The sequence below is a fragment of the Pseudomonas frederiksbergensis genome, assembly GCF_000802155.2.
Classification (GTDB): Bacteria; Pseudomonadota; Gammaproteobacteria; order Pseudomonadales; family Pseudomonadaceae; genus Aquipseudomonas; species Aquipseudomonas frederiksbergensis_A.
This window is the reverse complement of sequence record NZ_JQGJ02000024.1, coordinates 1-57671: the sequence shown is the minus strand read 5'-3', so window position 1 is coordinate 57671 and position 57671 is coordinate 1. Positions and strand designations below refer to the sequence as shown.

At 61.1% G+C, this 57671-nt stretch carries 43 protein-coding genes, 1 tRNA gene and 2 pseudogenes (1 of these 46 running past the window's edge); 26 read left to right on the top strand and 20 right to left on the bottom strand.

The window, feature by feature from the left end; genetic code table 11:
- A protein-coding gene (locus tag JZ00_RS26700; RefSeq protein WP_039594220.1) for an apoptosis inducing factor family protein crosses the window boundary here: on the bottom strand, window positions 1–99 show its start. Its footprint begins 1434 nt before the window's first position; only the first 99 of its 1533 coding nucleotides appear in the window; its start codon is at window positions 97–99; the stop codon falls past the left edge of the window.
- Between the two features lie 139 nt (window positions 100–238).
- On the opposite strand from JZ00_RS26700, the gene JZ00_RS26695 reads away from it, so the two are divergent.
- The 3 genes from JZ00_RS26695 to JZ00_RS26690 all read left to right on the top strand — a co-directional run bounded on the left by JZ00_RS26695 (window position 239) and on the right by JZ00_RS26690 (window position 2455).
- Window positions 239–799 (top strand): YbhB/YbcL family Raf kinase inhibitor-like protein, encoded by a 561-nt coding sequence (locus JZ00_RS26695; protein ID WP_039594228.1) that lies wholly within the window; start codon window positions 239–241, stop codon window positions 797–799.
- Between the two features lie 133 nt (window positions 800–932).
- Window positions 933–1106, top strand: a complete 174-nt coding sequence (locus JZ00_RS31300; protein ID WP_196304734.1) for a hypothetical protein — start codon at window positions 933–935, stop codon at window positions 1104–1106.
- 35 nt (window positions 1107–1141) lie between these two features.
- Window positions 1142–2455 (top strand): MFS transporter, encoded by a 1314-nt coding sequence (locus tag JZ00_RS26690; RefSeq protein ID WP_039594219.1) that lies wholly within the window; start codon window positions 1142–1144, stop codon window positions 2453–2455.
- Window positions 2456–2473: 18 nt separating this feature from the next.
- On the opposite strand, the pseudogene JZ00_RS30555 reads toward JZ00_RS26690, so the two are convergent.
- A pseudogene (locus JZ00_RS30555) lies at window positions 2474–2635 on the bottom strand (LysR substrate-binding domain-containing protein); the annotation flags it as partial.
- 183 nt (window positions 2636–2818) lie between these two features.
- On the opposite strand from JZ00_RS30555, the gene JZ00_RS26685 reads away from it, so the two are divergent.
- The 6 genes from JZ00_RS26685 to JZ00_RS26660 all read left to right on the top strand — a co-directional run bounded on the left by JZ00_RS26685 (window position 2819) and on the right by JZ00_RS26660 (window position 7824).
- Window positions 2819–3400, top strand: a complete 582-nt coding sequence (locus JZ00_RS26685) for a hypothetical protein (RefSeq protein WP_039594218.1) — start codon at window positions 2819–2821, stop codon at window positions 3398–3400.
- A 178-nt stretch (window positions 3401–3578) separates the two neighbouring features.
- Window positions 3579–5249: a vWA domain-containing protein gene (locus tag JZ00_RS26680; protein WP_039594217.1), complete on the top strand. Its 1671-nt coding sequence runs from the start codon at window positions 3579–3581 to the stop codon at window positions 5247–5249.
- Window positions 5250–5274: 25 nt separating this feature from the next.
- The gene (locus JZ00_RS26675) at window positions 5275–5847 is read left to right on the top strand and encodes an RNA polymerase sigma factor (RefSeq protein ID WP_039594216.1); all 573 of its coding nucleotides are present in this window, start codon (window positions 5275–5277) and stop codon (window positions 5845–5847) included.
- On the top strand, window positions 5844–6458 hold the full coding sequence (locus JZ00_RS26670; RefSeq protein ID WP_039594215.1) for a hypothetical protein: 615 nt from the start codon (window positions 5844–5846) through the stop codon (window positions 6456–6458). Before JZ00_RS26675 ends, JZ00_RS26670 begins: the two co-directional genes overlap by 4 nt.
- Window positions 6459–6621: 163 nt before the next feature.
- Window positions 6622–7323 (top strand): hypothetical protein, encoded by a 702-nt coding sequence (locus tag JZ00_RS26665; RefSeq protein ID WP_235433117.1) that lies wholly within the window; start codon window positions 6622–6624, stop codon window positions 7321–7323.
- Window positions 7324–7332: 9 nt separating this feature from the next.
- The gene (locus JZ00_RS26660) at window positions 7333–7824 is read left to right on the top strand and encodes a type II toxin-antitoxin system VapC family toxin (RefSeq protein ID WP_039594214.1); all 492 of its coding nucleotides are present in this window, start codon (window positions 7333–7335) and stop codon (window positions 7822–7824) included.
- A 206-nt stretch (window positions 7825–8030) separates the two neighbouring features.
- Here the strand turns inward: JZ00_RS26660 and JZ00_RS26655 are convergent.
- A tRNA-Arg gene (locus JZ00_RS26655) sits at window positions 8031–8107 on the bottom strand.
- A gap of 350 nt (window positions 8108–8457) precedes the next feature.
- Between JZ00_RS26655 and gabD the strand changes: the two genes are divergently transcribed.
- From gabD to JZ00_RS26640, 3 genes are all read left to right on the top strand, one after another.
- Window positions 8458–9900, top strand: coding sequence for an NADP-dependent succinate-semialdehyde dehydrogenase (gene gabD, locus JZ00_RS26650; protein ID WP_039594213.1), 1443 nt, complete (start codon window positions 8458–8460; stop codon window positions 9898–9900).
- A 171-nt stretch (window positions 9901–10071) separates the two neighbouring features.
- A complete protein-coding gene (gene gabT / locus JZ00_RS26645) occupies window positions 10072–11349 on the top strand; it encodes a 4-aminobutyrate--2-oxoglutarate transaminase (RefSeq protein WP_018606645.1) in 1278 nt (425 codons plus the stop codon).
- 149 nt (window positions 11350–11498) lie between these two features.
- A complete protein-coding gene (locus tag JZ00_RS26640) occupies window positions 11499–12713 on the top strand; it encodes an HDOD domain-containing protein (RefSeq protein WP_039594212.1) in 1215 nt (404 codons plus the stop codon).
- 61 nt (window positions 12714–12774) lie between these two features.
- Here JZ00_RS26640 and JZ00_RS26635 read toward each other — a convergent pair whose 3' ends face one another.
- Together JZ00_RS26635 and desA are read right to left on the bottom strand one after the other, a co-directional pair.
- A complete protein-coding gene (locus tag JZ00_RS26635) occupies window positions 12775–13764 on the bottom strand; it encodes a GGDEF domain-containing protein (RefSeq protein WP_039594211.1) in 990 nt (329 codons plus the stop codon).
- Window positions 13765–14063: 299 nt separating this feature from the next.
- Window positions 14064–15248 carry a delta-9 fatty acid desaturase DesA gene (gene desA, locus JZ00_RS26630; RefSeq protein WP_039594210.1) on the bottom strand — a complete coding sequence of 395 codons (1185 nt, stop codon included), beginning with the start codon at window positions 15246–15248 and terminating at the stop codon, window positions 14064–14066.
- A gap of 145 nt (window positions 15249–15393) precedes the next feature.
- Between desA and dibA the strand changes: the two genes are divergently transcribed.
- Window positions 15394–17298 carry a phosphodiesterase DibA gene (gene dibA / locus JZ00_RS26625; RefSeq protein ID WP_039594209.1) on the top strand — a complete coding sequence of 635 codons (1905 nt, stop codon included), beginning with the start codon at window positions 15394–15396 and terminating at the stop codon, window positions 17296–17298.
- Between the two features lie 79 nt (window positions 17299–17377).
- On the opposite strand, the gene JZ00_RS26620 is transcribed toward dibA, so the two are convergent.
- The 3 genes from JZ00_RS26620 to JZ00_RS26610 form a co-directional block, all read right to left on the bottom strand.
- Complete coding sequence (locus JZ00_RS26620; protein ID WP_039594208.1) at window positions 17378–17767, bottom strand: hypothetical protein; 390 nt, start codon at window positions 17765–17767, stop codon at window positions 17378–17380.
- Window positions 17764–19173, bottom strand: coding sequence for a PAAR domain-containing protein (locus JZ00_RS26615; RefSeq protein ID WP_039594207.1), 1410 nt, complete (start codon window positions 19171–19173; stop codon window positions 17764–17766). Before JZ00_RS26615 ends, JZ00_RS26620 begins: the two co-directional genes overlap by 4 nt.
- Before the next feature lie 202 nt (window positions 19174–19375).
- Window positions 19376–19759, bottom strand: coding sequence for a DUF6124 family protein (locus tag JZ00_RS26610; RefSeq protein ID WP_039594206.1), 384 nt, complete (start codon window positions 19757–19759; stop codon window positions 19376–19378).
- A 490-nt stretch (window positions 19760–20249) separates the two neighbouring features.
- Here JZ00_RS26610 and oscA point away from each other — a divergent pair, with 490 nt between their 5' ends.
- From oscA to JZ00_RS26585, 5 genes are all read left to right on the top strand, one after another.
- Window positions 20250–20432, top strand: coding sequence for a sulfur starvation response protein OscA (gene oscA / locus JZ00_RS26605; RefSeq protein ID WP_030138496.1), 183 nt, complete (start codon window positions 20250–20252; stop codon window positions 20430–20432).
- 126 nt (window positions 20433–20558) lie between these two features.
- Entirely contained in the window at window positions 20559–21572 is a 1014-nt protein-coding gene (locus JZ00_RS26600) for a sulfate ABC transporter substrate-binding protein (protein WP_039594205.1), read from the top strand.
- Window positions 21573–21630: 58 nt separating this feature from the next.
- A complete protein-coding gene (cysT, locus tag JZ00_RS26595; protein WP_039594204.1) occupies window positions 21631–22449 on the top strand; it encodes a sulfate ABC transporter permease subunit CysT in 819 nt (272 codons plus the stop codon).
- Window positions 22450–22462: 13 nt separating this feature from the next.
- Window positions 22463–23332, top strand: a complete 870-nt coding sequence (cysW, locus tag JZ00_RS26590; RefSeq protein WP_039594203.1) for a sulfate ABC transporter permease subunit CysW — start codon at window positions 22463–22465, stop codon at window positions 23330–23332.
- A 3-nt stretch (window positions 23333–23335) separates the two neighbouring features.
- Window positions 23336–24325: a sulfate/molybdate ABC transporter ATP-binding protein gene (locus JZ00_RS26585; protein WP_039594202.1), complete on the top strand. Its 990-nt coding sequence runs from the start codon at window positions 23336–23338 to the stop codon at window positions 24323–24325.
- A 101-nt stretch (window positions 24326–24426) separates the two neighbouring features.
- Here the strand turns inward: JZ00_RS26585 and JZ00_RS26580 are convergent, their stop codons facing one another.
- Window positions 24427–24951: an Mpo1 family 2-hydroxy fatty acid dioxygenase gene (locus tag JZ00_RS26580; RefSeq protein WP_039594201.1), complete on the bottom strand. Its 525-nt coding sequence runs from the start codon at window positions 24949–24951 to the stop codon at window positions 24427–24429.
- 87 nt (window positions 24952–25038) lie between these two features.
- Between JZ00_RS26580 and JZ00_RS26575 the strand changes: the two genes are divergently transcribed.
- The 3 genes from JZ00_RS26575 to JZ00_RS26565 all read left to right on the top strand — a co-directional run bounded on the left by JZ00_RS26575 (window position 25039) and on the right by JZ00_RS26565 (window position 27367).
- Window positions 25039–25725: a Crp/Fnr family transcriptional regulator gene (locus JZ00_RS26575; protein WP_039594200.1), complete on the top strand. Its 687-nt coding sequence runs from the start codon at window positions 25039–25041 to the stop codon at window positions 25723–25725.
- Between the two features lie 162 nt (window positions 25726–25887).
- On the top strand, window positions 25888–26136 hold the full coding sequence (locus JZ00_RS26570) for a helix-turn-helix domain-containing protein (RefSeq protein ID WP_039594199.1): 249 nt from the start codon (window positions 25888–25890) through the stop codon (window positions 26134–26136).
- Window positions 26129–27367: a type II toxin-antitoxin system HipA family toxin gene (locus JZ00_RS26565; protein ID WP_039594198.1), complete on the top strand. Its 1239-nt coding sequence runs from the start codon at window positions 26129–26131 to the stop codon at window positions 27365–27367. Before JZ00_RS26570 ends, JZ00_RS26565 begins: the two co-directional genes overlap by 8 nt.
- Window positions 27368–27520: 153 nt before the next feature.
- Here the strand turns inward: JZ00_RS26565 and JZ00_RS26560 are convergent, their stop codons facing one another.
- The gene (locus JZ00_RS26560; protein ID WP_039594197.1) at window positions 27521–28525 is read right to left on the bottom strand and encodes an AraC family transcriptional regulator; all 1005 of its coding nucleotides are present in this window, start codon (window positions 28523–28525) and stop codon (window positions 27521–27523) included.
- Window positions 28526–28625: 100 nt separating this feature from the next.
- Here JZ00_RS26560 and JZ00_RS26555 point away from each other — a divergent pair, with 100 nt between their 5' ends.
- Window positions 28626–29699 (top strand): fatty acid desaturase, encoded by a 1074-nt coding sequence (locus tag JZ00_RS26555; RefSeq protein WP_039594196.1) that lies wholly within the window; start codon window positions 28626–28628, stop codon window positions 29697–29699.
- A gap of 84 nt (window positions 29700–29783) precedes the next feature.
- Here JZ00_RS26555 and JZ00_RS26550 read toward each other — a convergent pair whose 3' ends face one another.
- The 3 genes from JZ00_RS26550 to JZ00_RS26540 form a co-directional block, all read right to left on the bottom strand.
- A complete protein-coding gene (locus JZ00_RS26550; RefSeq protein ID WP_039594195.1) occupies window positions 29784–32288 on the bottom strand; it encodes a TonB-dependent siderophore receptor in 2505 nt (834 codons plus the stop codon).
- An 85-nt stretch (window positions 32289–32373) separates the two neighbouring features.
- Window positions 32374–33357 (bottom strand): FecR domain-containing protein, encoded by a 984-nt coding sequence (locus JZ00_RS26545; protein WP_039594194.1) that lies wholly within the window; start codon window positions 33355–33357, stop codon window positions 32374–32376.
- Between the two features lie 4 nt (window positions 33358–33361).
- On the bottom strand, window positions 33362–33862 hold the full coding sequence (locus JZ00_RS26540) for a sigma-70 family RNA polymerase sigma factor (protein WP_039594193.1): 501 nt from the start codon (window positions 33860–33862) through the stop codon (window positions 33362–33364).
- A gap of 264 nt (window positions 33863–34126) precedes the next feature.
- On the opposite strand from JZ00_RS26540, the pseudogene JZ00_RS32110 reads away from it, so the two are divergent.
- Window positions 34127–35152, top strand: a pseudogene (locus JZ00_RS32110) (HAMP domain-containing protein); the annotation flags it as partial.
- A 69-nt stretch (window positions 35153–35221) separates the two neighbouring features.
- On the top strand, window positions 35222–36007 hold the full coding sequence (locus tag JZ00_RS32105; protein ID WP_411829956.1) for a methyl-accepting chemotaxis protein: 786 nt from the start codon (window positions 35222–35224) through the stop codon (window positions 36005–36007).
- A gap of 89 nt (window positions 36008–36096) precedes the next feature.
- Here JZ00_RS32105 and JZ00_RS26530 read toward each other — a convergent pair whose 3' ends face one another.
- The 5 genes from JZ00_RS26530 to JZ00_RS26510 all read right to left on the bottom strand — a co-directional run bounded on the left by JZ00_RS26530 (window position 36097) and on the right by JZ00_RS26510 (window position 43114).
- A complete protein-coding gene (locus JZ00_RS26530) occupies window positions 36097–36570 on the bottom strand; it encodes an SRPBCC family protein (RefSeq protein ID WP_039594191.1) in 474 nt (157 codons plus the stop codon).
- Between the two features lie 31 nt (window positions 36571–36601).
- Entirely contained in the window at window positions 36602–40027 is a 3426-nt protein-coding gene (locus JZ00_RS26525; RefSeq protein ID WP_039594190.1) for a non-ribosomal peptide synthetase, read from the bottom strand.
- A 10-nt stretch (window positions 40028–40037) separates the two neighbouring features.
- Entirely contained in the window at window positions 40038–40970 is a 933-nt protein-coding gene (locus tag JZ00_RS26520) for a diiron oxygenase (RefSeq protein WP_039594189.1), read from the bottom strand.
- Window positions 40967–41743: a DUF3050 domain-containing protein gene (locus JZ00_RS26515; protein WP_039594188.1), complete on the bottom strand. Its 777-nt coding sequence runs from the start codon at window positions 41741–41743 to the stop codon at window positions 40967–40969. The genes JZ00_RS26520 and JZ00_RS26515 overlap by 4 nt, the downstream gene beginning before the upstream one ends.
- Before the next feature lie 690 nt (window positions 41744–42433).
- Window positions 42434–43114 carry a GntR family transcriptional regulator gene (locus JZ00_RS26510; RefSeq protein ID WP_039594187.1) on the bottom strand — a complete coding sequence of 227 codons (681 nt, stop codon included), beginning with the start codon at window positions 43112–43114 and terminating at the stop codon, window positions 42434–42436.
- A 200-nt stretch (window positions 43115–43314) separates the two neighbouring features.
- Between JZ00_RS26510 and lapG the strand changes: the two genes are divergently transcribed.
- Window positions 43315–44004 carry a cysteine protease LapG gene (gene lapG, locus JZ00_RS26505; protein ID WP_039594186.1) on the top strand — a complete coding sequence of 230 codons (690 nt, stop codon included), beginning with the start codon at window positions 43315–43317 and terminating at the stop codon, window positions 44002–44004.
- 14 nt (window positions 44005–44018) lie between these two features.
- Complete coding sequence (gene lapD / locus JZ00_RS26500; protein ID WP_039594185.1) at window positions 44019–45965, top strand: cyclic di-GMP receptor LapD; 1947 nt, start codon at window positions 44019–44021, stop codon at window positions 45963–45965.
- 447 nt (window positions 45966–46412) lie between these two features.
- On the opposite strand, the gene JZ00_RS26495 is transcribed toward lapD, so the two are convergent.
- Window positions 46413–46751 carry a hypothetical protein gene (locus tag JZ00_RS26495; protein ID WP_039594184.1) on the bottom strand — a complete coding sequence of 113 codons (339 nt, stop codon included), beginning with the start codon at window positions 46749–46751 and terminating at the stop codon, window positions 46413–46415.
- Window positions 46752–46868: 117 nt separating this feature from the next.
- Window positions 46869–57671: immunoglobulin-like domain-containing protein (locus JZ00_RS31295; protein WP_046510190.1), on the bottom strand; the 10803-nt coding region annotated here is incomplete at its 5' end.

Below are 57671 nucleotides of genomic sequence, written 5' to 3'. Positions count from 1 at the left end.
TCCAACACGCAATAGCAGGATGGGCTTGTCGTTGAGGGTGACTTCGAGGCCGCGGTCTTCTCGCATATCAGCGAGGCGGGCGACTTGATGCATGGGCATGGTCGTTCTCCGGCAGGCGTTTCCCGTTGGAGTCGATGGATTGGAACGAGGTTCAGCGCAATTGTCACTGCAACCGGGGCGGCGCTGGGGCTATAGTTCGCAGGCCGTCGTTGGCCTGAACCGCATCAAGGTGCCCGGTATGACCCGATTGACTTTCCTTTCCTCCTGGCTCGCGGCCGTCACCCTCGTGCTGTGTGCACAAGGGGCGGTCCAGGCTGAAGAGCGTTTTACCCTGAGCATTCCCGGCGTGTCGGACGACCGCCTCTTCACCGCCGCAGCCGCCAGCGACGCCAACCAATGCGGCGGCAAGAATATTTCTCCGGCCTTGAGCTGGAACGCCGGCCCGCCAGGCACCCTCAGCTACGCCATCGTCATGCTCGACCCCGACGGCCAGCGTGGGCAGGGCGTCGATCATTGGGTCCATTACGGAATCAAGGCCAGTACCCGGCAGATTCGAGAAGGCGCGGGCACTAAATCCACGTTTGAGGGCATGAGCGGCCTCAACAGCAAGAACACCCATGGCTACATCGGCCCTTGCCCGCCCGTGGGTGACAGCGCCCACCATTACCTGATCCAGATATTCGCCCTGGACCTGCCGCCCGACGCCCTGCCCGCCGGCCTCACGCGCGCCCAGTTGATGGAAAAACTCAAGGGCCATGTACTGCGCAACAGCAGCGTGGTACGCCGCTATCACCGTTGACCAAGTCTCGGCGCCGTGGCGAGCGAGCCTGCTCGCGCGGGGCTGCGCATCAGCCCCAATCGTCACGTAAGTTGGCATCAAGCGCCAAAAGCGAGCACTATCGGCCCCTGATCACTCATGCCGGAGGATGGCGATGACGCAGAAAACCGATGGCATCGCCCGCCTCAAGAATTGCCCCACCAAGGGCGATGAGATACGCCGGGCCATCGCCCAGAGCCGCAAGGATTTCCTGCCTGCTGACGAGGCCATCGACGCCGAGCCAGGCCAACCGTCGACACCGCCCGTGGACAAAGGTCCCGCTGCCTGAGCCGTCGTCTTCCTACACTTTTTCCAAACATGCCTATGACCGCCAACACCCATTTGCCAGACGCGCGATTCAGCCGATCCGACTATAAGACGTTGGGCCTCGCTGCCCTCGGCGGTGCGCTGGAAATCTATGACTTCATCATTTTTGTCTTCTTCGCCCTGACCCTCAGCCAGTTGTTCTTTCCGCCGGAAATGCCCGAGTGGCTGCGCCTGTTGCAAAGCTTCGGGATTTTCGCCACGGGCTACCTGGCGCGGCCCTTGGGCGGGATTCTCATGGCGCACTTCGCCGATCGCCTGGGACGCAAGCGGGTGTTCAGCCTGAGCATCCTGATGATGGCGTTGCCTTGCCTGCTCATCGGCGTGATGCCGACCTACGCGCAAATCGGTTATTTCGCCCCGTTGCTGTTGTTGGCGCTGCGTATCCTGCAAGGCGCGGCGGTAGGCGGGGAGGTGCCCAGCGCATGGGTGTTCGTTGCTGAGCATGCGCCGCTGCGGCATCGAGGTTATGCCCTGGGCTTTCTCCAGGCGGGCCTGACCTTTGGCTACTTGCTCGGCGCCCTGACCGCCACGGCACTGGCGCGGATCTATACCCCGACGGAAATCCTCGACTACGCATGGCGCCTGCCGTTCCTGTTGGGCGGGGTATTCGGCGTGATCGGCGTCTGGCTGCGCCGTTGGCTGAGCGAAACGCCGATTTTCATGGCGCTGCAAGCCAATCGCGAGGGCGCGGCGGAACTGCCGTTGCGTACGGTGCTGCGCGAGCATCGCCACGCCTTGCTGCCCGCTGCGATTCTCACTTGTGTGCTGACCAGCGCCGTGGTCGTGTTCGTCGTCATCACCCCGACCGTGATGCAGAAAAGCTTCGGCCTGACCCCCAGCCACACCTTCGCGCTGAGCAGCCTCGGCATCGTGTTCCTGAACATCGGCTGCGTCCTGGCCGGCCTGATCGTCGACCGCATCGGCGCCTGGCGCACCGTCATGCTCTACAGCCTGCTGCTGCCCCTGGGCATCAGCGTGCTCTACGCCAGCCTGATCAGCGGCAGCGCCTGGCTGGGCCTGGCCTACGCTGTCGCCGGCCTGGGTTGCGGCGTGGTCGGCGCAGTGCCGTCGGTGATGGTCAGCCTGTTCCCGCCGAAAATCCGCGTGTCCGGCATCTCGCTCACCTACAACATTGCGTACGCCTTATGGGCCAGCATGACGCCGTTGGTGTTGATCGCGCTGGTGCCATGGAGCCCGTGGGTGTGCGTGGGCTATTGCGTGGTGATGGGCGCGGTGGGCGTCGGCGCTGCTGCGTATTTTCCGGGGCGGCACACGAAGGCTGTCCAGCGCTCGCTGGTGTGCGAATCGTGAGATTGTGACGTGGACCTCTCAAAGACGCTCGCGTAGAAAATCCACGAAGGCACGGGTTCGCGCCGAGCGGCGTCGGTCCTGGCTGAATACGGCATTGATGGGCAGCGCCGTGGGCCGATAATCGGCAAGCAGGGGTACGACCGTTCCCTGGCGAATGTCCGCGGCGTACAACCATGTTGGTGGGGGAAGTCAATGAAGCGTTTGCCCAGGTAGCCGAAGGGCGCGGGGCGGGAAAAACGGTGGTGGAAATTGGCTTTGAGTGAGACGGAACCGCGCTAAAGGGCCAGACAACTTGAGCGCGGGTTCAAACCCCGTAGAATGCAGCCGCCATTATGCCGCTACCTCTCAAGGACGAATTCAAACATGCGAGTCTTCAGTCTCTTCCTGGCCCTCTGCCTTATGGCAGGCTGCGCTTCCAAGCCCGATTACTACATTTCCCCTGCGCCGGTGGCGATCCCCGAGACCGCCACCTATTGGATCGACACGTTCAACGTTGAAGTCGTCGGCAAAAACGAACGCTTTCTGCCCGACGAAAAAGTTCGCGACAAGTTGCACACCGACCTGATCGTCCGCCTGCTCGATGGCAATCGTTATGCCTCCAGCAAGGAAACCGCTGACTATCTGTTGGATATCAATGCCGTCTATGCGCGCCGTATTCAAGATACCCAAGGTGGCTTCATGAACAATATCGTTGCCGACGGTACGTATCTGGCCAGTGTCGATTTCTCTTACCAGGTCAAGGTGAAGAAGGCCGATGTCGAGGTGTTGCACTTTGCCCAGGCCCGCCAGGGGTTGATGCCGAGAGGGGCGGTTGGGCAACTTGAGGCCATGAGAGGCATTGCGGGTGCCCTGACGAACAGAGGCAACTCTGATGTCGAAGACTATTACACCGGTCATTTGAGCGGATTCATCGACGACGACCTGCGGGGCATTCCGTCCCGCTAGCAATCCCTGCTGTAGCGTGCTGGCGATTGCTCCAATCGCGGCATCGGGCTGGCGACTTTTTAAGGTGGCCAGCCCTGTCTGCACGGCGTTGCAAAAAAATATCTGGGTCATTAACCCGAACCGCGTATGACCTGCGTCTGACTCTGTGAACGGATCATTCATTCACGAGGTTCAGCCCATGTCCCGTCCACTTCTTTTTATGCGTCCTGCTGCCCAAGGCTTCGCCGTGACTTTGCTGGTGGCGTTGGCCGGTTGTGGGTTGTCTTCCTCCCGTGAGACGGCCATTCCATCCGAACCGGTGTCCGTGGCACCGAGCGTCGTACCGCAAGGCGAGATCGCTGAAGTGCGTCAGTCGACGGTCAAGCGCATGCTCACGAAGCCGGCAGCGATGCCTGCCCCCAGTGTGGCGAACGATGCGATCGCCGCCGGCTATCGCGCGGAGCCGCGAGAACAATACGAAAAACGTCCCGACAACCCGATCCATAGCGTCGCCGAGACGCCGGTCTCGACCTTCAGCGTGGATGTCGATACCGGCAGCTACGCCAACGTGCGACGTTTCCTCAATCAAGGCAGCCTGCCGCCAGAAGGTGCGGTGCGATTGGAGGAAATGGTCAATTATTTTCCGTATAGCTACGCCCCGCCCACTGTCGGTTCACCCTTCGGCGTGACCACCGAAGTGGCCCCATCGCCGTGGAACCCCCACACCCGCTTGCTGCGCATCGGCATCAAGGCCAGCGACCGCGCCGTGGCGGACCTGGCCCCGGCCAACCTGGTCTTCCTGGTGGACGTTTCCGGTTCCATGGACCGCCGCGAAGGCCTGCCGCTGGTCAAGAGCACGCTGAAATTGTTGGTGGATCAACTGCGCGACCAGGATCGGGTGTCCCTGGTGGTTTATGCCGGCGAATCCCGGGTGGTGCTCAAGCCTACCTCGGGCCGTGACAAGGTGAAGATCCGCAACGCCATCGACCAGCTCAACGCCGGTGGTTCCACCGCAGGCGCCTCGGGTATCGAGCTGGCTTATCAGATGGCCCGGGAGAGCTTTATCGATAAAGGCATCAACCGCATCCTCCTGGCGACCGATGGCGACTTCAACGTTGGCATCAGTGATTTCGACAGCCTCAAGCAGATGGCGGTCGACCAGCGTAAAAGCGGCGTCTCCCTGACGACCCTGGGCTTTGGTGTGGACAACTACAACGAACATTTGATGGAGCAATTGGCTGACGCTGGTGATGGTAACTACGCCTACATCGACAACCTGCTCGAGGCGCGCAAGGTTCTGGTGGACCAGCTCGGTTCCACGCTGGCGGTGGTGGCGCGGGACGTGAAGTTGCAGGTGGAATTCAACCCCGCCCAGGTCAGTGAGTATCGCCTGCTCGGTTATGAGAACCGCGCGTTGAAGCGTGAGGACTTCAACAACGACAAGGTCGACGCGGGCGAGATCGGCGCCGGGCATACGGTGACAGCCTTGTATGAAATCGTTCCGAAGGGCCAGCCGGGTTGGTTGGAGCCGCTGCGCTATGGAAGTACGCCTAAATCGGAGGGCACCTCGGCTGAACTGGCAATGTTGCGCGTGCGCTACAAACCGGCAGAGGGTGGTAGCAGTCGATTGATCGAACATCCCATCGCCAGCGTGCAAGACGACCGCAAGCCCAGCGACGACCTGCGTTTCTCCGCAGCCGTGGCGGCCTTCGCCCAACAGCTCAAGGGCGATGGACGCTACACTGGGACGATGAGCCTGAAGGACACCGCCCAACTGGCGCGCTCGGCCCGTGGCGATGACCCGTTCGGGTTGCGCGCCGAGTTTGTGCAGTTGGTGGAACTTGCGCAGAGCCTCAAGCCTGCACCTTGATCACCGAAAGGAGTTCGACACGGACATGCCCGCTGCGCTTGATTCACCCAGCGACGAAGCGTTGCTGGCCCGCTACCGCAACGGCGACGGGGCTTCTTTCGAAGCCCTGTATGCACGTCATCGGCAGGGGCTTTATCGTTTTCTCGTGTCCTTGAGCAACAAGGCCGAACTGGCCGAGGAAATCTTCCAGGACACCTGGCTCAGCCTGATTCGCAGCACCACCCAGCCACAAGGCCGGGCGAGTTTTCGTACCTGGTTGTTCCAGATTGCCCGCAATCGCTTGATCGACCATTGGCGCAAACACAGTGTCCATAACCCATTGCACGACAGCTACGACGAGCAACTCCACGTCCAGCCCGACGACACCAGCAGCCCCGAGCAACAGCTGAGCCTGAGTCGCGACCAGGCGCGTCTCGATGCTGCGTTGCAGGCCTTGCCTGAGGACCAGCGCGAAGTCTTCTTGCTGCGCCTGCATGGCGACCTGGAGCTGCCGCAGATTGCTGCCCTGACCGGCGCCCCGCTGGAAACGGTGAAAAGCCGCTTGCGTTACGCCCAGCAGAAACTGCATCGACTGCTGGCCGAGGAGGTACCCGCATGATCGACCGCAAACACACATCGGATGCCGACGACCAGATGTTGATCGAGCATTTCCGCCAGCACGCCAGCGGCGAACCGCCGCCCTCCCTGGACGCCTTTATCCTCGCCGCCGCCCAGCGTGAAGCCCCGCCGCCCACGCCAAGCCTGTGGCAGCGCTGGCTGCAAGCCTGCCAACGGCCGCGCTGGCAAATGGCGTTCGCCACGGTCGCCGGGGTGGCGCTGATGATCGGCCTGGTGCTGCGTTCGCCCGTGCCCCACGACGAGCTGGCCTCACCCGCTTCGATGGAGTTTTCCGCCGACCAGCAAGAATCCGCCGCCGCCGCAGCACCGCCGGCCATGCCCGCCCCCGCGCCGATCATCCGCATGGCACCCCAAGGCGAACTGGCCCGGGCGCCGGCAAGCCCGATGCAGTCCTTGGCGGAAAAGCCAGCGGCGAAGATGAGCAAATCCGCGCCGGCTGCACTGCCATCGCTGGAGCAAGGCTTGCTGGAGATATTGCGCTTGCGTGAGGCGGGTGAGAGCAAGGCGGCTGATGAGAAGCTGCTGGCGCTGCATAAGCGCTTTCCCGAGGAGGACTTGCCGGCGCGGTTGGAGGCGTTGCGCAAGCGTTGAGCGAAACCAACGCATACAAAAAACGCCCGGTCATAAAGACCGGGTATTCGAACATCACTGATCCCAAAAGTTGAAGGGGCACTTGCCAGGCGGACGACACTCGGGAGTCACGTTACAAATGCAGGCATAGCAGGATCACATGAGCGGAACTATACTCGCCAGCATGAAAAAGCTGATGCTCGAACTCGACGGAACCGACCCAAGCAAGCTCTCTATGGCTCGCTTGACGGATTATCTGTGCGAGCTCGCAGAGCTTTTCGGCTCGCAAGATAATGTTCATTTCGACTCTGTCACCGAAGGTTGTGTTTGCCTGAATACTTGGGTGGAAGACGACAAGTACCCCCACGTGCTGAACAGGGTGCGTGAGGCCGCTCAGGGAGTTGGGCCCAAGCGTGCAAGAAAGGCGTACCTGCAACTCTCTGCATTGATGGAGCAAGATCGAGTGGATGGTGTCTTGCAAGCCGCAGATGCGAACATCCTTCAATTCCCCAAAGCAAAGACCGCTCCCCCTCCCATGGTCGTCATCAAGCAGGGTAGCGTTCAAGGGCGCCTGTATGTCGTTGGTGGAAAAGACGAGACGGTTCCTGTTCGGCTTGAGGGCGCTGGTGGCGAAACTCTTCTTTGTGAAGCCGATACGGTATTGGCTGAACAACTGGGCAAGCTCTTGTTCAAGTATGTTCGCGTTCATGGAAAGGGTGAGTGGGAAAGTCGACCGCATGGCGGCTGGCGGCTGAGAAAAATGTTCATTCAGTCCTACGAGAGGCTTGAAAAAACCTCTTTGCGCAGTGCGGTTACCCAACTCAAGGAACTGGGTGGTATCACCTGGAGCGAGATGGATGATCCCATGGAACGATTCAGAACCTAAGGGGATGAGGTGCGCATAGTTCTCGATACCAACGTTCTCGTCCAAGCCTTGGGAAATGCCAAGGACGGTATCGTCTTGGCCGAGGCTAGGGCTGAAGCGCTGATCGAAATGGTCGACGCAAGAGGTGGGACGGTGTTGATACCAACACCTGCATTGGCTGAGTATCTGGTGGGCATTGATCGGAATTTTCACCAGAGCCATCTGGATGTCATAAACGGTTTTTCGTGTTTTGAAATCATATCGTTCGATCAGATCGCCGCGGTCGAATGTGCTCGTATGGTCGATGACAATGAGCTGAAGGTGCTTGACCCGGCAGCAACGAAAGCCAAGTTACGGTTTGATCGCCAGATAATTGCTACTGCTCTAGCAACCAACGCTGATGAAGTCTGGACTCATGATGTGGGTCTTTACTCCAAAGCTCAGAAATGCGGACTTGTGGTGAAGTCCTTAGGAGATATTGAGCCGGCTCCTGAGCAACTCGAGGCCGATTTCGACCACTGAATGTCTGCCCGAGTCGGTTGGCGATGGAAACCTGGCCTCTTTAGTTATTTGCAACACGGCCCCTGTCGGTTGATGCGCTGCGGCGCTGATACCGCTCAGGGGTTTTTAATGCCTGAATTGCTTACTTGCAGGCTCCTATGGGGGGTAGAGAGCTCCATAAAAAAAGCCCTAATCCGTTAGGATTGGGGCTTTTGATTTTCCATGTATGGTGCACCAGGCGGGATTCGAACCCACGACCCCTGCCTTCGGAGGGCAGTACTCTATCCAGCTGAGCTACTGGTGCAACGCGGGCGCCATGATACTCATAAGCATGGCAGGCGTCCATGCTGCTGATTTGCCGTTTGTTTCTGCCTCACTCTGCGGCTGTTGGCTACGCTGATCAGAAAAAACAGGCAAATCAGGCTTTTTCGTTCTTTTTTTCGAACAGACTATTGTCCTCGGACCCCATCGGCCCTAGGATTCGTTTGAGATTTCAAACGCTCTTGTCTGGGTGCTGAACCGCACGTCTGTGCTTATGTGCGTTATTTCTGTGCTTCAGCCCGGTGAATGATTTCCCTGACGGCAGCCCATAAGGCGCCTTTCTACAACTCTAATTCGCTCCGCGTGCGCGCGGTGCTGTTAAGGAAAGCCGACATGCAGCTTAAAGACACCCAGTTGTTCCGCCAGCAAGCCTTTATCGATGGCGCTTGGGTCGATGCGGACAATGGTCAGACGATCAAGGTCACCAACCCGGCAACGGGCGAAGTACTGGGCACTGTGCCGAAGATGGGCGCTGCCGAAACCCGTCGCGCGATCGAAGCCGCCGACAAGGCGCTGCCGGCCTGGCGTGCACTGACCGCCAAGGAGCGCGCCAACAAGCTGCGCCGCTGGTATGAATTGCTGATCGAAAACCAGGACGATCTCGGTCGCCTGATGACCCTTGAGCAGGGCAAGCCGCTGGCCGAAGCCAAGGGCGAAATCGCTTATGCCGCCTCCTTTATCGAATGGTTCGCCGAAGAAGCCAAGCGCATCTACGGTGACGTGATTCCGGGCCACCAGCCCGACAAGCGCCTGATCGTGATCAAGCAGCCGATCGGCGTGACCGCAGCCATTACCCCGTGGAACTTCCCGGCCGCGATGATCACCCGCAAGGCCGGCCCGGCCCTGGCCGCCGGTTGCACCATGGTCATCAAGCCCGCTTCGCAAACCCCGTTCTCGGCCCTGGCCCTGGTTGAACTGGCGCACCGTGCCGGCATTCCGCAAGGTGTGCTGAGCGTGGTCACCGGCAGTGCTGGCGACATCGGCGGCGAGCTGACCAGCAACCCGATCGTACGCAAGCTGTCCTTCACTGGCTCGACCGAGATCGGTCGCCAGCTGATGGCCGAATGTGCCAAGGACATCAAGAAGGTTTCCCTGGAGCTGGGCGGCAACGCGCCGTTCATCGTGTTCGATGACGCTGACCTGGATAAGGCCGTCGAAGGCGCGATCATTTCCAAATACCGCAACAACGGCCAGACCTGCGTCTGCGCCAATCGCCTGTACATCCAGGATTCGGTGTATGACGCGTTCGCCGAAAAACTCAAGGCCGCAGTGGCCAAGCTCAAGATCGGCAATGGCCTGGAAGACGGCACCACCACTGGCCCGCTGATCGACGAAAAAGCCGTCGCCAAGGTCCAGGAACATATCGCCGATGCCGTCGGCAAGGGCGCAACCGTGCTGGCGGGTGGCAAGGCGATGGAGGGCAATTTCTTCGAGCCAACCATCCTGACCAACGTACCGAAAAATGCCGCCGTGGCGAAGGAAGAAACCTTCGGCCCGCTGGCGCCGCTGTTCCGCTTCAAAGACGAGGCCGAAGTGATCGCGATGTCCAACGACACCGAGTTCGGCCTGGCTTCGTACTTCTATGCCCGCGACCTGGGCCGTGTGTTCCGTGTGGCCGAAGCCCTGGAATACGGCATGGTCGGCGTCAACACCGGGTTGATTTCCAACGAAGTCGCGCCGTTCGGCGGCATCAAGGCCTCGGGCCTGGGTCGTGAAGGCTCCAAGTACGGCATCGAGGATTACCTGGAAATCAAATACCTCTGCCTGGGTATCTGATCTGCTTCAAGCGCAAAGGGCACGAGAGCGCTGTCCCTTTGCGCGTTTCACCCGTTCTGTTTCTTGTGGCCGGAACGCTGCGGCAGTCGATCATCGCATGCTGTCGCAGTTGCCTCCCCGCCATGTATTCCTTGAGCCACGCCGACCGATGAGCGGCGAATGAGGACTGTAATGAGCAAGACTAACGCTGACTTGATGGCCCGCCGCACCGCCGCTGTTCCCCGTGGCGTCGGCCAGATTCACCCGATCTTCGCCGAATCGGCGAAGAACGCCACGGTAACCGACGTTGAAGGTCGTGAATTCATCGACTTCGCTGGCGGTATCGCCGTGCTGAACACCGGCCATGTGCACCCGAAGATCATCGCCGCCGTGACCGCACAGCTGAACAAGCTGACTCACACCTGCTTCCAGGTCCTGGCCTACGAGCCGTACGTGGAACTGTGCGAAAAAATCAACGCCAAGGTCCCAGGTGATTTCGCCAAGAAAACCCTGCTGGTGACCACCGGTTCGGAAGCGGTGGAGAACGCCGTGAAAATCGCCCGCGCCGCCACTGGCCGTGCCGGCGTGATCGCGTTCACCGGCGCTTATCACGGCCGTACCATGATGACCTTGGGCCTCACCGGTAAAGTCGTGCCGTACTCCGCCGGCATGGGCCTGATGCCTGGCGGTATCTTCCGCGCCTTGTACCCGAACGAACTGCATGGCGTGAGCATCGACGACTCCATCGCCAGCATCGAACGCATCTTCAAGAACGACGCCGAGCCACGCGACATCGCCGCCATCATCATCGAGCCGGTCCAGGGCGAGGGTGGTTTCTACGTGGCGCCGAAGGAATTCATGAAGCGCCTGCGCGCCTTGTGCGACCAGCACGGCATCCTGCTGATCGCTGACGAAGTGCAGACCGGTGCCGGTCGTACCGGTACTTTCTTCGCCATGGAACAGATGGGCGTTGCCGCCGACCTGACCACCTTCGCCAAATCCATCGCTGGCGGCTTCCCGCTGGCCGGTGTCTGCGGCAAGGCCGAGTACATGGACGCCATCGCGCCGGGTGGCCTGGGCGGTACCTATGCGGGTAGCCCGATCGCTTGTGCCGCAGCGCTGGCGGTGATGGAAGTGTTCGAAGAAGAACACCTGCTGGATCGCTGCAAGGCCGTGGGCGAACGCCTGGTGACTGGCCTCAAGGCTATCCAGAAGAAATATCCGGTGATTGGTGAAGTACGTGCCCTGGGCGCGATGATCGCCGTGGAGCTGTTCGAAAATGGCGACAGCCACAAGCCGAACGCCGCCGCTGTGGCGCAAGTCGTTGCCAAGGCGCGTGACAAGGGTTTGATCCTGCTGTCCTGCGGCACCTACGGCAACGTCCTGCGGGTGCTGGTGCCGCTGACCGCGCCGGACGAGCAACTGGACAAAGGCCTGGCGATCATCGAAGAGTGCTTCTCCGAACTCTGATATTTACGAGCTCTGAGTTGTGCACTGACCCACAAAAAACCCGCTTCGGCGGGTTTTTTCATATCCGGGAACAGGTTCCCGATGTGGTTGAGCTGTCTGGAACGACCACTATTGTCTAAGGTGCATGTATTACATGGGAGCGATGCGGCATGACGGCTGTGGATTTACCTGCTGGACCGCGTGTACTGATTGCCGAGGCCGACCCGGCGTCCAGGGAGCTGCTGGAGCAGGCGTTGTCAGCGGTGCGCTGCGACGCTCGGGTGGACACCTGTGGCGAAGGAAAGCAGGCCCTGGAATTGCTTGCCCACCACCCATATGACTTGATCATCGCCGACTGGGAGCTGCCGGGCGTCGATGGCTTGAGCATCCTGCGCGGCTTGCGCCAGCAGCGTCGCTCACCCGCGTTGCCTTTCATCCTGGTTAGCCAGCGCAATGACAGCGCCAGCGTGCGCGAGGTGTTGCCGCTGGCGCCGACGGCGTACCTGACCAAACCGTTGAACCGGGAGAACCTGACCCAACGGCTGCAAGGCCTGCTCTTGAGTGGTGAAGATACTTCCAATGCCTTGCCCATCCCGGGCCCTGGGCTGACATTGGCGACTTTCCTGGAGCGTCGACGGGATTTTGCCGAAGGCGCGCCGTTGATGGCCGATGTGCAAGTGGCGGTAAAGCGTTGCCTCAATCCCGGTGGCCTGGACCTGAAGCTGTTGGGAGACGAATTTCGCGCCGACCCGCAGATTACCGCCGTGCTGATTGCCGCCGCCAACAGCGCCGCGCAGCATCAGGGTGGCGGGCCGGTACAGACGCTGGCCCAGGCGCTGCACCAGCTCGGTACCGGGCAGAGCATGAATCTGATCCTGGGCTTGACGCTCAAGCGTTGTGCCCGGCTGAGTGATCCTTGCCTGGCAGACTATGCCGAACGCTACTGGGAATTGTCGCTGCACACCGCAGAGTACGCTCGGACAATGGCACGCCTGCTCGATCTGGAGCAGGAACGCTGCTATTGCGCCGGCCTGTTGCATCGCTTGGGCGATCTGGCGTTGCTGCGTTGCCTGGAAGAATGGAAGCAGGCCGGGGGCGACCTGGATGAGCCCGAGGAAATCGGGGACTCGCTTGAAGCGTTCGGCGCCGGCTTCGGCTCGGCACTGCGCGCCCGCTGGCGCCTGCCCCTGGAACTGCGAGAGTTGATCGCGGCAGTGTATGGCCTCGGCGGCGGGGTTTATTCCCGCGAGGCGCTGGTGATGAACATGGCCGCGCAACTGGCCCATCTGCCATCCCATGAGGGGCTTGAAGAGCTGGCTGGGGGGCGCACGGCGCGTTTGCTGAAGATAGGGCTACCGGAATTGATGCGATTGCGCCGCCAGTAAAACCACCCGTTAACCGCATGGGAGCGAGCCTGCTCGCACACGGTTAAGTGGTGAAGTCTGATCAAGCCGCGATGATGCGGTTCTTGCCCTGGCGCTTGGCCTCGTACATGGCCGCATCCGCGCGGGAGAACAGGCTATCGAGCGTCTGGTCTTCGGCGGTGATCCCGGTCAAGCCCTGGCTGACAGTGATGCCGAAGTTCTGCTCGCCGCAGCGGAACGCCAAGCGCTGGATCTCCCGCTGCAAGCGTTCTGCGACCTGCAACGCCATGTCCGGTGCGCAACCTGGAAACACAGCGGCGAATTCCTCACCGCCGATCCGTCCGAACAGGTCACCGCGCCTGAGCACGCTCCGTCCGCTCTCTGCGATCTTCTGCAACACCGTATCGCCTTCCTGATGGCCGTAGGTGTCGTTGATCAATTTGAAATCATCGATGTCCAGCAACAGGAATGCCATGGGAGTGCCTTGCAACCGTGCCTGCTCGAATTCGCGATGGGCGCATTCGAAGAAGTGGCGACGGTTGCTGCTCTGGGTCAATACGTCGGTGGTCGCCAGGCGCTGCAGTTCGCTTTCGAGCAGCTTTTTTTCGGTGATGTCCTCGGCAATGCCGACGACGATCACTGGTTGTCCCGGATCGGCCTGACGGTTGATGAAGCACTTGTCGCTTAGCCAACGAATCTGGCCGTCGGCGGCGATAATCCGATACTCACGGTCTTCGACCGCGCCTTTGACCAGCACTTCAGCCAGGCTGCGCTCGGCGTAATCCAGATCGTCCGGGTAGATGGCGTCACGCCATTCGTTGTAATCCGCCAGGACCAGCCCCGCGGGCCGGCCGAAAATCCGCTCGTAAGCCGGGCTGACATACAGCACTTGCCGGGTCTCCCAATTGAACGCCCACAGCACCGCATTGACGCTGACCAACAGCGAACTGAACAGCTGCTCCCGCTCGCTCAGGCGCGCAACTTCGCCCTGGGCATGCATCAGCGCCATGAGCGTCTGCGCCGCTTCGGGCCAATGCGGCTGGGATGAATCCTGTAGGTTCTTATCGACCATTGGCACAAATCTCAAGGAACGTGCATTGCTATGGATTTGCACGCGCTCACTCCAAAGCCCGCCAGGATGGCGAAGTGCTCTTGAGATAGGGGATTGTGGGCGAAGTTCCTTTTCAGGCGACGAAGGGCGGGGGATTTAGCCCGTAAGATGCCAGGTATTGAATCTGTGGCGAGGGAGCTTGCTCCCGCTTGAGCGCGAAGCGCTCACAAGGAAAGAAGGGCTGCTGCGCAGCCCAGCGGGAGCAAGCTCCCTCGCCACAAAAAAGCCCTTCCCACATGGTGTGGTCAGGTCAGGTCAGGTCAGGCCGTGGCTGGCCGCAGCGAGTAGGTTTTCAGCTGGTCGGCGAAGTCCCGCAGGGACTGGATGCCACTGGCTTCTGCTTCGTGGACCCATTCCTTGATGGCCGCGAGCATGTCGTGGCCGTTGCTGCTGGTCTTGACCCAGATCTGCTGCAAGGCCAGGCGTTTTTCGTAGATCACCTTCAGCGCCTGGCTGTGCTCCAGCATGTTCTGGATGCGCACATGGTGACGGTCGTCCAGCAGGCTGGTTTCCCGGGACAGCAGGCGTTTGGCTCGGTGAAACTGGTGGCGGACAGAGTGATCGACCTTTTCCAGTTCCTGCTTGACCAGCGGCGCAATGACCAGCCGGCGGTACTGGGCCATGATCTGGAAACGGTTGTTGAGAATGGCCATGGCCGTGTCCATGTCCAGGTGGCCCTTGCCTTCGACCCGATGGGCGATCGGCGCGACCCGCTGGACCTTGGCCAGGCGCAGGAAGCTGAACACCTTGATCCAGGCCCAGCCCAGGTCGAACTCCCATTTGCGCACCGACAGCTTGGCGGAATTGGGGTAGGTGTGGTGGTTGTTGTGCAGCTCTTCGCCACCGATCAGGATGCCCCAAGGCACCAGGTTGGTCGCCGCGTCGCGGCATTCGAAGTTGCGATAGCCCACGGCATGCCCCAGGCCATTGACCACGCCCGCGGCCCATACGGGAATCCACATCATCTGGATGGCCCAGATGGTGATGCCAATGGTGCCGAACAGTAGCAGGTCGATGACGCCCATGATCGCCACGCCCAGCAGCGGGTAACGGCTGTAGAGGTTGCGTTCGATCCAGTCCTCTGGGCAGTTCTTGCCATAGATGCGCAGGGTTTCCGGGTTTTCCGCTTCGGCACGGTACAGCTCGGCGCCTTTGCGCAGCACGGTGGAAAGGCCCTTGATGACCGGACTGTGAGGGTCATCCTCGGTTTCGCATTTAGCGTGGTGCTTGCGGTGGATGGCGGTCCACTCGCGGGTGTTCTGCGCCGTGGTCAGCCACAGCCAGAAACGAAAGAAATGTTTGAGGCCGGCGTTCAGTTCAAGGGAACGGTGAGCCGAATAACGGTGCAGGTAGACCGTGACGCTGATGATCGTCACGTGGGTCATCAGCAGGGTGACTGCCACCAGCGACCAGGGCGACAAGCCAAGAAAACCTTCGTACCACATAGGCTGTAGGGCCCTCGATAAAAATAGAAACTGCCGTTGCATTATCACCAGCCCGAGAGAGAAAACCAGTCGGCCTTTCAGATAAGAGTGGCAGGATGTTTCTTCCTCTATAATCCCGTCAAATTTCAGGGACATGGACGGCCGCATGACCATCTCGCACCGCAGTGCCATGCGTGGGGCACTGCTTTACCTCGTGGTATCGATCGCCTGGTTGCAGCTGGTTGGTTATTTATTGAGCAGTTTCTTCGATCATTCCGCCGACCGGCTTCGCTGGCAACTGATCAACGGTTATGCCTGGGTGCTGGTCAGCGCCGGGTTGATTTTCATGGCTCGGGTGCGGATCGCGCGTTGTTTCGCGAAGGGCGGGGGCGATGTCGACCGGGAGCGATTGCGCCAGGCCGCCGCCGTGTTCGATTGCACCCGCGAAGGCGTCCTGGTCACGGACCGTCAAGGCCTGATCGTGCATGTCAATCGGGCGTTCATGGCGATCACCGGTTATGCCCGCGACGAGGTGCTGGGCCGGCAACCCAACCTGTTCAAGTCGGGCCGGCATGGTCAGGCGTTTTACCGGGAGATGTTCGCTTCACTGTCCAGCCGCGGGGAATGGAGCGGCGAAATCTGGAACCGCCGTAAAAGCGGCGAGATCTATCCGCAATGGCAGACCATCCGTGCCGTTGTTGATGACAACGGCGAAGTCAGCCAATACGTCGCGGTGTTTTCCGATATCAGCGCGATCAAAGATTCAGAGCATGAGCTGGCGCACCTGGCCCATCACGATCCGCTGACCGGCCTGCCCAATCGCCTGCTGTTTTCCGATCGCACCGAGCAGGCCGTGGCGTCGGCGCAGCTTCACAAGCGCGGGTGCGCACTGCTGCTGTTGGACCTGGACCATTTCAAGAACATCAACGACAGCCTCGGCCACACCGTGGGTGATGAATTGCTCAAAGGCGTGGCCAAGCGTTTTCTCGATCTGTTCGCGCCGGGCATCACCCTGGCTCGGTTGGGCGGCGACGAATTCGCGGTGCTGGTGGAAAACTGCTCGCAGCCTGGGCAGGCGGCGGCATTGGCCCGGCGCATCCTCGATGCCTTGAAAGAGCCGTTGCAGCTCGGCGAGCAGTCGCTGTTTATCAACGCCAGCATCGGTATCAGCCTGTTTCCCGGCGATGCCCTCAGCGCCGGCCAATTGTTGCGTAACGCCGATTCGGCCCTGTTCAAGGCCAAGAGCAGCGGGCGGGATGGCTACGCCCTGTACACCGAAGAACTCACCGCTCACGCTCAGCAACGGGTCGAGGTCGCTTTCGAGCTGCGGCGTGCCCTGCAGCAACAGGAATTGCGCGTGCATTACCAACCCGTGCACGACCTGGCGACCAGCCGCCTGGTTGGTGTCGAGGCCCTCGTGCGTTGGGAGCATCCCATCCGTGGGCTGGTTTCGCCGGCCGAGTTCATTCCGATCGCCGAGCGTACGGGGCTGATCGCCCAGGTTGACGCCTGGGTCATGGAACAGGCCTGTCGGCAGATGTGCCAGTGGCAGCGGGCCGGCGTGGTCCTGTCGTTCGTCGCGGTCAATGTGTCCAGCCGCTTGTTCGCCCGTCGCGAATTGTACGAGCAAGTCGCCCGCGTACTTCATGAGACTGGCCTCGATCCGGCCTTCCTCGAATTGGAAGTCACCGAAAGCGCCGTCATGGAAGACCCGGAAGTCGCGCTTGAACAAATGCACCGCTTGCGCGAATTGGGCGTGCGCCTGGCCATCGATGACTTCGGCACGGGTTATTCATCGCTGCTGCGGCTCAAGCGCCTACCGGTGCAGAAACTCAAGATCGACCAGGGCTTTGTCGCCGGGCTGCCGTGGGACGAAGATGACGTGGCGATCGTGCGCGTGATCATCGCCCTGGCCCATAGCATGGGCATGCAGGTGCATGCCGAGGGCATCGAGCAGCGCGAGCAAGCGGCGTTTCTGCTGGGCCAGGCTTGTGAGTTGGGGCAGGGGTACTGGTTTGGGCGACCGGTGGCGGCGGCGCAGTTGGATTGGGATCGGGCGCCTATTGTCTGATCCCCCATGGAATTGCTGACAAAACTGACGCCGTCGCGAGCAACTCGCGATGGCGTCAGTTCTGCTGGTATTGATAGATTCATTTGAACTTGATCAGTGCAGCTACAACGCCCATCCATACCAAAGTAAAGGTCATCAACGTTATATCAATGATGAGAAGACGTTTCAGATAGTGTGGGAAATGTTTGATATCAACGGCGTCCACATCCCCGATGCGGATATACGCATTCGAAAATATCACCATCCCGGCAATTTTACTTAGCAGCACAAATCCTCCAAAGCAGCCTCGATTCCGCCAAGCGGGGGCCCAAAGGTATATGAAACGGCTGTTTTTCAAAGCGGCCATCATGGTGTCTAAATGATGGCGAATTAGATACAGACTGAACATCAAGCACGCAAGATTCAAGGGGATCATAGCCAACACAATCCAATCAGACAGCGAAGAGTTCCAGAACTCCCCCAGCGTCATGGCAAAGCTATCTCGTACATAACATCACCTATTTTTTCGCCTCCCATACTTCCAGCAGCTGTACCCGCCCAAGCACCAACGCCCACTACGGCCGCGACACAAATGACACCCCCAATACCAGTAGAGACACCAAGCACCAAGCAGAGCGGCCCGCTGGCTGATAGACCTATACTTCCACCCCAAGCACCGCCAAAAGTGGATAGGCCGAATTTTCCCCCTTCAGTGAACTTAACTTTCTCACAAGCCGCCTCAGAGCCTCCGTTACAAACTTCCTGTACCGCGAGCACTGAAGACACGCCACCAATCCCAATGCCGACATACCCACCCATCTGCATATATTTTGCGGCACGACTTATGCTCTCCACATGTGTCGCATACCCCGGTATCTGCCCCGGCGCGCCAGCCTTGTCCCAATGATGAACCAGACTACGGCTGGAAATGCCAAGGGCGGTTTTCAGCTTGGGGTGATCGCCCAGTGTCGTATGGCCGCGCAGGCGGGTGGAGTTCAGCAAGTGAGCATCCAATTGGGCGAGCAGGAGCCTGCGTTCGGTAAAGAATTGCGGTGATTTGAGATGGCCGTGCTGGCGATAGCTGTCCTGATGCAAGCGTTCCATGGCTTGCAAGGTATCGCGCAGGCTGGCCAAGTGTTTTTCCATCACCACGGCGCTGACACCGAGCCAAGTCGAGGTCTGACCGGTGAAGCTGGCGATCTCGGCTGCGTGGCGGTGCATGAAATCGGCTTGTTCGGCTGTCAGGTCTTCGAGCGCAGCATTCACCGTTTCCGCTGCCGCCATCACCTGAGCTTCTTCGCGGGTGCATTGCAGATTGTTCGGGTCGCTCAGCACGATCATCGAACCGGCTTTTACAACATCGCGGTGAGGGTTCAACGCTCGGAATTTGCGCATCACCTGCGGGTCGGGCGCGGGGAATAACGTGGCTTCCAAGGCTTCACGGCTCACGCTTTTAGGGACGACGTAGAAGCCCGGTTCCTGGGGTTCCATGCGGGTGAATGCCGCGAATGCCGGGTTGCTTGAAGGGGCAAAACCCGAGTGGCGCGACGCAGCGGGAACGGTGTTCGCGGGCTGCGAAACCGATTCAGCGGCTCGGCCGGCTTGCGGTGCAGCGCCGGCTTTTCTGTAAGTGGCCGAGAGTAACGATGGAATCAACTTGGCGTTACAAGGGCAACTGCTGACGCTGTCCAGCGAGCCGGCGTTACGCCGGCCGTTGCTGGTCATGCCTGATATCCCGCCCACAATCCGATAAGTCTCCCCGTCCTTGCCACAAGAAACCGGATCACCTTCACGGGCACGAGCGATACCATTCATTCTGTTGCGTGCGTCCCCATCCAGTACCTTCCCACCACAGGTGGTCTGGTCACCGAGCCCAATGTAATAACCCTTGCTCATTAGATTTCCCCTCCATCGAGGCGACCCATAAAACGATGGGGAGTTGATCGGGTGCAATCCCTGCGGCAGGGCATTTGGAGAGAATAGGAAAGCTCGTACAACGCAAGGTCACGCGTCCTACAAATCGACAGCCGCTCTGCTATCGCGAGCGAGCGAGCCTGCTCGCGACGATGGCGATGTTCAGTCTGCGTCAATACCTGCGCTAACCCTCGGCGCCAGTCGCCGCCATCCCCTGCGTTTCCAGATGATCCAACGCCCGCTCGACCAACAACTGCACCCCATCGGCCATGCGACTGATCGCCAGGGCGACGCAGCGGCGTGATTCGTCGATGTCGTCGGCCAGGTCGGCGGCGATGGTGCTGATGGAGAGCAGGTCTTCGGAAGCGTTGGCGAGCAGGGTTTCGGTGTCGATGTGCGGGGAGACGATGAAGAGTTGGTCTTTGTCGGGTTGCGGCGGTGAGCCGGGTTTGGGCTTGAGGTAGTAGTCGAGGGCGCGGTTGGTGGCGTCTTCGAGGCGTTGTTCTTCGAGTTTTTCGACGCGGGATTTATGGCCGTCTTTCGGCGGATTTGGCGTAGGTTTGAACATGGGTAGGTTTCCTATAGAGAACCGCCCTGGATCGCTTGCACGCAATGAAGGGTGGCAGCTGTGTGCGAGTGTGCAAGACCGAGCAACCCTACCCAAAAACTCGGCAGATCCGAAGATCTCCCGAACACAGCCGCCATAAAACACGGGCGCGAATGCGCCACGAATGGCTAGGAGCATCAAGGGTTGGTGTTTTACCCGGACTTGCACGTCCGTGTCACCGTTTTTTGCGATGACGATCAGAGGTTAGCGGCGCTCGGCAGTGCTGCCTAGTTCATCAACGGCACCACGGTTTGAAGGAAATCTCCGACGATATGGCAGGGCAAAAGACCCGCAATCAGAGCCGCCGTAGGACCCTCCATTCGGGTTGTGATTTTGGTTATATAAAAATTCTTAAATAGTCTTTTTAAGAATATCAGCACTTATCTAGTATTGCTCCCACGCCGCAAGCAGTGCCGCCCACTGCCAGGCATTCAACTCAAGGAGCAGCAGCATGAGCGCATCTCTACGTAGCGTTGACGGACAGGACGAAGCAACCATTTTGCGCGAGATCCAGAGCGCCTTGCGCGATCTACGCTTTGGCGCGGTGGAGATCACCGTGCACAACGCGCAGGTGGTGCAGATCGAGCGCAAGGAAAAATTCCGCCTGCAGCAACCGAGTCAGAAACCGAGTTAAAGGATCGCCGCCTGCGGCAGCTCCCAGCAGGGGGCTTTGTCGCGGGAGCTGTCGCAGGCGGCGATCCTTCCTGCAAGCCAGCCGATTCCAGAAGCCATAAAAACCAGAATTCCAGGAGCTTTCACCATGTCGTCGATTCGCCGTTATGCCTTGGCCGCCCTGGCCAGCGCTGTTTTTGCAGGTTCCGCGGTTGCCAAGGATTACGAGTTGCTCAACGTGTCCTACGACCCGACCCGCGAGCTCTATCAGGAATACAATGCCGAATTCGCCAGCTTCTGGAAGAAAGCGCATCCGGACGACACGGTGAAAATCCAGCAGTCCCATGGCGGTTCGGGCAAGCAGGGCCGCGCGGTGATCGATGGCCTGCGCGCCGATGTGGTGACCCTGGCCCTGGCCGGCGACATCGACGAAATCGCCAAGCTGGGCAAGTCCCTGCCGACGGACTGGCAAACACGCCTGCCGGACGCCAGCACACCCTACTCCTCGACCATCGTGTTTCTGGTGCGCAAGGGCAATCCCAAGGGCATCAAGGACTGGGGCGACCTGATCAAGGATGACGTGTCGGTCATCACGCCGAACCCGAAGACCTCCGGCGGCGCTCGCTGGAATTTCCTCGCGGCCTGGGCCTACGGCCTGAAAGCCAATGGTGGCGACGAAGCCAAGGCCAAGGAATACGTGCAAGCGCTGTTCAAGCACGTGCCGATCCTCGACACCGGTGCCCGTGGCTCGACCATCACGTTCGTCAATAACGGTCAGGGTGACGTGTTGCTGGCCTGGGAAAACGAAGCGTTCCTGGCGCTGAAAGAAGACGGCGGCGCCGACAAGTTCGACATCGTCGTGCCGTCGCTGTCGATCCTCGCCGAACCGCCGGTGGCGGTGGTGGACAGGAATGCCGAGAAAAAGGGTAATGCCGAGATCGCCCAAGCGTACCTCAAGCACCTGTACAGCCCGGCCGGGCAGGAAATCGCCGCGAAGAATTACTATCGCCCGCGTGACAAGGACGTGGCCGCCAAGTATTCCCGGCAGTTCCCGAAGGTGGAACTGGTGACCATCGACAAGGACTTCGGCGGATGGAAGACTGCCCAGCCGAAATTCTTCAACGATGGCGGTGTGTTCGACCAGATCTATCAGGCGCAGTAAGCTCAACAGACCCGGATTCATTGTGGCGAGGGAGCTTGCCACACAACCAAGGACCTTTATGTCGCGTCGCATATCCCCCGTCATACCCGGCTTCGGGCTGACGCTGGGCTACACCCTGGTGTACCTCAGTCTGATTGTGCTCATACCGCTGGCGGCGATGTTCGTGCACGCCGCCCAACTCACCTGGGAACAGTTCTGGGCGATCATTTCGGCGCCGCGGGTGTTGGCTGCCCTGAAGCTCAGTTTCGGCACCGCGCTGTACGCCGCGATCATCAACGGCGTGATCGGTACGTTGCTGGCCTGGGTGCTGGTGCGATACACCTTCCCCGGCCGCAAAATCATCGACGCGATGATCGACCTGCCGTTCGCCTTGCCCACCGCCGTGGCCGGTATCGCGCTGACGGCGTTGTACGCGCCGACCGGCCTGGTTGGCCAGTTTGCCACCGACCTGGGTTTCAAGATCGCCTACACTCCGCTGGGCATCACCCTGGCGCTGACCTTCGTGACGCTGCCGTTCGTGGTGCGCACGGTGCAGCCGGTGCTGGCCGACATTCCCCGTGAAGTCGAAGAAGCCGCCGCTTGCCTTGGCGCGAAACCGTGGCAGGTGTTCCGCCATATCCTGATGCCGGCATTGTTGCCAGCCTGGTTGACCGGCTTCGCCCTGGCCTTTGCCCGAGGCGTGGGCGAGTACGGTTCGGTGATTTTCATCGCCGGCAACATGCCGATGAAAACCGAGATCCTGCCGCTGCTGATCATGGTCAAGCTCGACCAATACGACTACACCGGCGCCACCTCCATCGGCGTGCTGATGCTGGTGGTTTCCTTCGTCCTGTTGCTGCTGATCAACCTGCTGCAGCGGCGCATCGAAACCCCATAAGGAGGCGCGAATCATGTCCCAATCGTCTATTTCCGCTGCCTCCACCAACGCCGCTCGCCGTGGCAGTGCGACGTCGCGGCGCGTGCTGATCGGCCTCGGCTGGCTGATTTTTGCGCTGTTTTTACTGCTGCCGTTGTTCATTGTGGTGTCCCAGGGCTTGAAGTCCGGCCTTGGGACTTTCTTCGCGGCAATCTTCGAGCCTGACGCATTGTCGGCGCTCAAGCTCACCGTGTTCGCGGTGTTGATTTCGGTGCCCCTGAACCTGGTGTTCGGCGTCAGTGCCGCGTGGTGCGTGAGCAAGTATTCATTCCGCGGCAAGAGCATGCTGGTGACGCTGATCGACCTGCCGTTCTCGGTGTCGCCGGTGATCGCGGGCCTGGTCTACGTGCTGATGTTCGGCGCCCAGGGCCTGTTCGGGCCGTGGCTGCAGGATCACGATATCCAGATCGTGTTCGCGCTGCCGGGCATCGTCCTGGCGACCATCTTCGTCACCGTGCCGTTCGTGGCCCGCGAACTGATCCCGCTGATGCAGGAACAAGGCACCCAGGAAGAAGAGGCCGCGCGCCTGCTGGGCGCCAATGGCTGGCAGATGTTCTGGCATGTCACCGTGCCGAACATCAAGTGGGGCCTGATCTATGGCGTGGTGCTGTGTACCGCCCGGGCCATGGGTGAGTTCGGCGCGGTGTCGGTGGTCTCCGGGCACATTCGCGGGGTGACCAACACCCTGCCGCTGCACGTCGAGATCCTCTACAACGAATACAACCACGTGGCCGCGTTCGCCGTGGCGAGCCTGTTGCTGATCCTGGCGCTCTTCATCCTGCTGCTCAAGCAGTGGAGCGAAAACCGAATCAACCGCCTGCGCGACAGCGCCGCGGAGGAATAAGTCATGTCGATCGAAGTCCGTAACGTCAGCAAGAATTTCAACGCCTTCAGGGCCCTGGACGACATCAGCCTGGACATCCAGAGCGGCGAGTTGGTGGCGCTGCTCGGGCCATCGGGTTGCGGCAAGACCACGTTGCTGCGAATCATTGCCGGCCTCGAGACGCCGGATCAGGGCAATATCGTCTTCCACGGCGAGGACGTCTCCGGCCACGACGTGCGTGATCGCAACGTCGGTTTCGTGTTCCAGCACTACGCCTTGTTCCGCCACATGACGGTGTTCGACAACGTCGCCTTCGGCCTGCGCATGAAACCCAAGGGCCAGCGCCCGAACGAAAGCCAGATCGCGGCCAAGGTCCACGAACTGCTGAACATGGTCCAACTGGACTGGCTCGCCGACCGCTACCCGGAGCAGTTGTCCGGTGGCCAGCGCCAGCGTATCGCCCTGGCCCGTGCCCTGGCGGTCGAGCCCAAGGTATTGCTGCTGGACGAACCGTTCGGCGCCCTCGACGCCAAGGTCCGCAAGGAACTGCGCCGCTGGCTGGCGCGGTTGCACGAGGACATCAACCTGACCTCGGTGTTCGTGACCCACGACCAGGAAGAGGCCATGGAAGTCGCCGACCGGATCGTGGTGATGAACAAGGGCGTGATCGAGCAGATCGGCTCACCAGGAGACGTCTACGAAAACCCGGCCAGCGACTTTGTTTACCACTTCCTCGGCGACTCGAACCGCCTGCATTTGGGGGAGGACCGGCATGTGCTGTTCCGTCCTCATGAAGTCTCGTTGTCGCGTTCGGAACTGGAAGACCACCACGCCGCCGAAGTGCGCGACATCCGCCCGCTCGGCGCCACCACCCGGGTGACGTTGAAGGTGGAGGGCCAGAGCGAACTGATCGAGGCCGAAGTGGTGAAGGACCACGACAGCCTGGTGGGGTTGGCGAAGGGCGAGACGTTGTTCTTCAAGCCGAAGGTCTGGCAGAAGGTGTCCAATCTTTAAAGGCTTCGTCGGAACGCCGCCCGGAGCTGGGCTCGCTTCCACAAGGGATTTGTGTACGGCGCAGATCCGCTGTGGGGGCGAGCCTGCTCGCGAAGGCGGCCTCAGGCAGCCGCTCGCTTCGGATTGATTCTTACCGGCCCCGCCTGCGCCTCGATTTGCTGCTTGAGATCATGGCGCATGCCCAGCATGAATCCCGCCTCGACCACCACGAACAACGGCCCGACGATCAAGCCGGTGAGGTCATCGACGAACGCCGGTTTGCGCCCTTCGTAATAGTGACCGACGAACTGGATCACCCAGCCCACCACGAACATGCCCAGGCCGCTGGCCAGCCATAGCGCTGTGTTTTGCGCGGCGAGCACCTGGCCCAGCCAGACGGCGAGACTCAGCAGCACGGTCATCAGCACACCCAGGCGCAATTCCAGGCGCAGATAGAACCAGGCACTCGCCACGGCCATCAGCAGCGCGGGAGAAACCAGGACCGCGCCAACCGGCCATCCCGGCCGTGACAGCAATACCGCGACGGCGACAAAAATCAGCGGGATGCCGATGAAGTGGCTGGCGATATTGCGCGGGTCGCGGTGGTAGGCCGCGTATTGACTGAGGTGATCGACGAGGCTTTTCATTGTTGTTCCTCCTGAGGTGATGCCTTCATGATGAACAGGTTTCACGAGGCGCTCTGTCAGCTAGCCGACACTTGTCCCGGAGTTTCCATGAATTCGCACCCCTGGCACACGCATCTGCTGACCGGCCATTGGTACAGCCACCTGCCTGCTGAGTTACAGAATAGTCTGCTGGGCATGTCGCGGGTGCGCCGCCTGGCGCCGGGGCAGTTGTTGTTCAAGCGCGGCGATTCGCCCTGCGGCTTGTACGCGGTGCTTGAAGGCGCGGTGCGCATCGGCGCGGTCAGCGAGCAGGGCAAGGAAGCGCTGCTGAGCGTGGTGGAGACGCCTCATTGGTTCGGTGAAATCTGCCTGTTCGATGGGCAGCCGCGAACCCATGATGCGGCGGGCGTCGGGCAATGTTCGTTGCTGCATGTGCCACAGGCTGCGCTATTGGCCTTCCTGGAAGAACAACCCGTGTATTGGCGCCATCTTGCCTTGCTGATGAGCCACAAGCTGCGCCTGACGTTCATCAATCTCGAACACTTGAGCCTGATGCCCGCCCCGGCCCGCTTGGCCCACCGCCTGCTGATGATCGCCGAGGGCTACGGCGAAATCGATTCGGCGCGCCGGATCTTGCAACTGCCTCAGGAACAACTGGCGCTGATGCTTTCCCTGTCGCGCCAGACCACCAACCAGATCCTCAAGGATTTGCAGGGGCAGGGCATTGTTCATCTGGGATATGGCGAGATCGAGATTCTAGACATCGAGGGGTTGCGGGCATTGACCGCGATTTGAATCCGACGCGGCATCCGTGGCGAGGGTTCTCTGGGCGAAGGTCATCGCGAGCAAGCTCCCACACACATGTTTATGCGCTACACTTCAAGATAAATATGAATTAAATACAGTGCATATCGCTAAATTTAATAGACATGCACTGTATATGATGCGGAAAGTGCGATGGAAAACCTCGGCGATTTGATAAGGCGACTTCGAAAAGAACACCGCCTCTCCCAGCAGGCATTGGCCGCGCAGTACGGCATGAGCCGTGCCACGATTTCCGGCATCGAAAACAACACGATTGCGGAAGTCGGTATCCGCAAGGTCGAAGCGATCCTCAACGGTTTTGGCTACGAGTTGACAGCTGTCGCTCGCCCTGCGAAACGTCCCACGCTCGACTCACTGAAAAAGGATGCTTTCCATGGCTGACGAGCAAGGCCTGGACAGGTTGCAAGTCACCATCAGTAAAACAGCGGTTGGCGTTCTTGGGCGGGGCCAGCAGCGCAGTGAATCTGTGTTTGCCTATTCCACGGGGGCGCAAGAGGAGCAGTCGGTTTCGCTGACCATGCCGGTGCGTCTTGAAGGCTACGCATGGGCACCCGGCGTACCACCCATTTTTGAGATGAACCTGCCGGAAGGTGCCTTGCGTGATGAGTTGGTTCGCCGCTTCAGCAAAGCGGTACGAGGCTTTGACGACTTCGCCATGCTTGCCATCGTGGGGCCTCATCAATTGGGTCGGGTGGGCATTGGTCGTCTGGAGATTCCGGCCGGGCCGCCTGAAACCAGTCTGGCTGACTTGCTTGTACACGACGGGGCCGAGGGGTTGTTCGACGATCTGCTGAACACCTATGGGCAGTATTCGGGCGTGTCCGGCGTACAACCCAAGGTACTCATACGCGATAGCGCATCGACAGTCGATCGCTTGACCCACCGGGGTGCCACACACCTGATCAAGGCTTTTCGCGCGGACGAGTTTCCCGAGCTGGCCGCCAACGAGTTTTTTTGTATGCGGGCCGCATTGCATGCAGGGCTTGAGGTGCCGGAGTTCGAGCTCAGTGAACGCGGTAAATTTCTGATCGTGAAGCGTTTTGATTTATCACGCGCTGGCGAATACCTGGGCTTTGAGGACTTCTGTGTGCTCAACGGCTCTCCTTCTAAAACCAAATACGACGGTTCGTATGAAGGCGCGGCCCGGCAGATCAAGGCGTACGTTTCACCTCATAAGCTCAATCAGGCGCTGGAGTCTCTGTTTAAAATCGTGGCGCTTTCGGCTGGTTTGAAAAATGGTGATGCGCACCTGAAGAATTTCGGGGTGCTCTATGACCACTGTGGCGCTGACGCATCTATCAGGCTCGCACCCGCCTACGACCTGGTCAGTACTGCGGTTTACATTCGTAATGACAACATGGCGCTCCTGCTGGGCGGCTCCAAAGCGTGGCCGAAATATAAGATGCTGATGGGGTTTGGTCGCTCAGCCTGCAACTTGACAGAGAAGCGCTGCAAAGAATTGTTGGAGCAGGTGGTTCATGGAATGGATGTCGCCTTGGTCGAAATGCGTCGCTACATGAATAGTCATCAGCCGTTCCGAGCGACAGGGGAAGCAATGGTCGACGCTTGGACATCGGGCCTTGCACGCAGCCTTAAACCCAGCGCCGACTGACCCTCGCCACAGGGCTTGGGTTCTCTGGGCGAAGGTCATCGCGAGCAAGCTCGCCCACAGGGGCTTGGTGTTGTCGCAGCTATTGCGGTCACACCGTTTCCAATGTGGGAGCGAGCTTGCTCGCGATAGGGCCCTGCCCGGCACTGAAAATCCTTAACGCAACCCATCCCGGAACTGCCCCGGCGTCATGCCCGTCCAGCGCTTGAATGCGCGGCTGAAGCTGCTGGTGTCGGCAAAGCCGAGCAGATAGCTGACCTCGCTCAGTGAGCACTGTGGATCGCGCAAATGCAGCAGCGCCAGATTCTCCCGGCATTCGTTCAGTAGCGCGTCGAAGCGGCAGCCCTCGTCTGCCAGGTGTCGCTGCAGGCTGCGCAGGCTCAGGTGCATGGTCTGGGCGATGCGTTCGGCGCTGGGTTCGCCTTCGGGCAACTGGGCTTCGATGGCGGCGCGGACCTTGCGTTCCCAGGTCAGCGGCTGGAGCTGGGCGAGGGTGCGCTTGAGCACGGTTTCGTTGTGTTCGGCCAGCTCCGGGTTCGCGTCGTCCAGGTGGCTGTCGAAATCCACCAGATTGAATTCCAGGCTGTCCTGGCCGGCATCGAAATGCACCGGTGCGCGAAACACCTTGTGCCATGGGCTGGGGTCCAGCGGTTCCGGGCGGCGCAGGTAGACCGCCAGCGGTGCGTAGTCGCGGCCCAGCCGGTTGCGGCAGGTACGCACATAGATCGCGGCAAACGCGTCGATGGCTTCGAAGGCGGGGGCGGGACGTCCCGTCGGCACATCGAGGCTGAAGCGATAGCGGTCTTCGCCGCGGCTCAGTTGCAAGGTCAGCGCATCGCTGACCACCGGGTGATACCGCACGATCCGCTCGAATACTTCGCGCAAACTGCCGCTGGCCACCAGGGCGTAGCCCAGCGCATGGAACGTGGTGGGGCTGACGAAGCGCGACACGCGCAGGCCGATCGCCGGGTCGCCGCTGGCCTGCACCGCCAACGTCCACAGGCGCGTGGTGGCCGAGAGCGGGTAACGGGCGTTCGGGTCGTCCATCAACACCGGGTCCAGGCCCGCCTCCACGCATAAGGCTTGGCTGTCCAGGCCCAGCGCATCGAGCTGCTTGCGCAGGGCGCGGGTCCAGCTGGCGAGGGAGGTGGGTTCGGTCATGACAATTGGCGCTTGCGGTCAACAGGTTGGCGTTTACGGCTACCACCCGATGGGACAACGCCCGGCAGGATGAGCACATCGTTAACAGAGGATGTAAGCCATGCACGGCACTTGCGCAAGCCCCGAGCGATTGAATGCACAACAGCGAGCCGCCCACATCCGCCAGGTTGTCCTGGCCCGGGGCGAAGAACTGCGCCGGCGCTACCCGATCCTGCGGCACCAGGACGCGTTGGGCGCGGGCATCCTGGCGTTCGCCCTGGCGGGGATGATCGGCTCGGCGCTGCTCTACATCAACGGCGAGCTGGCCGGTTGGGCCTGCCTCTTGCTCAACGCTTTTTTCGCTTCCCTGACCCACGAGCTGGAGCATGACCTGATCCACAGCATGTATTTCCGCAAGCAGCGCATGTCCCATAACCTGATGATGGGCCTGGTGTGGCTGGCGCGGCCGAGCACCATCAACCCGTGGATCCGCCGCCACCTGCACCTCAACCATCACAAGGTTTCCGGCAGCGAAGCGGACATGGAAGAACGCGCCATCACCAACGGCGAACCGTGGGGATTGGCGCGTTTGCTGATGGTGGGTGACAACGTGATGTCGGCGTTCATCCGCCTGCTGCGAGCCAAGACCTGGGCGCACAAGCGCAGCATTCTCAAGCGCACGTTGAAGGTGTACTTCCCGCTGGCGCTGTTGCACTGGGGCGCCTGGTACGTGTTCCTCGGTTTCCATGGCGCCAACGCCGTGGCCGGGTTGCTTGGCAGCCCCATCGACTGGTCGGCCAGTACCTTGGCGACGATGCAGGTGATCGACATCGCGGCGGTGGTGATCATCGGCCCGAATGTGCTGCGCACCTTTTGCCTGCACTTCATCAGTTCGAACATGCACTACTACGGCGACATCGAGCCGGGCAATGTCATCCAGCAGACCCAGGTGTTGAACCCTTGGTGGTTGTGGCCGCTGCAGGCGTTCTGCTTTAACTTCGGCAGTAGCCATGGCATCCACCACTTCGTCGTGAAGGAGCCGTTCTACATTCGGCAACTGACGGTGCCGGTGGCGCATCAGGTGATGCGGGAGATGGGCGTGCGGTTCAACGATTACGGCACGTTCGGGCGGGCGAATCGGTTTGCGGGCGAGGACGGTGTCGCGAGGGAAAAGGCGGAGACGGTTCAGGCCTGATCGCTCCCTCTATGAGCGAAGGTAAACCTGTGGCGATGGAGCAAGCTCCCTCGCCACAGGGAATGAATCAGGTCTGAGAACCAGTCAGAACTGATAACTCACCGTAGCCGCCACGTTGCGCTCTTCACCCATGTAGCAAAAGCTCAGGCTGGCGCACGAGGCGATGTAGGTTTCGTTGGTCAGGTTGTTGGCGTTCAAGCGTACATCTACGCCCTTCAAGCCGACCTTGCCCAGGTCATACCCCACCGACGCATCGAACAGCGTGTACGAAGGCACCTTCATGGTGTTCTCCGCGTCGACCCAGCTGGCGCCCACATAGCGCACGCCGCCGCCCAGTCGCAGGCCATCGAGCGTGCCGCTGTCGAACTTGTAGTCGGCCCACACCGAGGCCATGTGGCGTGGGGCCTGGGTCGGTGAGTTGCCTTTGTTTTCGATGATGTCGGTGGGCGTGCTCAGGGTGCTGATCATCGATTTCGAATATTCGATATCGGTAAAGGTGTAGCTGCCCAGCACCTTGAACTGTTCGGTCAACTGCACGTGCGCTTCCAGCTCCAGGCCTTGGGAGCGAACGGCGCCGACGGCGCGATAGAAGTTTTCCTGGGGCAGCTTGGTCGCGAGGTTTTCCTGGTCGATGCGGAACAGCGAGGCGGTGTACAAATCATCCGTGCCTGGCGGTTGGGACTTCAAGCCCAGTTCCCATTGCTTGCCGTCGGTGGGCGCCAGCGGGTTGCCGGCGCTGTCGGCGTAGGAGTTGGGGTTGAACGACTCCGAATAGCTGATGTACGGCGCCAGGCCGTTATCGAACAGGTACAGCGCCCCGACGCGACCGGTGAGCTTGGTGCGCTTGTCATTGATCTCGGTGCCTTCGGGGCGACCGAATTCGGCGATGCGGTTTTCATCCGAGGTCTCGACCCAATCCTGGCGCAGGCCCAGGGAGAAGCGCCACTTGTCCATTTCGATGAGGTCTTGCAGATAGACGCCGGTCTGCTCAAGGCGCCGCACGTAGCTGGTCGGGCTGAAGTAAGTGATGGCTGAGTTGCCATAGACCGGGTCGAAGGCGTTGATCGGGGCGAGGCTGCCGCTGGTCCAATCGACCACGGTCTTGCGCCGCTGGTAGTCCGCACCCATCAGCACCGTGTGCTTGGTGGCACCGGTGAAGAATTCGGCCTGCAGCATGTTGTCGACGATGAATGAATGCAGCTTTTCTTCGGCACCCGTGTAATAGCGATTCAGCTCGTTGCTGGTCGGCGTGGTCCAGTCATAGGCGTAGACCTGATTGTTGGTGACGTCTGAGTCCAGGTAGCGGAAGTTCTGCCGGGCGGTGAAGACGTCGTTGAAACGGTGTTCGAATTGATAACCGAACGATTGCTGGTCACGTTCGTAAACGTCGACGCCGGGCTCGCCTTCAAAGAAGTTCTCCGAGATCCGCCGGCCATTGCGCTTGTGCAACGCGCCATCGGCCGGCACGCCGCCGTGGTAGCCGCCGTCGGGTTCGTGCTGCAGGTAGGCTTGCAGGGTCAGCGAGGTGTCCTCGGTGAAGTCGATGCTGACGGTGGGCGCCAGGGTGAAGCGCTTTTCCTTGTTGTGATCGAACTGGGTGTCGGAGGTGTCCGCCAGGCCGATCAGGCGATAGGCGATGCGTTTTTCATCGTCCACCGGCCCGCTGAAGTCGAAGCCCACGCCGCGCTGCCCCTGGGTGCCGACGGTGGCCTGGACCTGATGGTATGCCTCGTAAAGCGGCTTCTTGCTGGTGAGCGCCACCAGGCCACCCGGAGAACTGCGGCCATACAGCACCGAGGACGGGCCTTTGAGGATATCGACCCGCTCGAGGAAATACGGATCGACTTGCATGGAGCTGTAGGTGCCGCTGTCGCCCATGGACTTGAGGCCGTCGAGGTAGATGTTGTCCACCGAGCCGTCGTTGAAGCCGCGCATGGCCACGTAGTCGTAGCGATGGGTCGCGCCGTAGGGGTTGGTCAGCACGCCAGGGGTGTAGCGCATCGCCTGGGACACGGTCTGCGCGCCTTGGTCGTCCATTTGTTCGCGCGTCACCACCGATACGCTTTGCGACGTCTCGCGCAGGGCGGTACTGGTTTTCGTCGCGACTTGGCTGTGGGTGGCGTTGTAGCCCGCCATGCTGCCCAGGGCGTTACCCAGGGCGAAGCCCTTGACGTCGGTGGTCGGCAGCGCCAGTGTGCCGTCCACGGCCTGGGTTTGTAATACGTACCCACTGCCCTCCTGGCCGACCGCAATCAAGCCCGAGCCGTTGAGCAATTGGTCCAAGGCCTGGTCTGCCGAATACTCACCTTTGAGGCCCGGCGACTGGCGGCCAGCGGTTTGCCCTGGGGTGCTTGCCAGGGTGATCCCGGCCTGGCGCGCGAACTGGTTCAGCACCTCGTCCAAGGGACCTGCGGCAATGTTGTAGCTCTGGCGGCTGGCGGTGACGCCGTCCTGCGCGGCGGTAGCCAGCATCGGCACGGCACTGGCGCCCAGCGCGGTGCTCAGCAGCGCGGCGCGGACGGCCTGGCGCAAGAGGCTGGTTTGCGAGGAACGGCCGAAGGAGGTCTTGAAGGATACGCGCTCAGTCATTATGGGTTTCCGTTGGAGTCGCTGAAGGCAGATAAACGTTGCTTACAGTCCTAGCCGGACGCCTTCGCAAAACCCGCCAAAAAAATCAGGCCGCACGTTCCACCGTGACCCACCAGCGGGTTCGATAATGCAGTTGCACAGGCAGCGTGCGGGGAAGCACGGCCAGCATCTTGTCGATGTCGTCCAGGCGAAAGACGCCCGACAAGCGCAGGTCCGCGATCGAAGCGGCGCATTTCAAGTAGCCCCGACGGTAGCGGCCGACCTCGTTGAGGAAGTCTTCCAGGCGCATGTTGCGCGTGACGATCAACCCGTCCGCCCAGGCGCCGGCGTCCATGTCCTGGGGCGGCGCCAAGGTCACTGTCGTTGCGCTGACGAGGTAGCTTTGCCCGGCCTCCACTTGGATCGGCGCGCCATCGCTGCCACGATGCGAGCCAATGGCGACCCGGCCGCTGGTGACAGTCAGGCGCGTGCAGCCACTTTCCTGGCGCACGACGAAGCGTCCCGCCAGCCCTTCGAACAGACCTTCTTGGCTTTTCACCAGCAGCGGGCGCTCGGGATCACGACCGCAGGTGACCATGATTTCGCCGCGCGCCAGTGTGATCAGGCGTTGGCTGGCGGTGTAGTCGAGGTCGGCGGCGCTGTAGGTGTTGAGTTCAAGTCGTGTGCCGTCCGGCAGTTGGAAGCCGCGTCGTTCGCCCGTGGCAGTGGCGAAGTCGGCATTCCATGGCTGCCAGCCCAGGTCCTTGCCCAACCACGCGGCGGCCCCCACCACGGCAACGCCGGACAACAGCTTCAGGGCCTGGCGCCGGCCGAGGCGCTGGGCGCTGGTTTCCAGGGTGTCGAGGGCAATATGAGCACCGGGCACGGCGCGCAGGTTGGAACTGAGTTCGCTGTGCAGCGACTGCACCCGTTGCCAGGCCAACTCGTGATCGTGATGGGCGATGCGCCAAGCGTCGCACTGTTGGCGCAGGATCGGGTTGGCGGCATGGTTACGCAGGCGCAGCAGCCAATGGATCGCTTGCTTGACCACCTGCTGCGACGGGCCGCGACCGCGCGATGGTTGTTCCATCGGCTCAATCTTCATAGCGCAGCACGTAGCAGTGATACAGCGCATCGGCGACGTAGCGCTCCACCGACCGCAGCGAGATCCCCATCTGCTCGGCGATCTGCTTGTGGGTCATGCCTTCGCACTGGGCAAGCAGGAACGCCCTGCGAACTTTCGGCTTGAGCCCTTCGAGCATGCGGGAAATGGCCTCCAGCAGTTCCACGATCAACGCCTGGGCTTCGGTACTGGGGGTCTGGGCCTGCGGCAGATGCGCGATGGTCTCAAGGTAGGCGCGTTCGATTTCTTCGCGACGCCAATGATCGATCACCAGGCCCTGGGCGATGGTGCGCAGGAACGCGCGGGGTGCCTTGAGTTCCAGGCGTTCGGTGCGTTGCAGCAGGCGCACGAAAGTGTCTTGGGCGAGGTCGGCCGCATCGGCGGCATTGCCCAATCGGTTGCGCAGCCATGTGTGGAGCCAGCCGTGGTGGCTGCTGTAGAGCGCCTGTACTGCAAACTGGGGAGAAGACATGAACGCGACAGCCTGGGTCACAAATGATAATAGGTCGCATTGTCATCAGCGCCCGGCAAATTTGCAACCACCGTTCGCCGTGGACTCCTGCCGATTCAGTGGTCATCTCGTCGGACAATTGTACAACCGGCTAATCTTTTCCAGGCGCTGGCCGACAGCAAGGTAAGCGTGCACCAAAATGGAGCGGATCCAATCTGCCCCCATCAGTACATGGAAGTTTTTCAACCGGAATGCACCCCTCACCCTGCATAAGAAGCCTCATCCATGAATCTCAAGTTCAGCCACAAAATCCTCCTGGCCGCCTCTGGTGTGGTGGTCCTGGCTTTTGCCCTGTTCACGCTCTACAACGATTATTTGCAACGCAATACCATCGGTCGCAGCCTTGAGTCGTCCATCGAGCAGTCCGGCGACCTGACGGCCAGCAGCGTCCAGAACTGGATGAGCGGGCGCGTGCTGGTGCTGGAAAACCTCGCGCAGAACATCGCTCATCAAGGCGCTGCTGCCGATTTGCCAGGGCTCGTGGACCAGCCGGCGCTGACTTCGAACTTCCAGTTCACCTACGTGGGCCAGAACACCGGCGTGTTCACCCAGCGGCCCGATGCGAAGATGCCCGACGGCTACGACCCGCGTCAGCGTCCCTGGTACAAGCAGGCCGTCGCCGCCGATAAAACCATGCTCACCCCGCCCTACCTGGCAGCGGTGGGTGGCCTGGTGGTGACCATTGCCCTGCCGGTCAAGCACAACGGCGAGCTGCTTGGCGTTGTGGGCGGTGACCTGAGCCTGGAAACCCTGGTGAAAATCATCAACTCCGTGGATTTCGGTGGTATCGGCCATGCGTTCCTGGTCAGCGGCGACGGTCAGGTGATCGTCAGCCCGGACAAAGACCACGTGATGAAAAACCTCAAGGACATCTACCCCGGCACCCCGGTGCGCATCGGCAAGGGCATCCAGGAAGTCGAGCTGAACGGTGAGGACCGCATCCTTTCGTTCACCCCGGTGACCGGTTTGCCGGGCGCCGAGTGGTACATCGGCCTGTCGATCGACAAGAGCAAGGCCTACGCACCGCTAAGCCATTTCCGCACGTCTGCGTTGATTGCGATGTTCGTCGCGGTGGCGGTGATTGCGTTGCTGCTGAGCCTGTTGATCCAGGTGTTGATGCGTCCGTTGACCACCATGGGTCGCGCCATGCAGGACATCGCCCAGGGTGAAGGCGACCTGACCCGGCGCCTGGTGGTGCAGGGCAAGGATGAGTTCGCGGTGCTGGGTGGTTCGTTCAACCAGTTCGTGGAGCGTATCCACGCCTCGATCGCTGAAGTGTCTTCCGCCACGCGGCAGGTCCATGACTTGTCGCAACGGGTGATGACGTCTTCCAACGCCTCGCTTGTCGGTTCGGATGAGCAGAGCGCGCGCACCAACAGCGTGGCCGCCGCGATCAATCAATTGGGCGCCGCGACCCAGGAAATCGCCCGTAACGCCGCCGATGCTTCGCAACATGCCAGTGGCGCTAGCGAACAGGCGGACGACGGTCGCCAAGTGGTGGAAAAAACCATCCAGGCCATGACCGAGCTGTCGCAGAAAATCAGCCTGTCGTGCACCCAGATCGAAACCCTGAACGCCAGCACCGACAACATCGGGCACATCCTCGACGTGATCAAGGGCATCTCCCAGCAAACCAACCTGCTGGCCTTGAACGCCGCCATCGAAGCGGCCCGTGCCGGTGAGGCCGGACGTGGTTTTGCGGTGGTGGCCGATGAAGTGCGCAACCTCGCGCACCGTACACAGGAGTCGGCGGAAGAAATCCACAAGATGATCACGTCGCTGCAAGTCGGCTCTCGTGAAGCGGTATCGACGATGAATGCCAGCCAGACCTCCAGCGAAGAAAGCGTGGAGGTGGCCAACCAGGCCGGCCTGCGCCTGGTCAGCGTGACCCAGCGTATCGGCGAAATCGACGGCATGAACCAGTCCGTGGCCGCCGCGACCGAGGAACAGACTGCCGTGGTGGAGACCCTCAACATGGACGTCAGCCACATCAACCTGTTGAACCAGCAAAGCGTCGCCAACCTCAACGAAACCCTGAAGGATTGCGATGCTTTGTCACAGCAGGCCAATCGGTTGAAGCAACTGGTGGACAGCTTCAAGATCTGATCCAGGCGCACCAGTCCTTACTCGATCCAACCCGGTCCCCTGTGATGAAGGAGCAAGCTCCCTCGCCACGGGGGCGCGGGCTGCCTCGATTAGGCCCGGTCAGCAAACTGCTTGCGCACATTCCCCATCGCCTCATCGGCGAAGCCTTGCAGGAAATCCCTGAACCCCTCCCGCGTATGCGCCTCGGTGTGGTCGGCAATGATCGTCCAGGTGGCGCGGCAACGGTTGTCGCCCAGGGGCTCCACGCGCATTGCCGCCCAGAGATTGTCGATACCCAGGGTGTTGTAGATCAGCGTCCAGGTCATGTGCATGGCGTGGTCGTCACGGCTGTTGAGTTGCTCCACCACCAGGTTTTGTCTATCGCAAAAAATCTTCTTGCGCAGGGAACGCACGCCTTTGCCGGTCATTTCGATGCGCTCAAGCGCCGGGATGAAACGGTTGAAACCGCCAAAATCACCCACCATGTCCCAGACTTGCGCCGCATCGGCGGGGACTTCTACCGAGGTTTCGATATGGCAGGCTTGAGGGTTCTTGATCAGGGTGTCGGGTTGAAAAGCACTCATGGTCTTGCTCCTTGCGTTGGGTTGGGTTGTTTCAGATGAAATCGATGGCCTTGAGGTAATCGGCGCCGCGGCGCAGCAGGGCCGGGGACTTTTCCGGGTAATGGGCACCCATCTGCCGCACGCCGGAACGGGCGTTGTCATGGCGGATGAGCGAGATGTCGCCGATGTCTTCCTCAAAGCCGTTGAGGTAGAAACCCAGCACACCGAACAGCGCGTTGTCGGCGTCGACCCGCGCCAGCTGCTGTTGCCAGTCAGCGACACTGACCAACGAGAATTCCCGGCCACTGTCGCGGAACGACGCCACATACGCGTCCCAGCTCAAGGGCTCGGGATTGTGCAGGTTGAAGACGGCTTGGTTGGGTTGGTAACGGCTGGCGTGGAAGGCGATGAAACGGGCGAGGAAGTCCACCGGCATCAGGTCGAAATTGAGCGACAGGTCCGGCACCTGGCCGAGTTGGATCGAACCCTTGAGCATCAGCATCAAGCGGTTCTTGTGGGGCTGGCAAACCCCGGTCTGGCTGTTGAAGCTGATGTTGCCGGGGCGGAACAGATTGACCCGGACGCCTAGGTCCCGGGCCCGTTGCAGGATCCGCTCGCCGACCCATTTGGACAGGTTGTAGCCGTTCTTGATGTAGATCGGTGGTGTAGTGGCGGCGGGCTGCTCCAGCACCTGCCCGTTGGCGTCCAGGGTGCTGGAGGCCGACAGCGTCGAGACGAAGTTGAAGATCTTTTTGCTGCGCCCTTCGCACAGGCGCAGGCATTCAAAGATCGGCTCGACGTTGTCCGGCGCCAGGGACTCATAGTCGAGCACATGATTGACGTGGGCGGCGTTGTGCACCAACGCGCCGAACGTGCTGTCGATGCGCTGGTAGGTATCGTCCGGCAAGCCCAATTGCGGTTGGGTGATGTCGGCGGCGTAGACGCTGACACGGCTCAGGTCCAGATGCTCAAGGCGATTTTCCCGCAGGGCCTGGGCGAAGCGCTGGGCCGCGCTTTGCCCGCCGGATTCTCGCACCAGGCACGCCACTTCCGTGGCGCCCCACGCCAGCAACGCTTCGACGATGTGCACGCCGAGGAAGCTGTTGGCGCCGGTCACTATCACTTTATGTACATCACCGCACTGGCTGATGGGCAGCGGATCGAGGTTGAGTTCGGCTTCGGCGTCGATGAAGGCCTGGGGGCTCAGGGTCGATGGATCGCTCTGTTCGGGACCGTCGAGCAACTTTGCCAAAGTGATCAACGTGGGTGCTTCGATGAAGCGGTTGATTGACAGGCTGCGGCCAAACGACTGGCGGATACTGAGCAGCAATTGCGAGAGCAGGATCGAATGCCCGCCAAGGTTGAAAAAGCTCTCGTCGGTGGCGATGTCCTCGGCCGGCAACTCCAGCAACTCGGCCCATAGCTGTTGGAGTTGCGTCTCCAAGGCATTTTGCGGCTGGCGCCCTTGCTGACCCGTCTGGACCGATCCCGCCGACGCCAGCAATGCCCGGCGATCAACCTTTCCATTGCTGGTATAAGGCAGGCTGGGCAGCTCGATGTAGGCCGCTGGGTGCATGTAGCTCGGCAGCGAATCCTGCACATGCTGGCGCAGGACGTGGAGCGCCGCGCCGGGTCGATCGTCAACGGGGTTCGCCAGGAATGCGAGGATCCGCCGTCGCTCGTCGACACCCACTGCCACCTGGCGGAACACCTGGCTGTCGCGCAGGCAATGTTCGATCTCCTCGGGCTCGACCCGAAAGCCGCGGATCTTCACCTGGTTATCGCGGCGGCCGCACAGCTCGATTCCGTTGTCGGTCCACTGGCCGATATCCCCGGTGCGATAGGCGCGAAGTGTTTGCCCGGCGGGCAGCGTCAGGTCCAGGTAACGGCTGGCGGTCAGCGCGGGATCGTTCAGGTATCCCAGGCCGACCCCGGGCCCGGCGATGTACAACTCGCCAGGCGTGCCTTGTGGCACCGGTTGCAGTTGTTCGTCCAGGATCAGCACGCGGCCGTTGGCGATGGGCGTGCCGAGGTTGCGGTTGCTGTCACCGACGGCGAATTGCCGCGTAGTCGCCAGCACCGTGGTTTCCGTCGGGCCATAGATGTTGTGGAAGCGGCACTGTGGCGCCAGTCGCTCGATCACGTAAGGCTCGCAAACGTCGCCGCCAGTGATCAGGTGCGCCAGCCCCAGGGGCCCTTCCAGCGGCATCACGCTCAACAGCGCAGGCGGCAGGAAGGCGTGGCTGACGCGCTCTTCGCGAATCAACGCCTCCAGTCGCTGCGGGTCGCGACGCTGGTCCTCGCTGGGCACCACCAGCAGCCCACCTTGGATGAAGGTCGGCAGGATATCCAACAACGATGCGTCGAAGTTGATGGTGGAAAACTGCAATGCGCGACTGTCGCGCCGCAGCCCCACATGATCACCGTACCAGGCGCAGAAATGGCTGAGGTTGCGATGGCTGAGCAAGACTCCCTTGGGCTGGCCGGTGGTGCCGGACGTGTAGATCGCCACGGCCGGGTCGTCGGCATCCACCACGCGACGGATCGTCGAAGCCGGGAGGCCGGGCTTGGACGGAGGCAGCCGATGGACATTCAGCGTCGGCGTCGGGCACTCGCCCAGGTCGCTGTCGCCGTCGTGCAGCAACAGGTCGGCCTTGGCGTTGTCGAGAATGAAGCGTCGGCGTTGCGCGGGGTGTTGCGGGTCCAGCGGCAGGTACGCCGCCCCGAGCCCCAGCACCGCCAGGATCGCCGCATACAGTCGCGCCGATTTAGGCAGGCACACGCCAATCACCCTTGGGCGATCGGCTGCTCCTCGCATGCTTGCCGTTATGGCCTCCTGCAGTTGCAGCACTGAATCGCGCAAGGTCCTGTAGTCGATGAGCTGGCCCTCGACCCGCAGGGCAGGTTTTGACGCGTCGTCGAGCATCCGCTGCTCGATGTCGTGCATCACCGGCACCTTCGCGGCTGCCAGCAGCCACGCTACCGCAGGTCGGTTGAGACGGTGCTCGAACGCGAGCGGTTCCAGCGCATCGAGCGCCTGCTCGGGCTGGCCGGTAGGCTCGTGCCGTGCCGTCGGCCACTGGTCGAAGCCACATTCATCGCGCGACAAGTGGCTGACCAGCCGTGCGCCGTGCTCGACCAGTGCCCTTGTTGCATGCTGGCGCAGCGACTGGCCGTTGCCGTCGCTCGGTTCAGTGATCGCTTCCTGGATCAGCAACCGCTGCGCCCCGTCACGGAAAAACACCACCGGTTGCGGCAATGCCTGGCCCGGCACTGTTTGGAGTGCCACGCGCAGCTGAAGCTGAAAACCCGCCGCGATGGAGCATGGCGCCGTGCCGTCGTCGATCACCAGGTCGATCGCGCCATGGCTGGCCGGTGATTGCAAATCCACGACACCATGGCCGTGTTGTTCAAGTTCCCGGGCCAGTTCGGCCAGGGCCTGGCTGCGGCCAGACACTGCGATTTCGAGGCGTCTCATCGGAAGGTCCTCATGGGGTCAGGTAATCGGCCAGGGCATCGCGCACGCAGGTTGACGCCAGCATCGAGCTGCCGCGAAAAAAACGCGTGATGTTGCCTACCAAGGGGTGAAAACGGTTGATGGGGTACGCCAGCGCCCGGGCGTCTTCGCGCAGCGACTGGCGTGCCGATTCGTCGATGGGCAGATGGTTGATCAGCTCGAAATCGAACGCCTGTTGCAGATCACTCGCCAGGTAGTCGGCGATGAAGCCGGGCATCAATCGGGCGATTGCCTGGCGGTCCTCTTCAGGCGCGGTGCGCCAGTAAATCTGTACCAGCCGCGTCCAGAAACCCGAGTGCCGTCCTTCGTCCAGCAAATGGTCGGCCATGAGCCCCTTGATCGAGGCCTTGACCGAATCGTCCCGGGCAAAGGCTGCCACTTCGTTGGTCACGGTGTTCTCGGCAATGGCGATGCAGATCAATTCCACGGCGCTGAGCAAATGCTCCGGCGTTCGCGCCAGTGTCGCCGGGATCGCGCGGCTGAGCTCGATCTGCTGGGGCAACGGGATCGGTGAAATGCCGGTCATGTCGATGGTTTGCTGCATGAAGTCCATCGCCACCAATGCGTGGTAATCCTCGTCCACCACCACGGTCATCGCGTCGTAGCGACAGGCGAACGGAAACTCGATGCCAAAGCGGTTCTTGGCGATGCGTCGGGCGGTGTGATCCACCAGCTCGGTTTCGAAAATCACCACGTCATTGATGAACTTGTAGAGACTTTGCACCAAGACAAAATCACGCAGTTGCGGGCAATGGGTCAGGAAGGTCTGGCTATGCACCATGGGTTGGCGACTCATGGGGAAGATCAGCTTGTCGTCATCCTCGACCCGGCGTCGTGGCCGGGTGCGGATCGTTGCACGGCTTTCCCAGGCGTCGGCGAAGGATTGGTACTGAATGGCATTCATGGCGTCACCTGCGCAACCTGCTGGGTCATGCTCAGGCGCAGGCCATCCCACAATGCTGTGCGGCTGTGGACGGCGGCCAGAGCGGCGGCGAGGACTTCGCGCTCGCGCTGCGGGTCGCCATCGATCAGCCGCGCCAGCAGTTTCTCCGCTGCCGGGCCATGGTCTTCGGAGTCCACCTCGATATGGCGCTGCAGGTAGTAACGAAACGTCGGCGCCTGATCCAGGCCAATGCCCCAAGCGTCCAGCATGCGTTGGAACATCTGCGGGATGACGCTTTCGCGACCGTGCACGAAGGCGGCGGCCACGCTGTGGGCCGGGGCGTGCAGGGCGGTGTGCAGGGTCTGGCGCACGAAGCGCGCCGCTGCCGGTTCTACCTCGACGCTGTCCAGCGCCGTTTCGGGGCTGACGCCTTCTTGCTGCAGCGCGATGAATTGTTCAATCGCCTGTGTATTCGCACCGACTTCGCGCATGGCGTCCAGGTACAGTTCGAAGTGGCTGCAGTAGCCGGCACCGGGACGGTCGTCGGATTCCTCGCCCAGGACGATTTCGTTGATCAGACGCGCAGCATGGGGATCGGCGGGTGGCAGCCATGGCAGTTGAACGCAGGTCAGTTCCCGTTGCAGGCGCTTGGTCAGGGACATGAAGTCCCACACGGCAAAAACGTGGCTTTCCATAAAGCGGCGCAACAAGTCGATTGATGTTATTTCAGAAAAAACCGGGTGTTCACCAAGTTCGTGCTTTTTCAGAGATAGTTGTTCTTTGGTTGGCTGCATTTGAACGTCCTCATCAATGTTGTTTATCCGGAAGTTGCTCGCCTGTTTTTGTCAGGGCGAGCGAGTGCCTGAACCGGAATCCATGTTCTCTTGGAACTTCGATCTGATACTTGCTTATGGCTGTGCTGCTTGAAGCCTGGGCCTTTCGTGCTGCTTGTAGGCGGTCGATGGCAACGCGGCGAGTAAAAAATTAGTACATGTATCAAAGGCTCTGCAAGTTATTTTTTTATTATTTAAAGTTGCTGTTTTATTGGGCGCGAAGAGGCTGGATAAAACTTTTATATATAAGTTTTATTGGCGCGAAGTTACCCCTTCCGATTTATAACGATCAGAATCGAATGGTTCGAGTGAATGCCTCACTCGGAGCACTTCAGGGATTGGCGGAATAGGAAGTTAGGGTTTTATGGGCGGAATCCCGGTCGGACCTCCAGGTCATCCCGCCAGTTGTGCGGCGCTCCTTGCGTAGTGGCTTCGATTCGCCTGGCTATCGCCGGGCGCTGACTTCTTCAGGTCTGTTTTTGAACCGATAAACGCAAGAGTGAGCCCAAATCGATAGCAGTTCCATTGAACTGATGCAGGGACGAATCGCGACCGCGGCCGGGCCGCGTCCAGTGGGCGATTCGGGATGTGGATACGTGTGTAAGAAAGTACTACGCCGGCCAAGTGGCCGGCGCGGGGGCTGGGGCTCGCCTAGCGTTCGAGGTGGCGACGCATGGTGACGGAGGCTTTTTCCAGATGCTCTTCGAGCAGATGCACCGCTTGAGCGACGTCTTTGGCTGCCGCGGCGGCGAGCATCGCGCGGTGATCATCCTGGGTGAGCTTGCCCAGGCCCATGGATGACAGGTGAAAGCGCAGGAAGCGTTCCTCTTCGTTGAGTTCGCGCTCGACCAGGTCAAGCAGCTTGGCATTGGGCGCCTTGTGGTAGAGCGACATGTGGAAAAGGCGGTTGAGCCTGGCGATCTCGGCATAGTTGGTCTGCCCTTCGAGTTGCTCGATGTATTGGGCGGCCAAGGCCAGGTCATTGTCGTCAAGCAGCGGAATGGACAGGCGCAGGGCAAAGCCTTCCAGGACCGAACGCAGCGCATAGGTTTCGACCGCACTGCTGGTGATCAGCGGGGCTACCACCGCCCCCTTGTGCTGGACCACGTCGAGCAAAGATTGTGCTTCGAGCTGGCGCAACGCTTCGCGTACCGGCATGCGGCTGACCCCGAACAGGTCGGCCAGTTCCTGCTGGCGCAACGCAGTGCCGCTGGGCAGGCGGCCGTCGAGAATCGCTTCGCGCAACGAGCTTTCAATGATTGCGCGGGCCTGGGCAGCGGGAATGGGTCCGTTGACCTGGATGGTGCTTAACGGTTTGGGCTTCTGTGTCACGACAACACCTGACTGGTAGTAACGAATAATTGGATCCAAGCCAACATTAGTTACAGATTGCCAAGCCGTCAAAATTCGCGGCGCCGGTTCCTGAACTAAAGTTTAGTCTGCTTGTGGTGATTGCAACCTGCCATTGTCTTTTGCCGGTCCAGGCTTCACCATCCAACGAATTTCCAACGGCCCTTTTCGGACGTATTCCATTGGCTGCACCTTCCCCGGTCCTCAGGTCCTTGCGCTGGCTGTGTTCGGCATTGCTGCTGGCCGGCGTGATGCTGGGCGGGCTGCGGGCCGACTGGGACTTTGCGCAGATCAGCCGGCGGGCGCAAGCGTTATATGGGCCGCTGGGCGAAGGGCAGCAACGAATCGATGCGTGGCAGCAATTGCTGGCAACCCAGAAGCAGATCCCGGAGCTGGCACAGCTCAAGGTGGTGAACCTGTTCTTCAACAAACAGGTGCGCTATGTGGAAGATATCGACTTGTGGCGTGAGGTCGACTATTGGGAAACCCCGATCCAGGCCCTGTGGAAGGGCGCTGGCGATTGTGAAGACTACGCCATAGCCAAGTATTTCAGCCTGCGTCACCTCGGGGTGTCCAGTGACAAGCTGCGCATCACCTACGTCAAGGCCCTGCGGCAGAACCGGGCGCACATGGTGTTGACGTATTACGCCACTCCCGATGCCATGCCGCTGGTCCTCGACAGCCTGATCGACGGCATCCAGCCCGCCAGCCAGCGAACCGACTTGCTGCCGGTCTACTCTTTCAACGCCGAAGGACTTTGGCTGTCAGGCAAGGGCAACAAGAAAGTGGGCGACACCAAGCGCCTGTCCCGGTGGCAGGATGTGTTGAAGAAAATGCAGGCCGAAGGTTTTCCGGTCGAGACGACTAACTAGGAGCGCGCGCTCAGATGTCCTTGTTCAAACAGCTGTTGATCGCTATCTGTCTGTTCCTGGTGGTTGCCTTCAGCGGCAGCTTCATGGTCAGCCTGGAGAGCTCGCGGACCCAGTACGTCAATCAGCTGCGTTCCCATGCCCAGGACGCGGCCACGGCGCTGGCGCTGTCATTGACGCCGAACATCGATGACCCGGCGATGGTCGAGCTGATGGTCAGCTCGATCTTCGACAGCGGCTACTACGCAAGCATCCGCGTGGTCGATGTGACGACCGATAAAACCCTGGTCGAGCGCACCGGCACCCCTGATGCGGGCAATGTACCGCAGTGGTTCATCAAGCTCATCGGCCTGGAGCCCGCCGGCGGGGATGCGATCGTCAGCCGCGGTTGGGAGCAGGCGGCGCGGGTCGAAGTGGTCAGTCACCCGATGTTCGCCCTCGCCAAGCTCTGGCAAAGCGCGTTGGGCAGCCTGGGCTGGCTGTTGCTGTGCGGCGCCGTGAGCGCGGTGCTGGGGGCCTTGCTGCTGCGTCGCCAACTCAAGCCCCTGGATTACATGGTGCATCAGTCCCATGCCATCGCCCGACGTGAATTCCTGAGTCTGCCGGAGTTGCCACGCACGCCTGAACTGCGGCGCGTGGTGCAGGCGATGAACCAGATGGTCGAGAAGCTCAAGGCGCTGTTCCAGGAGCAGGCTGAGCGCAGTGAGAAATTGCGGGTGGAGTCCTACCAGGACAACCTTACGGGGCTGGCCAACCGGCGCTATTTCGAGATGCAGTTGCATGCCCGGGTGAGCAACCCGGAGCAGGCCAGTTCCGGTTACCTGTTGTTGCTGCGGGTCAGGGACCTCGCCGGTCTGAACCAGCGGCTGGGCGGGCAGCGCACCGACCAATTGCTCAAGGCCGTGGGCGAGCAGCTGTCGCGTGAATGTGCCCGGTATCCCGAAACCCACAATCTGGTGACGCGTATTCGTGGCGGCGAGTTTGCCGTGCTGGCACCTGGGCTGGTGCGCGAGGAAGCGCTGCAATTGGCACAGAATCTGGAAGGCGCGTTGGCGAGCTTGCACGCCACTGGCGCGACCGATGTGGCATCGGTGGCGTCCATCGGGCTTGCTCCGTTCGTGCATGGCGACTCGCCGCAAGCGGTGCTCCAGCTCGGCGACCAGGCGCTGGCCCAGGCCGAAAGCCAGGGCGAACCGGGCTGGGCCTGCCTGGAACACAGCGCGTCAGCCAGCGTGGGCGATGATCATCATGCCTGGCACAACCTGCTCGACCGGGCCCTGAGCGATCAAGGCTTCGAACTGTACTTCCAGCCGGTGGTGGCCGCCCAGGACACCCAAGTCGTGCTGCACTACAAAGTGCTTTCGCGGTTGCTTGACGAGCAGGGCCAGACCATTCCCGCCGGACGATTCCTGCCGTGGCTTGAGCGCTTCGGCTGGACGTCGCGCCTGGACCGCTTGATGCTCGAACAGGTGCTCAAGCAGATGGCCGGGCATGACCAGTCCCTGGCGCTCAACCTGTCATCCGCGACCCTGGCTGATCCCCAGGCGTTGAACAAGGTCTTTGAAATCCTGCGGGCCCACTCAAACCTTGGGTCGCGCCTGACGTTGGAGATCGGTGAAGAACAACTGCCCGAGCAAGCGGTGCTGGAGCAGTTGACCCGGCAGTTGCGCGAGCTTGGCTTCTCCCTGAGCCTGCAGCGTTTTGGCGGGCGATTCAGCATGATTGGTAATTTGTCGCGGCTGGGGTTGGCTTACCTGAAGATCGATGGCAGCTACATCCGGGCCATTGATCAGGAGAGCGATAAGCGGCTGTTCATCGAGGCGATTCAGCGTGCTGCTCACAGTATCGACCTGCCGTTGATTGCCGAGCGGGTGGAGACGGAAGGGGAGTTGGCGGTGATTCGTGAGATGGGGTTGTTTGGGGTGCAGGGGCAGTTGGTTGGGGAGCCTCGGCGTTGGGGGTGATGGTTGTTGGTTAGGTTTTTGACCGGGTACATATCCGTTGCTTCGGTCACGGCGGCTTAGGGTTTCGCCCTTACGGCGACTCACTTTTTTTCAGACGCCAAAAAAAGTAAGCAAAAAAGGCTTGCCCCACCACTCGGTGCCTCGCCTAGGCTCGGCATGCCCTCTCTCCGGCATTGCTTCGTGGGCCCGCCGCGAAGGGCCATCCATGGCCCAGCGCGGCTATCCCGGCATCCATGCCGGGATGCCCACTACGCAATGCCTGCGTTCGGCCATCGTGGTTAACGGGGCCTGGCAGATCAAAAGCTGGACGAGGCGGCCTGAAGCAGACCTGTTTCCTTGGTGATCGCGGTTCTCCCCTGGGGAGCAAGCCTGCTCGCGAAGGCGTCAGCCCAGACACCAAAAGTTTGTGGCGAGGGCGCCGTGTACTGCCTGGAGCGACGTGGCAGCCTAGATCAACCCCTTCTCATCATCATCGATCAACCGGCTCAGCCCTCCCAAGGCTTCACGGGCCTGGTTGCGGTCCATCAGCTTGGCCTGGGCCGCGGCTGGCAGATCGGTGACGCGGATGACGCCTTTGGTGGTCAGCACCTGGATCAAGTCGTCGAGTACCCGGATCATCTCCAGGTCGCTCTGCTTGAGCTGCTTGAGGCTGTTTTCCACCGCCTGGTTGGCGAACCAGTCCTGGATCTCGTGGTTGTCGGCCGGCAAGGTTTCGGTGGCCTCGGCGTAAGCAGTGGCCTCTACGCGCACCAGCAGGCCTTGTGCATCGCGTTGCACATAAAACATCGGGCATCCCTCGTGTATGAAGCGGCGTCATGCTGGGCAGCATAGCCAACTTAGGGGGAGTATGAACACTTATCGTGGCGAGGGAGCAAGCTCCCTCGCCACGGTTTTGTGTCAGCTTCAGCTGTTGTTGTGGTCGACCTTGATGGTCGGGTCGCTGCCGGCGATCAACGAGTTCAGGTTGACGTTCGACCAGTTGTTGCCCTCAAGCTTGATCGTCACATCAGGCGTCGCCGCCGCACCGTTGGCCGCGTTGAACTGGCCAGTGGTGCTGACTTGCAGCGAGGACACGCCATCAACCGTGCTGATTTTCAGGAAGTGGTCGATGGTGCTGCCGGTTTCGCCCTGCAACAGGTCCCGCAGGTCGATCCGGTCACCGTCGCCGGCCTTGAAGTCCTTGATCACATCATTGCCGGTGTCGCCGGACTTCCAGACAAACGTATCGCCGCCCAGGCCTCCGATCAGGGTGTCGTTGCCCTTACCGCCAATGAGCGTGTCGCTGCCGCTGCCGCCGAGCAGGATGTCATTGCCCTTGCCACCGTCCAGCCAGTCGTTACCGCCTTGGCCGAAGAGGATGTCGTTGCCGGCGCCGCCCAGCAGGGTGTCGTTGCCGTCATGGGCGCCGGATACATCGAACGCGGTGTAGTGCTCGGTGATGTACTGGTGCACGTTGGCGGTGGTGACCTTGCTCGCGTCCACGCCACTTTGTTGGGCGACAAACGACTGGATGGCCTGGTAACCCTCGCCGGCGATGCCGTTGAAGCTCACCAGGTCGCCGAACAGGATGTCGTTGCCGTCCGCGCCGTTGACGGTATCGGCACCTGGCATCGTCGCTTCGGTGTGGCCGATGATCGAGTTGGCCAGGTCCTTGGGGTCGATGTTGGTTTGCGGTTTGCCGTCCGAGTCGTAGGGCTTGAGGTCGGACAGGGTCACGTCCTTGTTCAGCCCGATCGCTTCCACGCCCGACACCGAACTCAACAGCGCGAAGGCGCTCGCGGAGTTGCTGGTGGTCGCCGAGTCGGTACTGTTGCCGGTCCCGTCGCGGTACGACAGCTCATAGGTGCCGTCGCCTTGGGCGCGCAGCGTGCCCAGGCTTTCTTCGCTCCAGTAGCCGCCCCAGGACTTTTTCCAGGTCTGCAGCGTGAGGTTCCCTGACTCGTCGACCTGGACGCGGTGGGTGCTGTCCAACGTGGCGCTGAACGTCTGGCCCAGCTTGTAGTTGCTGGTGGTGATCAGGCTGTCGAGCGTCACTCCGTTGTAGATGGTCGGGTTTGTCTCTTCGCCGCTCTGGTAGTAGGTCGGCTGGCCGTCGGTGATGAAGTACGTCAGGTTCTTCGCACCGGAGTTGCTCATGGCCTCGCTGCTCTTGAACCAGTTGGCCGTGGTCTTGAACACGTCTTCGTAGTTGGTGCCGCCACCGGAAACCATCGAGTCCAGGACGCTCTTGAGCAATGCCAGCGCGTTCGGGTCCTTGAGGTTGACCGAAACGGTTTTGTTGACCTGCTTGTCGAAGTCCGCCAGGAAGATATTCACCGTGCCCGAATTGCTGCCCATACTTTGCTTGAGCGTATTGAACACCGAAGTGAGCGAGTTCTTGGCCGCAGTAAGGGACGATTCGCTCATGCTGCCGGAGCTGTCGACCATGAACGCGATGTTGTAGTTGACCCCGGGAACGACAGTCAGGCCGCCGATATCGGCCACCATGATGTCGTTGCCGTCGGTGCCAGTGACGTTGTCATTGCCGGAAGTGGCGGTCGCAGCGTTGTAGACGGCTGGATGCACTGTCACCGGGATCTGTGCAATGGTCGTCGCCGACCCGCCGAGGGCTTCGGTGGAGGTCGAGGTCACGGTCAGGTTGATCTGGCCGTTGAAGTAGGTTGGTGGCGTCAGGTTGAGGCTGCCCAGGTTCCAGCCAGTGACCGAGGCTTCGCCGTTGGCGCCCACGGTCGCGGTGTGGCCTGCGCCGTCGCTCAACACGCTGCCTTCCGGCATGCCGCCGATCTTCACGCTCAGGCTTTCGGAGCCGTCGGTGTCGGTCAGGGCGGTGGTGATCTTCGACAGGTTCACGCTGCCGCCTTCGGCGCCTTCGTTGAGCTTGAAGCCGTCGTAGTAGCCTTCGCCGTTGGTGCCGTGCAGGTCGGAGACGGTGACACCGGCATTCACCAGATCTGCGACACCGGTATAGAGCGGCACGCCGGCATTGCTCAGGTCCACAGGCGCGCTGCCGTTGACCGACAGGTTCACGTCGTAGCTGCCCGGGCCGGTCTGGTTGTGGTGGTAGATGTCCAGGGTGTAGTAGCCGCTGGTGGTCGGTGTGAACGAACCGTTCAACTGGCCGCCCGCACCCCAAGTGGTTGCCGCGGCGGTCTTGCCACCGATGGTCACCAGCAGGCTGTCATCGCCCGTGCCGCTGAAGGTGTAGGTCTTGCCGGCCTCGAGGAAAATCAGTCCTGAAGTTTTCGACGCGGTGCCCGGATTGACGTTGCCGTCGTTCTGGACGTTGCCCACGGTGGTGCTGCTGTTCGGCGTGCCGGCGGCATCGATCACCGACTTGAGCGTGCCGGACGGCGCGCCGCTGCCATCGGTGCCCAGGCCTGACAGGCCGGTCCAGACTTCCTTGATCAAACCGGTGGAGGTCACATTGTTGCCGGCTACGTTGAGGGTCGGCGCGTCGGCGACAGGCGTGATGTCGATCTTCACGGTGCCGGTATTGCCCAGCGTCTGGCCGTCGGTTGGCTGGAAGCTGATCTGCGCGTAGTCGGCCTTCTGGTTGCCCACGCCGGCCGGGTTGCCGTTGGCGCCGGATTCGTTGGCGTCGGGTGTAAAGCGCAGCTTGCCAGCGTCGATGTCGGCCTTGGTGAAGGTCTGGTTGTTAGCCACGTCCTTCCAGGTCGCGCCGTCCAGGTACTGCAACTTGCCGTCACCCGGCAGACCGGTGATTTTCACTCCCTGGCTGGCGGCGGCGCTGTCCACGTCGCTGATGCCGAACGTCGACCAGCCGAGGACCAGCGAAGTGTCTTCGGTGCCCGTCACCGCGCCACCGGTGGCTACTGGCGCGTCGTTGACCCCGACCACGTTCACGGTGGTGGTCGCCGTGTTGGAATAGCTCGTGCCGTCGGTCACCGTCACGGTGATGATGCGCGGTACGGTGCTCGGATCTTCGCTGTTGTTGATGAAGCTGATGTTCTTGATCTGCTGCATGTAGTCGGCCAGCGTCGCATTGCCCGTCAGCGTCAGGACGACTTTGCCGTCGGTGCTGTTGGCGTTGATGCTGATGCCGTTGACGCTGTTGCCCAGGTTCAGCGCATCGCCGGGCTGACGGTTGGTCAGCACGATGGTAGCGCCGGTCAGCATGGTGCTGTCCGGGTCGGTAATCTTCAGGTCGGTATCGCCAATCGACACGCCTGGGCCGGTGGTGCCCTCGGTGAAGGTCACCTGGTAATCGGTCCCGGTCTTGCCGCTGGAGTTGTTGGCGTCCAGGTCAAGTACCGGTGGCGCGTCGTTGTCGATAATCGAGGTGCTGACGCTGCCGTTGGTCCCGCTGACGGCCAGGTGCTCGAAGTTGCCGCCGGTGGCCGAATCGATCTTGACCACGAAGTTTTCGGTGCCTTCGGTGATCTTGTCGTCCAGGGTGGCCACGTTGAAGTTGGCGCTGGTGGCGTTGGCCGGAATCTTCACGGTGTAGACACCGGTGAAGTCCGTGCCGTCGGCGGCGGTGCCGCTGTAGACGATCTTCACCGTCACCTCGGTTTGCGCCGGGTTCGTCAGGCTGACGGTGTAGGTAGCCGCCTGCCCTTCGGTGACCGATGTGCTTCCAGTGATGCTGACCGTGGTGTTGTCAGGGGTGTCGGTGACGGAAGTCACCGCTGGCGTGGTGCTCGGTACCAGATGCTCGAAATTGCCGCCAGTGGCCGTCTTGATCGTTGCCTCGACACTGCCGGAGTCCTTGTAGACGTCGTCTTTTGGCGCGTCGACGGTCACGGTGCCAGTCTTGGCGCCGGCGGCGATGTTGATGACGGCGCCGTTGCTCAGCGTCACGGTGACAGGCGAACCGGCAGCGTTGGTCAGGGTCGCGGTGTAGGTGATCTGGCCACCCTCGGCGACCGAACCGGTGGCGCTCAGGCTCAGGCCGGTGGTGTCCTGCACATCGGTAACAGTGGTGCCGGCAGGCTTGCCGTCGATCTCCAGGTTTTCGTAGTTGCCGCCCTTGGCGTCGTCGATCTTGACGCTGAGGTTGCTGCCGCCAGCGAGGGCATCATTTGGTGCGGTGAAGTTCACCGAGCCGGAGCTTTCGCCTACGGGGATGGTGATGGATTGGCCGTTGCTCAGGGTTACAACGAGCGGGGCGCCAGTTACTGGAGCGTTTACCGAAGCGGTGTAAACCACGGTGCCACCTTCGCCAACCGTCGAAGTCGCGGTGAGCGAAACGGTGCTGGTGTCCAGGGTGTCGGTGACATCGGTAACGGCAGGTGCAGTGCTCGGCACCAGGTTTTCGAAGTTGCCACCGGTGGCCTTGTCGATGCTGACTTCAACCTTGCCGGAATCTTTGTAGACATCATCCTTCGGCGCATCGACGGTTACGGTACCAGTCTTGGCGCCGGCGGCGATGTTGATGACGGCGCCGTTGCTCAGGGTGATAGTGACCGGCGAACCGGCAGCGTTGGTCAGGGTCGCGGTGTAGGTGATCTGGCCACCCTCGGCGACCGAACCGGTGGCGCTCAGGCTCAGGCCGGTGGTGTCCTGCACATCGGTAACAGTGGTGCCGGCAGGCTTGCCGTCGATCTCCAGGTTTTCGTAGTTGCCGCCCTTGGCGTCGTCGATCTTGACGCTGAGGTTGCTGCCGCCAGCGAGGGCATCATTTGGTGCGGTGAAGTTCACCGAGCCGGAGCTTTCGCCTACGGGGATGGTGATGGATTGGCCGTTGCTCAGGGTTACAACGAGCGGGGCGCCAGTTACTGGAGCGTTTACCGAAGCGGTGTAAACCACGGTGCCGCCTTCGCCAACCGTCGAAGTCGCGGTGAGCGAAACGGTGCTGGTGTCTAGGGTGTCCGTGACGTCGGTAACGGCAGGTGCAGTGCTCGGCACCAGGTTTTCGAAGTTGCCGCCAGTGGCCTTATCGATGCTGACTTCAACCTTGCCGGAATCTTTGTAGACATCATCTTTTGGCGCATCGACGGTCACGGTGCCAGTCTTGGCCCCAGCGGCGATGTTGATCACCGCGCCGTTGCTCAGGGTGATGGTTACTGGCGAGCCTGCGGCGTTGGTCAAAGTCGCGGTGTAAACGATGGAGCCGCCCTCGGCGACGGTATCCGTTGCCGAGAGGGTCAGGCCAGTCGTGTCTTGAACGTCCGTAACGGTCGTGTCGGCAGGCTTGCCGTCGATTTCCAGGTTTTCGTAGTTGCCACCCTCGGCGTCGTCGATCTTGACGCTGAGGTTGCTGCCGCCAGCGAGGGCATCATTCGGTGCGGTGAAGTTCACCGAGCCGGAGCTTTCGCCTACGGGGATGGTGATGGATTGGCCGTTGCTCAACGTCACGACGAGCGGAGCGCCAGTTACCGGGGCGTTCACCGAAACGGTGTAAACCACGGTGCCGCCTTCGCCTACGGAAGGTGTGGCAGTCAGGCTGACAGTCGAAGTATCGAGCGTATCGGTAACGTCAGTGACAGCAGGCGTGGTGCTCGGCACCAGATTTTCGAAGTTGCCACCAGTGGCTTTATCGATGCTGACTTCGACTTTGCCGGAGTCCTTGTAGACGTCGTCCTTCGGCGCGTCGACGGTTACGGTGCCGGTCTTGGCGCCAGCAGCGATGTTGATGACGGCGCCGTTGCTCAAGGTGATGGTGACTGGCGAGCCCGCAGCGTTGGTCAGGGTGGCGGTATAAACAATCGAACCACCCTCCGCAACGGTATCGGTCGCGGACAAGGTCAGGCCAGTCGTGTCTTGGGTGTCGGTGACTGCGGTATCCGCAGGCTTGCCGTCGATTTCCAGATTTTCGTAGTTGCCGCCCTTGGCATCGTCGATCTTGACGCTGAGGTTGCTGCCGCCAGCGAGGGCATCATTTGGTGCGGTGAAGTTCACCGAGCCGGAGCTTTCGCCAACGGGGATGGTGATGGACTGGCCGTTGCTCAACGTCACTACGAGCGGAGCGCCAGTTACCGGGGCGTTCACCGAAGCGGTGTAGACCACGGTGCCGCCTTCGCCAACCGTCGAAGTCGCGGTGAGCGAAACGGTGCTGGTGTCCAGGGTGTCGGTGACGTCGGTTACGGCAGGTGCCGTGCTCGGCACCAGGTTTTCGAAGTTGCCACCAGTGGCTTTATCGATGCTGACTTCGACTTTGCCGGAGTCCTTGTAGACGTCGTCCTTCGGCGCGTCGACGGTTACGGTGCCGGTCTTGGCGCCAGCAGCGATGTTGATGACGGCGCCGTTGCTCAAGGTGATGGTGACTGGCGAGCCCGCAGCGTTGGTCAGGGTGGCGGTATAAACAATCGAACCACCCTCCGCAACGGTATCGGTCGCGGACAAGGTCAGGCCAGTCGTGTCTTGGGTATCGGTGACTGCGGTATCCGCAGGTTTGCCGTCGATCTCCAGGTTTTCGTAGTTGCCGCCCTTGGCGTCGTCGATCTTGACGCTGAGGTTGCTGCCGCCAGCGAGGGCGTCGTTCGGTGCGGTGAAGTTCACCGAGCCGGAGCTTTCGCCAACGGGGATGGTGATGGACTGGCCGTTGCTCAACGTCACTACGAGCGGAGCGCCAGTTACTGGAGCGTTTACCGAAGCGGTGTAAGCCACGGTGCCGCCTTCGCCAACCGTCGAAGTCGCGGTGAGCGAAACGGTGCTGGTGTCCAGGGTGTCCGTGACGTCGGTTACGGCAGGTGCCGTGCTCGGCACCAAATTCTCGAAGTTGCCACCGGTGGCTTTATCGATGCTGACTTCAACTTTGCCGGAGTCCTTGTAGACGTCATCCTTCGGTGCATCGACGGTCACGGTGCCAGTCTTGGCGCCGGCGGCGATGTTGATGACGGCGCCGTTGCTCAGGGTGATGGTTACTGGCGAGCCTGCGGCGTTGGTCAGGGTGGCGGTATAAACAATCGAACCACCCTCCGTAACGGTATCGGTCGCGGACAAGGTCAGGCCAGTCGTGTCTTGGGTGTCGGTGACTGCGGTATCCGCAGGCTTGCCGTCGATTTCCAGATTTTCGTAGTTGCCGCCCTTGGCGTCGTCGATCTTGACGCTGAGGTTGCTGCCGCCAGCGAGGGCGTCGTTCGGTGCGGTGAAGTTCACCGAGCCGGAGCTTTCGCCTACAGGGATGGTGATGGATTGGCCGTTGCTCAACGTCACGACGAGCGGAGCGCCAGTTACCGGGGCGTTCACCGAAACGGTGTAAACCACGGTGCCGCCTTCGCCTATGAAAGGTGTGGCAGTCAGGCTGACAGTCGAAGTATCGAGCGTATCGGTAACGTCAGTGACAGCAGGCGTGGTGCTCGGCACCAGATTTTCGAAATTGCCACCAATGGCCTTGTCGATGCTGACTTCAACCTTGCCGGAATCTTTGTAGACATCGTCCTTCGGCGCGTCGACGGTCACGGTGCCAGTCTTGGCGCCGGCGGCGATGTTGATGACGGCGCCGTTGCTCAGGGTGATGGTGACCGGCGAACCTGCGGCGTTGGTCAGGGTGGCGGTGTAAACGATGGAGCCGCCCTCGGCGACGGTGTCCGTTGCCGAGAGGGTCAGGCCAGTCGTGTCTTGAACGTCCGTAACGGTCGTGTCGGCAGGCTTGCCGTCGATCTCCAGGTTTTCGTAGTTGCCGCCCTTGGCGTCGTCGATCTTGACGCTGAGGTTGCTGCCGCCAGCGAGGGCATCGTTTGGTGCGGTGAAGTTCACCGAGCCGGAGCTTTCGCCAACGGGGATGGTGATGGATTGGCCGTTGCTCAGGGTTACAACGAGCGGAGCGCCAGTTACCGGGGCGTTCACCGACGCGGTGTAAACCACGGTGCCGCCTTCGCCAACCGTCGAAGTCGCGGTGAGCGAAACGGTGCTGGTGTCCAGGGTGTCCGTGACGTCGGTAACGGCAGGTGCAGTGCTCGGCACCAGGTTTTCGAAGTTGCCACCGGTGGCTTTATCGATGCTGACTTCAACTTTGCCGGAGTCCTTGTAGACGTCATCCTTCGGTGCATCGACGGTCACGGTGCCAGTCTTGGCGCCGGCGGCGATGTTGATGACGGCGCCGTTGCTCAAGGTGATGGTTACTGGCGAGCCTGCGGCGTTGGTCAGGGTGGCGGTGTAAACAATCGAACCACCCTCCGCAACGGTATCGGTCGCGGACAAGGTCAGGCCAGTCGTGTCTTGGGTGTCGGTGACTGCGGTATCCGCAGGCTTGCCGTCGATTTCCAGATTTTCGTAGTTGCCGCCCTTGGCGTCGTCGATCTTGACGCTGAGGTTGCTGCCGCCAGCGAGGGCGTCGTTCGGTGCGGTGAAGTTCACCGATCCAGAGCTTTCGCCTACAGGGATGGTGATGCTTTGACCGTTCGACAGGGTCACGACGAGCGGAGCGCCAGTTACTGGAGCGTTTACCGAAGCGGTGTAAACCACGGTGCCGCCTTCGCCAACCGTCGAAGTCGCGGTGAGCGAAACGGTGCTGGTGTCCAGGGTGTCGGTGACGTCGGTTACGGCAGGTGCCGTGCTCGGCACCAAATTCTCGAAGTTGCCACCGGTGGCTTTATCGATGCTGACTTCGACTTTGCCCGAGTCTTTGTAGACGTCATCCTTCGGCGCGTCGACGGTTACGGTGCCGGTCTTGGCGCCAGCAGCGATGTTGATGACGGCGCCGTTGCTCAAGGTGATGGTGACTGGCGAGCCCGCAGCGTTGGTCAGGGTGGCGGTATAAACAATCGAACCACCCTCCGCAACGGTATCGGTCGCGGACAAGGTCAGGCCAGTCGTGTCTTGGGTATCGGTGACTGCGGTATCCGCAGGTTTGCTGTCGATTTCCAGGTTTTCGTAGTTGCCACCCTTGGCGTCGTCGATCTTGACGCTGAGGTTGCTGCCGCCAGCGAGGGCATCATTCGGTGCGGTGAAGTTCACCGATCCAGAGCTTTCGCCTACAGGGATGGTGATGCTTTGACCGTTCGACAGGGTCACGACGAGCGGAGCGCCAGTTACTGGAGCGTTCACCGAAGCGGTGTAAACCACGGTGCCGCCTTCGCCTACGGAAGGTGTGGCAGTCAGGCTGACAGTCGAAGTATCGAGCGTATCGGTAACGTCAGTGACAGCAGGCGTGGTGCTCGGCACCAGGTTTTCGAAGTTGCCACCGGTGGCCTTATCGATGCTGACTTCAACCTTGCCGGAATCTTTGTAGACATCATCTTTTGGCGCGTCGACGGTCACGGTGCCAGTCTTGGCCCCAGCGGCGATGTTGATGACGGCGCCGTTGCTCAAGGTGATGGTTACTGGCGAGCCCGCAGCGTTGGTCAGGGTGGCGGTATAAACAATCGAACCACCCTCCGCAACGGTATCGGTCGCGGACAAGGTCAGGCCAGTCGTGTCTTGGGTATCGGTGACTGCGGTATCCGCAGGCTTGCCATCGATTTCCAGATTTTCGTAGTTGCCGCCCTTGGCGTCGTCGATCTTGACGCTGAGGTTGCTGCCGCCAGCGAGGGCGTCGTTCGGTGCGGTGAAGTTCACCGATCCGGAGCTTTCGCCTACGGGGATGGTGATGGATTGGCCGTTCGACAGGGTCACGACGAGCGGAGCGCCAGTAACCGGGGCGTTCACCGAAGCGGTGTAAACCACGGTGCCGCCTTCGCCTACGGAAGGTGTGGCAGTCAGGCTGACAGTCGAAGTATCGAGCGTATCGGTAACGTCAGTGACAGCAGGCGTGGTGCTCGGCACCAGATTTTCGAAGTTGCCACCAGTGGCTTTATCGATGCTGACTTCAACCTTGCCGGAGTCCTTGTAGACGTCATCCTTCGGCGCATCGACGGTTACGGTGCCGGTCTTGGCGCCAGCGGCGATGTTGATGACGGCGCCGTTGCTCAAGGTGATGGTTACTGGCGAGCCCGCAGCGTTGGTCAGGGTCGCGGTGTAAACAATCGAACCACCTTCCGCAACGGTGCCCGTCGCGGACAGCGTCAGGTCCGTAGTATCAGCCGAATCAGTAATCGTGGTGACAGCTGGCGTGGTGCTTGGGACCAGGTTCTCGAAGTTGCCGCCCGAGGTGCCGGCGATGGTGGTGCTGACGGTGCTGCTGTTGTTATAGACATCATTCGCCGGGGTATCCACAGCGACGGTGCCAGTGGTTGCGCCAGCGGTGATGTTGATGACCGCGCCGTTGCTCAAGGTCACGGTGACGGGCGTTTGTGCCGGGTTGCTCAACGTGGCGGTGTAGGTGATCTGACCGCCTTCGGTGATGGTTTCGCTGGCGGTCAGGGTCAGGTCGGTGGTGTCAGCCGAATCGTTGATGGTGGTGACAGCAGGCGTGGTGCTCGGCACCAGGTTCTCGAAGTTGCCACCGGACGTGCCGGCAATGGTGGTGCTGACGGTGCTGCCGTTGTTGTAGACATCGTTCGCCGGGGTATCGACCGCCACAGTGCCAGTGGTCTGGCCGGCGGCGATATTGATCACGGCGCCGTTGCTCAGGGTCACGGTTAACGGAGTTTGGGCCGGGTTGGTCAGCGTGGCGGTGTAGGTGATCTGGCCGCCTTCGGTCACTTCGGAGGACGCGGACAGGGTCAGGCCAGTGGTGTCAGCCGAATCGTTGATGGTGGTGACGGCTGGCGTGGTGCTCGGCACCAGGTTCTCGAAGTTGCCACCGGTTGTGCCCGTAATCGTGGCGCTGACGGTGCTGCCGTTGTTATAGACGTCGTTGGCCGGGGTATCGACCGCGACGGTGCCAGTGGTCTGGCCGGCGGCGATATTGATCACGGCGCC

Excerpts from the sequence above, each read along its gene's own strand:
- JZ00_RS26550 (WP_039594195.1), bottom strand. The coding sequence starts at position 32,288 with ATGACTGAGCGCGTATCCTTCAAGACCTCCTTCGGCCGTTCCTCGCAA.
- JZ00_RS26520 (WP_039594189.1), bottom strand. The coding sequence starts at position 40,970 with ATGAATGCCATTCAGTACCAATCCTTCGCCGACGCCTGGGAAAGCCGT.
- JZ00_RS26565 (WP_039594198.1), top strand. The coding sequence starts at position 26,129 with ATGGCTGACGAGCAAGGCCTGGACAGGTTGCAAGTCACCATCAGTAAA.
- JZ00_RS26540 (WP_039594193.1), bottom strand. The coding sequence starts at position 33,862 with ATGTCTTCTCCCCAGTTTGCAGTACAGGCGCTCTACAGCAGCCACCAC.
- gabT (WP_018606645.1), top strand. The coding sequence starts at position 10,072 with ATGAGCAAGACTAACGCTGACTTGATGGCCCGCCGCACCGCCGCTGTT.
- JZ00_RS26560 (WP_039594197.1), bottom strand. The coding sequence starts at position 28,525 with ATGACCGAACCCACCTCCCTCGCCAGCTGGACCCGCGCCCTGCGCAAG.
- JZ00_RS26695 (WP_039594228.1), top strand. The coding sequence starts at position 239 with ATGACCCGATTGACTTTCCTTTCCTCCTGGCTCGCGGCCGTCACCCTC.
- JZ00_RS26575 (WP_039594200.1), top strand. The coding sequence starts at position 25,039 with ATGAATTCGCACCCCTGGCACACGCATCTGCTGACCGGCCATTGGTAC.
- oscA (WP_030138496.1), top strand. The coding sequence starts at position 20,250 with ATGAGCGCATCTCTACGTAGCGTTGACGGACAGGACGAAGCAACCATT.
- JZ00_RS26635 (WP_039594211.1), bottom strand. The coding sequence starts at position 13,764 with ATGGTCGATAAGAACCTACAGGATTCATCCCAGCCGCATTGGCCCGAA.
- lapD (WP_039594185.1), top strand. The coding sequence starts at position 44,019 with ATGTCCTTGTTCAAACAGCTGTTGATCGCTATCTGTCTGTTCCTGGTG.
- JZ00_RS26495 (WP_039594184.1), bottom strand. The coding sequence starts at position 46,751 with ATGTTTTATGTGCAACGCGATGCACAAGGCCTGCTGGTGCGCGTAGAG.
- dibA (WP_039594209.1), top strand. The coding sequence starts at position 15,394 with ATGACCATCTCGCACCGCAGTGCCATGCGTGGGGCACTGCTTTACCTC.
- JZ00_RS26580 (WP_039594201.1), bottom strand. The coding sequence starts at position 24,951 with ATGAAAAGCCTCGTCGATCACCTCAGTCAATACGCGGCCTACCACCGC.
- JZ00_RS26585 (WP_039594202.1), top strand. The coding sequence starts at position 23,336 with ATGTCGATCGAAGTCCGTAACGTCAGCAAGAATTTCAACGCCTTCAGG.
- JZ00_RS26685 (WP_039594218.1), top strand. The coding sequence starts at position 2,819 with ATGCGAGTCTTCAGTCTCTTCCTGGCCCTCTGCCTTATGGCAGGCTGC.
- JZ00_RS26615 (WP_039594207.1), bottom strand. The coding sequence starts at position 19,173 with ATGAGCAAGGGTTATTACATTGGGCTCGGTGACCAGACCACCTGTGGT.
- JZ00_RS31300 (WP_196304734.1), top strand. The coding sequence starts at position 933 with ATGACGCAGAAAACCGATGGCATCGCCCGCCTCAAGAATTGCCCCACC.
- JZ00_RS26555 (WP_039594196.1), top strand. The coding sequence starts at position 28,626 with ATGCACGGCACTTGCGCAAGCCCCGAGCGATTGAATGCACAACAGCGA.
- JZ00_RS26610 (WP_039594206.1), bottom strand. The coding sequence starts at position 19,759 with ATGTTCAAACCTACGCCAAATCCGCCGAAAGACGGCCATAAATCCCGC.
- JZ00_RS26525 (WP_039594190.1), bottom strand. The coding sequence starts at position 40,027 with ATGAGACGCCTCGAAATCGCAGTGTCTGGCCGCAGCCAGGCCCTGGCC.
- JZ00_RS26690 (WP_039594219.1), top strand. The coding sequence starts at position 1,142 with ATGACCGCCAACACCCATTTGCCAGACGCGCGATTCAGCCGATCCGAC.
- JZ00_RS26670 (WP_039594215.1), top strand. The coding sequence starts at position 5,844 with ATGATCGACCGCAAACACACATCGGATGCCGACGACCAGATGTTGATC.
- JZ00_RS26545 (WP_039594194.1), bottom strand. The coding sequence starts at position 33,357 with ATGGAACAACCATCGCGCGGTCGCGGCCCGTCGCAGCAGGTGGTCAAG.
- JZ00_RS26675 (WP_039594216.1), top strand. The coding sequence starts at position 5,275 with ATGCCCGCTGCGCTTGATTCACCCAGCGACGAAGCGTTGCTGGCCCGC.
- JZ00_RS32105 (WP_411829956.1), top strand. The coding sequence starts at position 35,222 with ATGACGTCTTCCAACGCCTCGCTTGTCGGTTCGGATGAGCAGAGCGCG.
- JZ00_RS26640 (WP_039594212.1), top strand. The coding sequence starts at position 11,499 with ATGACGGCTGTGGATTTACCTGCTGGACCGCGTGTACTGATTGCCGAG.
- desA (WP_039594210.1), bottom strand. The coding sequence starts at position 15,248 with ATGTGGTACGAAGGTTTTCTTGGCTTGTCGCCCTGGTCGCTGGTGGCA.
- JZ00_RS26600 (WP_039594205.1), top strand. The coding sequence starts at position 20,559 with ATGTCGTCGATTCGCCGTTATGCCTTGGCCGCCCTGGCCAGCGCTGTT.
- JZ00_RS26680 (WP_039594217.1), top strand. The coding sequence starts at position 3,579 with ATGTCCCGTCCACTTCTTTTTATGCGTCCTGCTGCCCAAGGCTTCGCC.
- JZ00_RS26530 (WP_039594191.1), bottom strand. The coding sequence starts at position 36,570 with ATGAGTGCTTTTCAACCCGACACCCTGATCAAGAACCCTCAAGCCTGC.
- JZ00_RS26515 (WP_039594188.1), bottom strand. The coding sequence starts at position 41,743 with ATGCAGCCAACCAAAGAACAACTATCTCTGAAAAAGCACGAACTTGGT.
- JZ00_RS26665 (WP_235433117.1), top strand. The coding sequence starts at position 6,622 with ATGAAAAAGCTGATGCTCGAACTCGACGGAACCGACCCAAGCAAGCTC.
- JZ00_RS26570 (WP_039594199.1), top strand. The coding sequence starts at position 25,888 with ATGGAAAACCTCGGCGATTTGATAAGGCGACTTCGAAAAGAACACCGC.
- JZ00_RS26620 (WP_039594208.1), bottom strand. The coding sequence starts at position 17,767 with ATGACGCTGGGGGAGTTCTGGAACTCTTCGCTGTCTGATTGGATTGTG.
- cysW (WP_039594203.1), top strand. The coding sequence starts at position 22,463 with ATGTCCCAATCGTCTATTTCCGCTGCCTCCACCAACGCCGCTCGCCGT.
- gabD (WP_039594213.1), top strand. The coding sequence starts at position 8,458 with ATGCAGCTTAAAGACACCCAGTTGTTCCGCCAGCAAGCCTTTATCGAT.
- cysT (WP_039594204.1), top strand. The coding sequence starts at position 21,631 with ATGTCGCGTCGCATATCCCCCGTCATACCCGGCTTCGGGCTGACGCTG.